General features: G+C 72.5%; 53 protein-coding genes (1 of these 53 running past the window's edge). 16 read left to right on the top strand and 37 right to left on the bottom strand.

Annotation, left to right across the window (positions count from 1 at the left end; translation table 11 throughout):
* The 15 genes from AC07AL_RS12455 to AC07AL_RS12385 form a co-directional block, all read right to left on the bottom strand.
* Positions 1–330: the 5' portion of an NADH-quinone oxidoreductase subunit M gene (locus tag AC07AL_RS12455; protein WP_363632142.1), read on the bottom strand. It extends 1,290 nt beyond the left edge of the window; only the first 330 of its 1,620 coding nucleotides appear in the window; the start codon lies at positions 328–330; the stop codon falls past the left edge of the window.
* A gap of 34 nt (positions 331–364) precedes the next feature.
* Positions 365–2,260, bottom strand: a complete 1,896-nt coding sequence (gene nuoL, locus AC07AL_RS12450) for an NADH-quinone oxidoreductase subunit L (RefSeq protein ID WP_363585060.1) — start codon at positions 2,258–2,260, stop codon at positions 365–367.
* A gap of 13 nt (positions 2,261–2,273) precedes the next feature.
* Positions 2,274–2,573 (bottom strand): NADH-quinone oxidoreductase subunit NuoK, encoded by a 300-nt coding sequence (nuoK, locus tag AC07AL_RS12445; protein ID WP_363585058.1) that lies wholly within the window; start codon positions 2,571–2,573, stop codon positions 2,274–2,276.
* Positions 2,570–3,586, bottom strand: a complete 1,017-nt coding sequence (locus tag AC07AL_RS12440) for an NADH-quinone oxidoreductase subunit J (protein WP_363632140.1) — start codon at positions 3,584–3,586, stop codon at positions 2,570–2,572. Before AC07AL_RS12440 ends, nuoK begins: the two co-directional genes overlap by 4 nt.
* Positions 3,583–4,185: an NADH-quinone oxidoreductase subunit NuoI gene (nuoI, locus tag AC07AL_RS12435; RefSeq protein ID WP_363585056.1), complete on the bottom strand. Its 603-nt coding sequence runs from the start codon at positions 4,183–4,185 to the stop codon at positions 3,583–3,585. The genes AC07AL_RS12440 and nuoI overlap by 4 nt, the downstream gene beginning before the upstream one ends.
* Positions 4,186–4,191: 6 nt before the next feature.
* Positions 4,192–5,520, bottom strand: a complete 1,329-nt coding sequence (gene nuoH / locus AC07AL_RS12430) for an NADH-quinone oxidoreductase subunit NuoH (protein WP_363632139.1) — start codon at positions 5,518–5,520, stop codon at positions 4,192–4,194.
* On the bottom strand, positions 5,517–8,060 hold the full coding sequence (locus AC07AL_RS12425; protein ID WP_363585052.1) for an NADH-quinone oxidoreductase subunit G: 2,544 nt from the start codon (positions 8,058–8,060) through the stop codon (positions 5,517–5,519). Before AC07AL_RS12425 ends, nuoH begins: the two co-directional genes overlap by 4 nt.
* A complete protein-coding gene (gene nuoF / locus AC07AL_RS12420; RefSeq protein ID WP_363585050.1) occupies positions 8,057–9,418 on the bottom strand; it encodes an NADH-quinone oxidoreductase subunit NuoF in 1,362 nt (453 codons plus the stop codon). The genes AC07AL_RS12425 and nuoF overlap by 4 nt, the downstream gene beginning before the upstream one ends.
* On the bottom strand, positions 9,418–10,173 hold the full coding sequence (gene nuoE / locus AC07AL_RS12415) for an NADH-quinone oxidoreductase subunit NuoE (RefSeq protein ID WP_363585048.1): 756 nt from the start codon (positions 10,171–10,173) through the stop codon (positions 9,418–9,420). Before nuoE ends, nuoF begins: the two co-directional genes overlap by 1 nt.
* On the bottom strand, positions 10,170–11,546 hold the full coding sequence (locus tag AC07AL_RS12410; RefSeq protein ID WP_363585047.1) for an NADH-quinone oxidoreductase subunit D: 1,377 nt from the start codon (positions 11,544–11,546) through the stop codon (positions 10,170–10,172). The genes nuoE and AC07AL_RS12410 overlap by 4 nt, the downstream gene beginning before the upstream one ends.
* A complete protein-coding gene (locus AC07AL_RS12405; protein ID WP_363585045.1) occupies positions 11,546–12,259 on the bottom strand; it encodes an NADH-quinone oxidoreductase subunit C in 714 nt (237 codons plus the stop codon). Before AC07AL_RS12405 ends, AC07AL_RS12410 begins: the two co-directional genes overlap by 1 nt.
* A complete protein-coding gene (locus tag AC07AL_RS12400; protein WP_063348147.1) occupies positions 12,256–12,810 on the bottom strand; it encodes a NuoB/complex I 20 kDa subunit family protein in 555 nt (184 codons plus the stop codon). Before AC07AL_RS12400 ends, AC07AL_RS12405 begins: the two co-directional genes overlap by 4 nt.
* 100 nt (positions 12,811–12,910) lie before the next feature.
* A complete protein-coding gene (locus AC07AL_RS12395) occupies positions 12,911–13,270 on the bottom strand; it encodes an NADH-quinone oxidoreductase subunit A (RefSeq protein ID WP_030060100.1) in 360 nt (119 codons plus the stop codon).
* A 549-nt stretch (positions 13,271–13,819) separates the two neighbouring features.
* Complete coding sequence (locus tag AC07AL_RS12390; RefSeq protein ID WP_478317392.1) at positions 13,820–14,860, bottom strand: DMT family transporter; 1,041 nt, start codon at positions 14,858–14,860, stop codon at positions 13,820–13,822.
* 230 nt (positions 14,861–15,090) lie between these two features.
* Positions 15,091–15,756: a CatB-related O-acetyltransferase gene (locus tag AC07AL_RS12385; protein WP_363585041.1), complete on the bottom strand. Its 666-nt coding sequence runs from the start codon at positions 15,754–15,756 to the stop codon at positions 15,091–15,093.
* 94 nt (positions 15,757–15,850) lie between these two features.
* Here AC07AL_RS12385 and AC07AL_RS12380 point away from each other — a divergent pair, with 94 nt between their 5' ends.
* From AC07AL_RS12380 to AC07AL_RS12370, 3 genes are all read left to right on the top strand, one after another.
* Positions 15,851–16,615 (top strand): TetR/AcrR family transcriptional regulator, encoded by a 765-nt coding sequence (locus AC07AL_RS12380; protein WP_363632135.1) that lies wholly within the window; start codon positions 15,851–15,853, stop codon positions 16,613–16,615.
* An 85-nt stretch (positions 16,616–16,700) separates the two neighbouring features.
* Positions 16,701–17,399: a peptidylprolyl isomerase gene (locus AC07AL_RS12375; protein ID WP_363619149.1), complete on the top strand. Its 699-nt coding sequence runs from the start codon at positions 16,701–16,703 to the stop codon at positions 17,397–17,399.
* Between the two features lie 97 nt (positions 17,400–17,496).
* A complete protein-coding gene (locus AC07AL_RS12370; protein WP_363585035.1) occupies positions 17,497–17,859 on the top strand; it encodes a MazG-like family protein in 363 nt (120 codons plus the stop codon).
* 62 nt (positions 17,860–17,921) lie between these two features.
* Here AC07AL_RS12370 and AC07AL_RS12365 read toward each other — a convergent pair whose 3' ends face one another.
* The 6 genes from AC07AL_RS12365 to AC07AL_RS12340 form a co-directional block, all read right to left on the bottom strand.
* Complete coding sequence (locus AC07AL_RS12365) at positions 17,922–19,211, bottom strand: geranylgeranyl reductase family protein (RefSeq protein ID WP_350877772.1); 1,290 nt, start codon at positions 19,209–19,211, stop codon at positions 17,922–17,924.
* Positions 19,212–19,345: 134 nt separating this feature from the next.
* Positions 19,346–20,041, bottom strand: a complete 696-nt coding sequence (locus AC07AL_RS12360) for a demethylmenaquinone methyltransferase (RefSeq protein WP_363585033.1) — start codon at positions 20,039–20,041, stop codon at positions 19,346–19,348.
* 138 nt (positions 20,042–20,179) lie between these two features.
* Positions 20,180–20,701: a hypothetical protein gene (locus AC07AL_RS12355; protein WP_363632133.1), complete on the bottom strand. Its 522-nt coding sequence runs from the start codon at positions 20,699–20,701 to the stop codon at positions 20,180–20,182.
* A 313-nt stretch (positions 20,702–21,014) separates the two neighbouring features.
* Complete coding sequence (locus tag AC07AL_RS12350) at positions 21,015–21,656, bottom strand: amidohydrolase family protein (RefSeq protein ID WP_363632132.1); 642 nt, start codon at positions 21,654–21,656, stop codon at positions 21,015–21,017.
* 16 nt (positions 21,657–21,672) lie between these two features.
* A complete protein-coding gene (gene mqnC, locus AC07AL_RS12345; protein WP_063348156.1) occupies positions 21,673–22,893 on the bottom strand; it encodes a cyclic dehypoxanthinyl futalosine synthase in 1,221 nt (406 codons plus the stop codon).
* Positions 22,894–23,050: 157 nt separating this feature from the next.
* Positions 23,051–23,953, bottom strand: coding sequence for a menaquinone biosynthetic enzyme MqnA/MqnD family protein (locus AC07AL_RS12340; RefSeq protein ID WP_063348157.1), 903 nt, complete (start codon positions 23,951–23,953; stop codon positions 23,051–23,053).
* 368 nt (positions 23,954–24,321) lie between these two features.
* On the opposite strand from AC07AL_RS12340, the gene AC07AL_RS12335 reads away from it, so the two are divergent.
* Positions 24,322–24,525 carry a cold-shock protein gene (locus tag AC07AL_RS12335; protein WP_052580872.1) on the top strand — a complete coding sequence of 68 codons (204 nt, stop codon included), beginning with the start codon at positions 24,322–24,324 and terminating at the stop codon, positions 24,523–24,525.
* A 283-nt stretch (positions 24,526–24,808) separates the two neighbouring features.
* Here the strand turns inward: AC07AL_RS12335 and AC07AL_RS12330 are convergent, their stop codons facing one another.
* Positions 24,809–26,155 (bottom strand): dicarboxylate/amino acid:cation symporter, encoded by a 1,347-nt coding sequence (locus tag AC07AL_RS12330; protein ID WP_363585025.1) that lies wholly within the window; start codon positions 26,153–26,155, stop codon positions 24,809–24,811.
* A gap of 424 nt (positions 26,156–26,579) precedes the next feature.
* On the opposite strand from AC07AL_RS12330, the gene AC07AL_RS12325 reads away from it, so the two are divergent.
* Positions 26,580–27,788: an MFS transporter gene (locus AC07AL_RS12325; protein ID WP_478317391.1), complete on the top strand. Its 1,209-nt coding sequence runs from the start codon at positions 26,580–26,582 to the stop codon at positions 27,786–27,788.
* Between the two features lie 73 nt (positions 27,789–27,861).
* On the opposite strand, the gene AC07AL_RS12320 is transcribed toward AC07AL_RS12325, so the two are convergent.
* From AC07AL_RS12320 to AC07AL_RS12305, 4 genes are all read right to left on the bottom strand, one after another.
* Positions 27,862–29,055, bottom strand: coding sequence for a LacI family DNA-binding transcriptional regulator (locus tag AC07AL_RS12320; RefSeq protein ID WP_478317390.1), 1,194 nt, complete (start codon positions 29,053–29,055; stop codon positions 27,862–27,864).
* A 29-nt stretch (positions 29,056–29,084) separates the two neighbouring features.
* Positions 29,085–29,429 carry a DUF4229 domain-containing protein gene (locus AC07AL_RS12315; protein WP_063348160.1) on the bottom strand — a complete coding sequence of 115 codons (345 nt, stop codon included), beginning with the start codon at positions 29,427–29,429 and terminating at the stop codon, positions 29,085–29,087.
* Positions 29,430–29,550: 121 nt separating this feature from the next.
* Positions 29,551–30,078, bottom strand: a complete 528-nt coding sequence (locus tag AC07AL_RS12310) for a GNAT family N-acetyltransferase (protein WP_400988795.1) — start codon at positions 30,076–30,078, stop codon at positions 29,551–29,553.
* Positions 30,079–30,149: 71 nt separating this feature from the next.
* Positions 30,150–31,484: an MFS transporter gene (locus AC07AL_RS12305; protein ID WP_478317389.1), complete on the bottom strand. Its 1,335-nt coding sequence runs from the start codon at positions 31,482–31,484 to the stop codon at positions 30,150–30,152.
* Positions 31,485–31,671: 187 nt separating this feature from the next.
* On the opposite strand from AC07AL_RS12305, the gene AC07AL_RS12300 reads away from it, so the two are divergent.
* Positions 31,672–32,643 (top strand): GlxA family transcriptional regulator, encoded by a 972-nt coding sequence (locus tag AC07AL_RS12300; protein WP_478317388.1) that lies wholly within the window; start codon positions 31,672–31,674, stop codon positions 32,641–32,643.
* A gap of 438 nt (positions 32,644–33,081) precedes the next feature.
* Here AC07AL_RS12300 and AC07AL_RS12295 read toward each other — a convergent pair whose 3' ends face one another.
* Entirely contained in the window at positions 33,082–33,555 is a 474-nt protein-coding gene (locus tag AC07AL_RS12295; protein WP_063348164.1) for an ATP-binding protein, read from the bottom strand.
* A gap of 618 nt (positions 33,556–34,173) precedes the next feature.
* Here AC07AL_RS12295 and AC07AL_RS12290 point away from each other — a divergent pair.
* Both AC07AL_RS12290 and AC07AL_RS12285 read left to right on the top strand, forming a co-directional pair.
* Positions 34,174–34,833: a sigma-70 family RNA polymerase sigma factor gene (locus AC07AL_RS12290; RefSeq protein ID WP_478317387.1), complete on the top strand. Its 660-nt coding sequence runs from the start codon at positions 34,174–34,176 to the stop codon at positions 34,831–34,833.
* A complete protein-coding gene (locus AC07AL_RS12285; RefSeq protein WP_478317386.1) occupies positions 34,830–36,089 on the top strand; it encodes an anti-sigma factor family protein in 1,260 nt (419 codons plus the stop codon). The genes AC07AL_RS12290 and AC07AL_RS12285 overlap by 4 nt, the downstream gene beginning before the upstream one ends.
* A gap of 58 nt (positions 36,090–36,147) precedes the next feature.
* Here the strand turns inward: AC07AL_RS12285 and purU are convergent, their stop codons facing one another.
* Positions 36,148–37,014 carry a formyltetrahydrofolate deformylase gene (gene purU / locus AC07AL_RS12280; protein ID WP_371517487.1) on the bottom strand — a complete coding sequence of 289 codons (867 nt, stop codon included), beginning with the start codon at positions 37,012–37,014 and terminating at the stop codon, positions 36,148–36,150.
* A gap of 187 nt (positions 37,015–37,201) precedes the next feature.
* Positions 37,202–37,636 carry an SCO4402 family protein gene (locus AC07AL_RS12275; RefSeq protein WP_107452888.1) on the bottom strand — a complete coding sequence of 145 codons (435 nt, stop codon included), beginning with the start codon at positions 37,634–37,636 and terminating at the stop codon, positions 37,202–37,204.
* Between the two features lie 255 nt (positions 37,637–37,891).
* Between AC07AL_RS12275 and AC07AL_RS12270 the strand changes: the two genes are divergently transcribed.
* Positions 37,892–39,190 carry an ABC transporter substrate-binding protein gene (locus AC07AL_RS12270; protein ID WP_478317385.1) on the top strand — a complete coding sequence of 433 codons (1,299 nt, stop codon included), beginning with the start codon at positions 37,892–37,894 and terminating at the stop codon, positions 39,188–39,190.
* Between the two features lie 106 nt (positions 39,191–39,296).
* Here AC07AL_RS12270 and AC07AL_RS12265 read toward each other — a convergent pair whose 3' ends face one another.
* Both AC07AL_RS12265 and AC07AL_RS12260 read right to left on the bottom strand, forming a co-directional pair.
* On the bottom strand, positions 39,297–40,490 hold the full coding sequence (locus AC07AL_RS12265; protein ID WP_478317384.1) for a hypothetical protein: 1,194 nt from the start codon (positions 40,488–40,490) through the stop codon (positions 39,297–39,299).
* Between the two features lie 209 nt (positions 40,491–40,699).
* A complete protein-coding gene (locus tag AC07AL_RS12260) occupies positions 40,700–42,076 on the bottom strand; it encodes an NsdA family TPR-like regulatory protein (protein WP_350877580.1) in 1,377 nt (458 codons plus the stop codon).
* A gap of 315 nt (positions 42,077–42,391) precedes the next feature.
* On the opposite strand from AC07AL_RS12260, the gene AC07AL_RS12255 reads away from it, so the two are divergent.
* Complete coding sequence (locus AC07AL_RS12255) at positions 42,392–43,096, top strand: bifunctional DNA primase/polymerase (RefSeq protein ID WP_371522710.1); 705 nt, start codon at positions 42,392–42,394, stop codon at positions 43,094–43,096.
* 546 nt (positions 43,097–43,642) lie between these two features.
* On the opposite strand, the gene AC07AL_RS12250 is transcribed toward AC07AL_RS12255, so the two are convergent.
* The gene (locus AC07AL_RS12250) at positions 43,643–44,335 is read right to left on the bottom strand and encodes an iron-dependent transcriptional repressor DtxR (RefSeq protein ID WP_350877579.1); all 693 of its coding nucleotides are present in this window, start codon (positions 44,333–44,335) and stop codon (positions 43,643–43,645) included.
* Between the two features lie 222 nt (positions 44,336–44,557).
* On the opposite strand from AC07AL_RS12250, the gene AC07AL_RS12245 reads away from it, so the two are divergent.
* The 3 genes from AC07AL_RS12245 (at position 44,558) to AC07AL_RS12235 (ending at position 47,329) form a co-directional block, all read left to right on the top strand.
* Positions 44,558–45,322 (top strand): sugar isomerase domain-containing protein, encoded by a 765-nt coding sequence (locus AC07AL_RS12245; RefSeq protein WP_478317383.1) that lies wholly within the window; start codon positions 44,558–44,560, stop codon positions 45,320–45,322.
* A 220-nt stretch (positions 45,323–45,542) separates the two neighbouring features.
* Positions 45,543–46,451: a DUF4231 domain-containing protein gene (locus AC07AL_RS12240; RefSeq protein ID WP_363585002.1), complete on the top strand. Its 909-nt coding sequence runs from the start codon at positions 45,543–45,545 to the stop codon at positions 46,449–46,451.
* Positions 46,452–46,474: 23 nt separating this feature from the next.
* On the top strand, positions 46,475–47,329 hold the full coding sequence (locus AC07AL_RS12235) for an alpha/beta fold hydrolase (protein WP_363585072.1): 855 nt from the start codon (positions 46,475–46,477) through the stop codon (positions 47,327–47,329).
* Positions 47,330–47,333: 4 nt separating this feature from the next.
* Here the strand turns inward: AC07AL_RS12235 and AC07AL_RS12230 are convergent, their stop codons facing one another.
* The 3 genes from AC07AL_RS12230 to AC07AL_RS12220 form a co-directional block, all read right to left on the bottom strand.
* A complete protein-coding gene (locus AC07AL_RS12230) occupies positions 47,334–48,302 on the bottom strand; it encodes a 2-hydroxyacid dehydrogenase (RefSeq protein WP_371517492.1) in 969 nt (322 codons plus the stop codon).
* 65 nt (positions 48,303–48,367) lie between these two features.
* Positions 48,368–52,288 (bottom strand): FxSxx-COOH system tetratricopeptide repeat protein, encoded by a 3,921-nt coding sequence (fxsT, locus tag AC07AL_RS12225; RefSeq protein ID WP_363585070.1) that lies wholly within the window; start codon positions 52,286–52,288, stop codon positions 48,368–48,370.
* Between the two features lie 83 nt (positions 52,289–52,371).
* Entirely contained in the window at positions 52,372–53,751 is a 1,380-nt protein-coding gene (locus AC07AL_RS12220) for a TIR-like protein FxsC (RefSeq protein ID WP_363584998.1), read from the bottom strand.
* A 194-nt stretch (positions 53,752–53,945) separates the two neighbouring features.
* On the opposite strand from AC07AL_RS12220, the gene AC07AL_RS12215 reads away from it, so the two are divergent.
* Positions 53,946–54,140 carry a DUF397 domain-containing protein gene (locus AC07AL_RS12215; RefSeq protein WP_363584996.1) on the top strand — a complete coding sequence of 65 codons (195 nt, stop codon included), beginning with the start codon at positions 53,946–53,948 and terminating at the stop codon, positions 54,138–54,140.
* A 160-nt stretch (positions 54,141–54,300) separates the two neighbouring features.
* On the opposite strand, the gene AC07AL_RS12210 is transcribed toward AC07AL_RS12215, so the two are convergent.
* Together AC07AL_RS12210 and AC07AL_RS12205 are read right to left on the bottom strand one after the other, a co-directional pair.
* Complete coding sequence (locus AC07AL_RS12210; RefSeq protein WP_363584994.1) at positions 54,301–54,552, bottom strand: hypothetical protein; 252 nt, start codon at positions 54,550–54,552, stop codon at positions 54,301–54,303.
* Complete coding sequence (locus tag AC07AL_RS12205) at positions 54,549–54,917, bottom strand: ATP-binding protein (RefSeq protein ID WP_063348181.1); 369 nt, start codon at positions 54,915–54,917, stop codon at positions 54,549–54,551. The genes AC07AL_RS12210 and AC07AL_RS12205 overlap by 4 nt, the downstream gene beginning before the upstream one ends.
* Positions 54,918–55,063: 146 nt before the next feature.
* Here AC07AL_RS12205 and AC07AL_RS12200 point away from each other — a divergent pair, with 146 nt between their 5' ends.
* Both AC07AL_RS12200 and AC07AL_RS12195 read left to right on the top strand, forming a co-directional pair.
* Complete coding sequence (locus tag AC07AL_RS12200; RefSeq protein ID WP_363584992.1) at positions 55,064–55,933, top strand: helix-turn-helix domain-containing protein; 870 nt, start codon at positions 55,064–55,066, stop codon at positions 55,931–55,933.
* 2 nt (positions 55,934–55,935) lie between these two features.
* On the top strand, positions 55,936–56,130 hold the full coding sequence (locus tag AC07AL_RS12195) for a DUF397 domain-containing protein (protein WP_363584990.1): 195 nt from the start codon (positions 55,936–55,938) through the stop codon (positions 56,128–56,130).
* Positions 56,131–56,233 lie beyond the last annotated feature (103 nt).

Here is a 56,233-nt window from a genome sequence, read left to right as displayed (position 1 = left end):
GTCGGCGTCGTGCCAGGAGGCCAGCATCACCACCGGCACCAGGACGGCGGTGAGCAGGGCGAGGACGGCGCCGATGCCGTCCACGCCGAGCGAGAAGGTGATGCCGAAGGAGCGGATCCAGCTGTACGACTCGGTCAGCTGGTAGCGATCGCCGTGCGGGTCGAAGCGGGTCGCCACCACGGCGGCCAGCACCAGGGTGACGACCGAGACGCCCAGGGCGACGGCCTTGGTGGTCGAGCGGCGGCGCTCGGTCGACCCGGCGGGCAGGGCGGCGGTCAGCACCGCGCCGGCCGCCGGGACGGCACAGGTGGCGGTCAGCAACGCGCTCATGGCCGCACCCCCCACGTGGAATCTGCGCGAGTCATCAGACGGACCTCATCAGGAGAGTCGTGGCGACCAGCACCAGCGTGCCGCCGAACATGGAGAGCGCGTACGAGCGGACGAAGCCGTTCTGGACCCGCCGCAGCCGACTGGACACGCCGCCGATGGTGGCGGCCAGGCCGTTGACGAAGCCGTCCAGACCGCGGCTGTCGAAGTAGACCAGCGTCGCGGTGAGCGCCGAGCCCGGGCGGACCAGGACGGCGTGGTTGAAGTCGTCCTGGAGCAGGTCGCGGCGGGCGGCCCGGGTGAGCGGGGAGCCGACCGGCGGCACCACGGGGACGGCGGAGCGCCCGTACATCAGGTACGAGACGAGGACGCCGGCCAGCATGCAGGCCGTGGTGAGCACGGTGACCACCAGCGGGGCGAGCGGCGAGTTGCCCTCGGAGTGTCCGGTGACCGGCTCCAGCCAGGTCAGGAACGAGTCGTTGAAGGCGAACAGCCCGCCCGCGAAGACCGAGCCGAAGGCCAGCAGGACCATCGGGATGGTCATGGTCTTCGGCGACTCGTGCGGGTGCGGGGCGTTGCCCTCCGCGTCCGGCTGCCAGCGCTTCTCGCCGAAGAAGGTCAGCAGCATCACCCGGGTCATGTAGAACGCGGTGACGGCGGCACCGGTCAGCGCGCACAGGCCGAGGATCCAGCCCTCGGTGCCGCCCTTGGCGAAGGCCGCCTCGATGATCTTGTCCTTGGAGAAGAAGCCGGACAGGCCGGGGAAGCCGATGATCGCCAGGTAACCGAGGCCGAAGGTGACGAAGGTGACCGGCATGTACTTGCGCAGGCCGCCGTAGTGACGCATGTTCACCTCGTCGTTCATGCCGTGCATGACCGACCCGGCGCCGAGGAACAGCCCGGCCTTGAAGAAGCCGTGCGTCACCAGGTGCATGATCGCGAAGGCGTAGCCGATCGGGCCGAGCCCGGCCGCCAGCACCATGTAGCCGATCTGCGACATCGTCGACCCGGCCAGCGCCTTCTTGATGTCGTCCTTCGCGCAACCGACGATCGCACCGAACAGCAGCGTGACCGCGCCGACCACCACCACGGCGGTCTGCGCGTCCGGCGCCAGGTCGAAGATCGCCGACGAGCGGGTGATCAGGTAGACGCCGGCGGTCACCATGGTGGCCGCGTGGATCAGCGCCGACACCGGGGTCGGGCCCTCCATCGCGTCGCCCAGCCAGGACTGCAGCGGCACCTGCGCCGACTTGCCGCAGGCCGCCAGCAGCAGCATCAGGCCGATCGCCGTCAGCTTGCCCTCGCTCGCCTGCGCCGCCCCTCCGAAGACCGGCTCGAAGGCGAAGGAGCCGAACTCGGTGAACATCAGCATGATCGCGATCGACAGGCCCAGGTCGCCGACCCGGTTGACGATGAACGCCTTCTTCGCCGCCGTCGCCGCGCTCGGCTTGTGCTGCCAGAAGCCGATCAGCAGGTACGAGGCGAGGCCCACGCCCTCCCAACCGAAGTACAGCAGCAGGTAGTTGTCGGCGACCACCAGCAGCAGCATGGCGGCCAGGAACAGGTTCAGGTACGCGAAGAAGCGGCGCCGGCGCTCGTCGTGCGCCATGTAGCCCACCGAGTACAGGTGGATCAGCGTGCCGACGCCGGTGATCAGCAGGACGAAGGTCATCGACAACTGGTCGAGCCGGAACGACATGTCGGCCTGGAACCCGTTCACCGGGATCCAGCTGAACAGGTGCTCGGTGACGGCCCGGTGCTCGGCCTCGCGGCCCAGCATGTCCCAGAACAGCGCCAGGCCGAAGCCGAACGAGAGCGCCGCGAGGGCGGTGGCCAGCCAGTGGCCGAAGCGGTCCAGCGCGCGGCCGCCGAGCAGGAGCAGGGCGGCGCCGGCCAGCGGGGCCGCCACCAGCAGCGGAATGAGAGAGTTCACCGAGGCCCTCCGCCTACAGCTTCATCAGATTGCTGTCGTCGACCGAAGCGGAGTGCCTGGTCCGGAAGATGGAGACGATGATGGCGAGGCCGACCACGACCTCGGCCGCCGCGACCACCATCGTGAAGAACGCGATGATCTGGCCGTCCAGGGTGCCGTGCAGCCGGGAGAAGGTCACCAGGGCGAGGTTCGAGGCGTTCAGCATCAGCTCCACGCACATGAACAGCACGATCGCGTTGCGCCGGATCAGCACTCCGGCCGCGCCGATGGTGAACAACAGGGCCGCGAGGTACAGGTAGTTGGCCGGGTTCACTCCGCTCCCTCCTCGTCGGCGCGGCCGTTCAGGCCGTCCTTGCCGTTCAAGCCGTCCTTGCCGTTCGAACCGCCGTTGCCGTTCAGGCCGCCGTTGCCGTTCAGACCGTTCGGACCGCCGTTGCCGTCCTTGCCGTTCACCGACGCCGGCACCGACGCCGGCACCGGCTCCAGGGACTTGCGCGGTCCGGCGACCGCCGGCCGCTCGGACGACGGCCGGCCCAGCCAGTCCGCCGTGGTGTTCTCCAGCTCGGCCATCCGCCGCAGCATCTCCTGGCTGACGTCCCGGACCTGGCCGCGCTCGCGCAGCGTCGCCATCACCGAGTCCTCGGCGATCGTGCCGTCCGGCAGCAGCGCCGGAACGTCCACCGCGTTGTGCCGCGCGTACACGCCCGGCGCCGGCAGCGGCGGCAGCTGGAGGTTGTCCACGACCCGCTGGGCGGCCAGCTCGCGCTGCGTCTTCGGCGCCTTCACGTGCTCGCGGTGGGTCAACACCATCGCACCGATCGCCGCGGTGATCAGCAGCGCGCCGGTGACCTCGAACGCCCACACGTACCGGGTGAAGATCAGCCGGGCCAGGCCCGGCACGTTGCCCTCGGCGTTCGCCTCGGACAGGCCGGTGAAGTGGTCCAGCCGCGCGTTGGCGATCCCGGCGATCAGCAGCACGCCGAAGCCCAGCCCGCACAGCACCGCGGCGAACCGCTGGCCCTTCAGCTGCTCCTTCAGGGAGTCCTCGCTGGTGACGCCGACCAGCATCACCACGAACAGGAACAGCATCATGATCGCGCCGGTGTAGACGACGATCTGCACCACGCCCAGGAACACCGCGCCCTGCGCCATGTAACAGACCGCCAGCGCCATCATCGTGGCCGCCAGGCACAGCGCGCTGTGCACGGCCTTGCGCATCAGCACCATGCCGAGCGCGCCGCCGACCGCGATCACCGCGAGCACCCAGAACTGGACGGCCTCCCCGACGGAGGTCGTCCCGGTCGCGGCCAGGTTGAGGGAGGTCACTGCTGGACCTCCCGCTCCCGGTCGGTGCGCTCCTGCTGAACCGTCCCGGGCGCCGCCGCGGTGATCTCGCCCCGGTAGTACGCGCCCTCGTCGGCGCCCGGGAAGATCGCGTGCGGGGCGTCCACCATGCCCTCGGACAGGCCGACCAGCAGCTGCTCCTTGGTGAAGATCAGGTCCCGGCGCGAGGAGTCGGCCAGCTCGTACTCGTTGGTCATGGTGAGCGCGCGGGTCGGGCAGGCCTCGATGCACAGCCCGCACAGGATGCAGCGGGCGTAGTTGATCTGGTAGACCGCGCCGTAGCGCTCGCCCGGCGAGTAGCGCTCCTCCTCCCGGTTGTCCGCGCCCTCCACGTAGATGGCGTCGGCCGGACAGGCCCACGCGCACAGCTCGCAGCCGACGCACTTCTCCAGGCCGTCCGGGTGCCGGTTCAGCTGGTGGCGGCCGTGGAAGCGCGGAGCGGTGGGCTTCTTCTGCTCCGGGTACTGCTCGGTGAGCCGCTTCTTGAACATGGCCTTGAAGGTCACGCCGAAGCCGGCGGCCGGGCCGAGGATCGACGGCTTGTCGGGCCGCTCGGCCCGCTCCGTCTGGTCGGACGACATCTCGGTTCAGCTCCCTTCGGTATGGTCGGCCCCGTTGAGGGCGTCCTGGAGTTGCTTCGGGGCCCGGCTGCGCCGGCGCGGCACCGGCGGGAGCTCCTGTCCGGGCAGCGGGGGCACCGGGTATCCGCCCGCCATCGGGTCGAACTCCCCCTTCGGCAGGGCGGGTTCGGGCTCGGGCTCCTTCTTCAGGAAGTCCCGCAGCAGGGCGAGCAGCAGGATCGCCCCGACCGGCGCGCCGACGTACAGCACCACCTCGCCGAAGCCGTAGCCCTCGTTGCGCAGCGCCCGCACGCTCGCGATCAGCACCAGCCACACCAGCGAGACCGGGATCAGCACCTTCCAGCCCAGCTTCATGAACTGGTCGTAGCGGAACCGGGGCAGCGTGCCGCGCAGCCAGATGAAGAAGAACAGCAGCAGCTGGATCTTCAGCGTGATCCACAGCATCGGCCACCAGCCGTGGTTGGCGCCCTCCCAGAAGGTCGACACCGGCCACGGGGCCCGCCAGCCGCCCAGGAACAGGGTGGAGGCCACCGCCGAGACGGTCACCATGTTGACGTACTCGGCCAGCATGAACATCGCGAACTTCAGCGAGGAGTACTCGGTGTTGAAACCGCCGACCAGCTCGCCCTCGGCCTCCGGGAGGTCGAACGGCGCCCGGTTGGTCTCCCCCACCATCGCGATGATGTACACGATGAACGACACCGGCAGCAGCGCCGCGAACCAGGTCGGCTGCTGGTGCGCCACGATCTCCGAGGTCGACATCGACCCCGAGTAGATGAACACCGCCGCGAAGGACAGGCCCATCGCGATCTCGTAGCTGACCATCTGCGCGGCCGAGCGCAGCCCGCCCAGCAGCGGGTACGTCGAACCGGACGACCAGCCGGCCAGCACGATGCCGTAGATGCCGATCGAGGCCGTCGCCAGGATGTACAGCAGCGCCACCGGGAAGTCGGTCAGCTGCATCGCCGTCCGGGTGCCGAAGATCGACACCTCGTTGCCGGCCGGCCCGAACGGGATCACCGCGAAGGCCATGAACGCCGGGACGGCGCAGACGATCGGGGCCAGGATGTAGACCACCTTGTCCGCGCCCTTGACCACCAGGTCTTCCTTGAGCGCGAGCTTCACGCCGTCCGCCAGGGACTGCAGCATCCCCCACGGCCCGTGCCGGTTCGGCCCGATGCGCAGCTGCATCCAGGCCACCACCTTGCGCTCCCAGACGATCGCGATCAGCACCGTCAGGACCAGGAAGCCGAAGCAGAACACCGCCTTCAGCAGCACCAGCCACCACGGGTCCTGCCCGAAGAAGTGGAGCGTCTCGTACGGCTGCGGAGTCATCGCTCCTCCCCTTCGCTGCCCGCGTCGCCCGCCGCGGCCTCGGCCCTCGCGGCCGGCTCGGGGGCGGCCACGGCGATCGTGACCAGATGGCCGACGGTGGTGCCGAGCGCGCGGTGGGCGCCGCCCGGCGTGGAGTTGAGCGGGATCCAGACCGTGCGGTCCGGGATCGAGTCGGTGACCTCCAGCGGCAGGGTCAGCGAGCCGGCCGGGCCGGTCAGCCGCAGCGCCCCGCCCGCCCCACCCGCCTCGGCGCCGGCCTCCGGCGCACCGACCTCCTTCGCGGTGGCCGGCGAGACCCGGGCCACCGCCCGGTGCCGGGTGCCCGCCAGGTGCGGATCACCCTGCTGCAACGTGCCGTTGTCCAGCAGCTGGCGCCAACCCGCCAGCACCGCCTGGCCGGTGGCCGGGCGGGGCAGCACGCCGGGATGCGCGGCCGGGTCCGCGGACCGGTCACCCGTCCACGGGGTGAAGTGGTCCAGCTCCAGCCGGGCCGCCCGGACGTCCGGCAGGCCCAGCCGGTGGCCCAGCGCCTCCGCCAGCATGGTCAGCACCCGCAGGTCCGGGTACAGGTGGCGGCCCATCTGCTGATCGGGCTTGAGCGCCGCCTCGAACATCCGCAGCCGGCCCTCCCAGTCCAGGAAGGCGCCGGCCTTCTCCGCCACCGCCGCCACCGGCAGCACCACGTCCGCGCGCGCCGTCACCGCGGAGGGCCGCAGCTCCAGCGACACCACGAACGGCACCGCCGCCAGCGCCGCGTCGGCCAGCGCCGGATCCGGCAGGTCGTCCGGGTCGACGCCGCCGACCAGCAGCGCGTCCAGCTCGCCGTGCGCCGCGGCCGTCAGGATCTGCTCGGTGTCCCGGCCCGGCCGGGACGGCAGCTCCGCCACCCCCCACACCCCGGCGGCCTCCGCCCGGGCGGCCGGAGCCGCCACCGGACGGCCGCCGGGCAGCAGCCCCGGTAGCAGGCCCGCCTCGACCGCACCGCGCTCACCCGCCCGGCGCGGCACCCACGCCAGCCGGGCGCCGGTCGCGTGCGCCAGGCGCAGCACCGCCGTCAGCGCGCCCGGGGCGGCGGCCAGCCGCTCGCCCACCAGGATCACCGCGCCCGGGCCGCGCAGCAGCTCGGCGGCCCGCCCGGCCTCGTCGTTCAGCGGCTCGTCGGCGGCCAGCGCGGCGAACCACTCCGCCTCCGTGCCCGGGGCGGCCGGCAGCAGCGCGCCGCGCAGCTTGGCCAGGCCCCGGGAGGCGAACGCCGCCACCGAGTACACCTTCAGGCCCCGGTCGCGGCTGGCCTTGCGCAGCCGCAGGAAGACGATCGGCGACTCCTCCTCCGGCTCGAAACCCGCCAGCAGCACCGCCGGCGCCTGCTCCAGCTGCTCGTAGGTCAGGCCCTCGCCGTCCACGTCCACCCCGCGCCCGGCGACGGCGGCGGCCAGGAAGTCCGCCTCCTCGCCGCTGTGCGGGCGGGCCCGGAAGTCCACGTCGTTGGTGCCGAGCACCACCCGCGCGAACTTCCCGTACGCGTAGGCGTCCTCGACGGTGACCCGGCCGCCGGTCAGCACCCCGACGCGGGCGCCGCGCAGTCCCTCGGCGGCCCGGGCCAGCGCCTCCGGCCAGGAGGCGGGCACCAGCTCGCCGTCCACCCGCACCAGCGGGGTGGCGATCCGGTCCCGCTGCTGGGCGTAGCGGAACGCGAACCGGCCCTTGTCGCAGTTCCACTCCTCGTTGACCGCCGGGTCCTCGCCCGCCAGCCGGCGCAGCACCTTGCCGCGCCGGTGGTCGGTGCGCTGGGCGCAGCCCGAGGAGCAGTGCTCGCACACGCTCGGCGAGGAGACCAGGTCGAACGGGCGGGAGCGGAAGCGGTACGCCGCCGAGGTCAGGGCGCCCACCGGGCAGATCTGGATGGTGTTCCCGGAGAAGTACGAGTCGAGCGGCTCGTCGTCCCCGGTGCCGACCTGCTGGAGCGCGCCGCGTTCCAGCAGGTCGATGAACGGGTCCCCGGCGATCTGCTGCGAGAAGCGGGTGCAGCGCGCGCACAGCACGCAGCGCTCCCGGTCCAGCAGCACCTGGGTGCTGAGCGGGATCGGCTTCTCGTAGGTGCGCTTCATCCCCTCGAAGCGGGTGTCGGCGTCACCCGTGGACATCGCCTGGTTCTGCAGCGGGCACTCGCCGCCCTTGTCGCAGACCGGGCAGTCCAGCGGGTGGTTGATCAGCAGCAGCTCCATCACGCCGCGCTGCGCCTTCTCGGCCACCGGTGAACTCACCTGGGTGCGCACCACCATGCCCTCGGCGACCGGGATGGTGCAGGAGGCGACGGGCTTGCGCTGGCCCTCGATCTCGACGATGCACTGCCGGCAGGCGCCGGCCGGGTCGAGCAGCGGGTGGTCGCAGAAGCGCGGGATCTGGGTGCCGATCCGTTCGGCGGCCCGGATCACCAACGTCCCCTTGGGGACCTGCACTTCGACGCCGTCGATGGTGAGCGTGACCAGCTCGACCGCGGCCTTGTCGCCCGTGGAGGTGGATGGCTCTGTGATCGTCACGCGTGCACCTCCCTTTCGGTGGCGGACTGGTGGCCGGGGCGGGGGCCGTCGGCCCAGACGGTGGAGGCGGCCGGGTCGAACGGGCAGCGGCGCTCGGCCAGGTGCTGCTCGTACTCGGCCCGGAAGTGCTGGAGGGAGGAGACGATCGGGCTCGCGGCGCCGTCGCCCAGTGCGCAGAAGGACTTGCCGTTGATGTTGTCGGCGATGTCGAGGAGCTTCTCCAGGTCCCCGTCGACGCCCGCGCCCGCCTCGATCCGCTTGAGCAACTGGACCAGCCAGTAGGTGCCCTCGCGGCAGGGGGTGCACTTGCCGCAGGACTCGTGGGCGTAGAACTCGGTCCAGCGGGTGACCGCACGCACCACGCAGGTGGTCTCGTCGAAGACCTGCAGCGCCTTGGTGCCGAGCATCGAACCGGCCGCGCCGACACCCTCGTAGTCCAGCGGGACGTCCAGGTGCTCGTCGGTGAACATCGGGGTGGACGAGCCGCCCGGGGTCCAGAACTTGAGCCGGTGCCCGGGGCGGACGCCGCCGCTCATGTCCAGCAGCTGGCGCAGCGTGATGCCCAGCGGCGCCTCGTACTGGCCGGGGTTGGTGACGTGGCCGGAGAGCGAGTACAGCGTGAAGCCGGGGGACTTTTCGGTGCCCAGGCCCTTGAACCACTCCTTGCCGCGGGCCAGGATCGGCGGCACCGAGGCGATCGACTCGACGTTGTTGACCACCGTCGGGCAGGCGTACAGGCCGGCGATCGCCGGGAACGGCGGCCGCAGCCGGGGCTGGCCGCGGCGGCCCTCCAGCGAGTCCAGCAGTGCCGTCTCCTCGCCGCAGATGTAGGCGCCGGCTCCGGCGTGCACGGTGATGTCGAGGTCGACGCCCGAGCCGAGGATGTCCCGGCCGAGCAGCCCGGCCTGGTACGCCTCGGCGACGGCCGCGTGCAGGCGGCGCAGCACCGGGACGACCTCGCCGCGCAGGTAGATGAACGCGTGGTCGCAGCGGATCGCGTAGGAGGCGATGATCATGCCCTCGATCAGCGCGTGCGGGTTGGCGAACAGCAGCGGGATGTCCTTGCAGGTGCCCGGCTCGGACTCGTCCGCGTTGACCACCAGGTAGTGCGGCTTGCCGTCGTTCTGCGGGATGAACTGCCACTTCATCCCGGTGGGGAAGCCGGCACCGCCGCGACCGCGCAGCCCGGAGTCCTTCACCAGGGCGATCACGTCGTCCGGCGGCATCGCCAGGGCCGCCTTGAGGCCGTCGTAGCCGTGGTGGCGACGGTAGGTGGCCAGCGTCCAGGGCCGTTCGTCGTCCCAGGAGGCGGACAGGACGGGGGTGAGCAGCTTCTCGGCCGGCTCGGCGGCGGTCATCACGCTTCCGTCCCTTCGTGGCCGGTGCCCTCGTGGCGGGGCGCGACGACCTTGGTGCCGCCGGTGCCGGGCAGCGCCTCGCCCTTGGCCAGGCGCAGGCCGGCCAGCGAGGGCGCGCCGCCCGCGCCGGACTCGTCGTTGGCACCCGGGCGCTCGTCGGGGAAGCCCGCCAGGATCCGGGCGGACTCCTTGAAGGTGCACAGCCGGGCGCCGCGGGTCGGCCGGACCTCCCGGCCCGCGCGCAGGTCGTCGACCAGCCGCTTGGCGCTCTCCGGGGTCTGGTCGTCGAAGAACTCCCAGTTGACCATCACCACGGGCGCGTAGTCGCAGGCCGCGTTGCACTCGATGTGCTCGATCGAGATCTCGCCGTCCCCGGTGGTCTCGTTGTTGCGCACGCCGAGGTGCTGCTGGAGCTCGTCGAAGATCTGGTCGCCGCCGAGCACCGCGCACAGGGTGTTGGTGCAGACCCCGACGTGGTACTTCCCGGCCGGGCGCCGCCGGTACATGGTGTAGAAGGTGGCGACGGCGGTGACCTCGGCGGTGGTGAGGTCCAGCTGCTCGGCGCAGAACCGAATGCCGGTCGGGCTGACGAAGCCCTCCTCGGCCTGCACCAGGTGCAGCAGCGGCAGCAGCGCCGACCGGGCCTGCGGGTAGCGGCCGATCAGCTCCGCGGCGTCGGCGGCAAGCCGGGCGTGCACCTCCTCGGGGTACGGTGTGGCCGGCAGCGCCGGCATCCCCAACTGGACGTCTGTCACCGGTCCACGCCTCCCATCACCGGGTCGATCCCGGCCACCGCGACGATCACGTCGGCGACCTGGCCGCCCTCGCACATCGCCGCCATCGTCTGCAGATTGGTGAACGACGGATCCCGGAAATGGACCCGGTACGGGCGCGTCCCGCCGTCGCTGACCACGTGCACGCCCAGCTCGCCCTTGGGCGACTCGACCGCCGCGTACGCCTGGCCGACCGGGACCCTGAAGCCCTCGGTGACCAGCTTGAAGTGGTGGATCAGGGCCTCCATCGAGGTGCCCATGATCTTGCGGATGTGGTCGAGCGAGTTGCCCATCCCGTCCGGGCCGACGGCGAGTTGGGCGGGCCAGGCGATCTTCTTGTCGGCCACCATCACCGGGCCCGGCCGCAGCCGGTCCAGGCACTGCTCGACGATCCCCAGCGACTGCCGCATCTCCTCCAGGCGGATCAGGAAGCGGCCGTAGGAGTCGGCGCTGTCCGCGATCGCGACCTCGAAGTCGTAGTCCTGGTAGCCGCAGTACGGGTCGGTCTTGCGCAGGTCGTGCGGCAGGCCGGTGGCGCGCAGGATCGGGCCGGTGGCGCCGAGGGCCAGGCAGCCGGGCAGGTCGAGGAAGCCGACGTCGACCAGGCGCGCCTTGAACACCGGGTTCCCGGTGGCGAGTTTGTCGTACTCGTGCATCCGGGAGCGCAGGGTCTTCACGCATTCGCGGATCTGGTCGACGGCGCCGGGCGGGAGGTCCTGGGCGAGGCCGCCGGGGCGCACGTACGCGTGGTTCATGCGCAGGCCGGTGACCAGCTCGAAGACGTCCAGGATCAGCTCGCGGTCGCGGAAGCCGTAGATCATCAGGGTGGTGGAGCCGATCTCCATGCCACCGGTGGCCAGGCAGACCAGGTGCGAGGCGATCCGGTTGAGCTCCATCATCAGCACCCGGATCACGCTGACCCGGTCCGGGATGTCGTCGGTGATGCCGAGCAGCTTCTCGACGGCCAGGCAGTACGCGGTCTCGTTGAACAGCGGGGTCAGGTAGTCCATCCGGGTCACGAAGGTGGTGCCCTGGACCCAGTTGCGGAACTCCATGTTCTTCTCGATGCCGGTGTGGAGGTAGCCGATGCCGCAGCGGGCCTCCTTCACCGTCTCGCCGTCGATCTCCAGGATCAGCCGCAGCACGCCGTGGGTGGACGGGTGCTGGGGGCCCATGTTGACGATGATGCGCTCGTCGTCGGCCCGGCCGACCGCCTCGACCACCTCGCCCCAGTCGCCTCCGGTGACCGTGAAGACCCGGCCCTCGGTGGTCTCCCGGGCCTCTGCCTGCTCGGTCTCCTCGTGGGGTCGAGTCTCTTCGTCGTGCCGAGCATCTTCGTGGTGCCGAGTACTCATCAGCTGTACGACCTCCGCTGGTCGGGAGCCGGGATCTGGGCGCCCTTGTACTCGACGGGGATGCCGCCGAGCGGGTAGTCCTTGCGCTGCGGGTGGCCCAGCCAGTCGTCCGGCATCATGATCCGGGTGAGCGCCGGGTGGCCTTCGAAGACCAGGCCGAAGAAGTCGTAGGCCTCGCGCTCGTGCCAGTCGTTGGTCGGGTAGACGCTCACCACGGAGGGGATGCGCGGGTCGGCGTCCGGCGCGGTGACCTCCACCCGGATCAGCCGTCCGTGGGTGATCGACCGCAGGTGGTAGACCGCGTGCAGCTCGCGGCCCTTGTCGTCGGGGTAGTGCACGCCGCTCACGCCCAGGCACAGTTCGAAGCGCAGCGCCGGGTCGTCGCGCAGGGTGCGGGCGGTCCGGAGCAGGTGGGCGCGGTCGATGTGGAAGGTGAGCTCGCCGCGGTCGACGACGGTCTTCTCGATCACCTCGACCGGGTCCAGGCCCTGCTCCTCCAGGGCGCCCTCCAGCTCGTCGGCGACCTCGTCGAACCAGCCGCCGTACGGCCGTTCGCTCGGGCCGGGCAGCACGATCGGCGCGGCCAGGCCGCCGAAGCCGGAGGTGTCGCCGCTGTCCTGGGCACCGAACATGCCCTGCCGGCGGCCGACCACCTCGACCGGGATCTCGCGGACCGGGTGCTCGCGACGGGTCTCGGGTAGCTGCTCGTTCATCGCAGCAGCCCCCGCATCTCGCTGACCGGGGTGGCCTTGAGGGCGAGCGCCTCGCCCAGTTCCTCGGCCCGGATCCGGTTCGCGCCCAGCGGCTCGTGCTGGATCTTGTCGTGCAGCTTCAGGATGGCGTCCATCAGCATCTCCGGGCGGGGCGGGCAACCGGGCAGGTAGATGTCCACCGGGACGATGTGGTCGACGCCCTGCACGATCGCGTAGTTGTTGAACATCCCGCCCGAGGAGGCGCAGACGCCCATCGAGATGACCCACTTCGGGTTGGCCATCTGGTCGTACACCTGGCGCAGCACCGGGGCCATCTTCTGGCTCACCCGACCCGCCACGATCATCAGATCGGCCTGCCGGGGGGAACCCCGGAACACCTCCATGCCGAACCGGGCCAGGTCGTAGCGGCCGGCGCCGGTGGTCATCATCTCGATCGCGCAGCAGGCCAGACCGAAGGTGGCCGGGAAGAGTGACGCCTTGCGCACCCAACCGGCGGCCGTCTCCACGGTCGTGAGCAGAAAGCCGCTCGGCAGCTTCTCCTCGATTCCCATCAGATCCCTCTCAATGCCCTCAAGAAGCCCTCAAGTCCTGTGGTACGTCGGCCCGTTCGGGCTTGTCCGCTCGTTCACAAAGGCGGCGGCCGCCCCGCGCTCAGTCCCACTCCAGGCCGCCGCGGCGCCACACGTAGGCGTAGGCGACGAAGACCGTGGCGATGAACAGGAGCATCTCGACCAACCCGAAGATCCCCAGGGCGTCGAAGGTCACCGCCCAGGGATAGAGAAAGACGATCTCGATGTCGAAGACGATGAAGAGCATCGCCGTCAGGTAGTACTTGATCGGGAACCGACCGCCGCCCACGGGCTGCGGGGTCGGCTCGATGCCGCACTCGTACGCCTCCAACTTGGCCCGGTTGTAGCGCTTGGGGCCGGTGAGTGAGGCCATCACGACGGAGCCGACCGCGAACGCCGCCGCGATGGCACCGAGTACGAGGATCGGCGCGTAGGCATTCATAGCCCCCGCTCCCTCCGTCCAGTCGTCCTTGACTGCAGATCGGAACCGGCAGGTCACGCTGAGGTGAACCCGCGTTCCGGTTCCCGGGATCCACCTCATGTGAGGCAGTTCACAAAGCCTGGAACGAGCGCATCCTATGCCCGTCGGCTTGTGATCTGCGACACGCAGTTCAACGTCATCTTTGTGATCTACGCCACGATGGGAATCGTGCCGAATATGAACATGCCCAGAGTTGTCAACACAAAGAAGTCAAATGGTCACAACCAGTCGCATTTACTTGTGAAGCGGCTGGTCAGAGCCGCGCTCCTATATCAACTATGCGTCGACGGGAGCAAATTTCGAGGCGTCATGTTGACGTGTTATAGCGGCTCACCCTGAGGGGTGGCGGGGGACCGAACGCTCGCTTGACCCTTCGTTCACAAGCGTGCGAAACGGTCCTCGGGGCCCTCCCCCTCCCGCCGCCCGCCGCCCGGTACGCCGAGCACCAGCCGGGCTGGGGCACGGTCTACGCCCGTCGGACGCTGAGTCGCCGGTGACCACCACAGCGGATCACACCGGGGCCGGCTCCGGGCCCCGCTCCCCGACCCCGGTCGCGGACTCGGCGACAACAGATCCAGCGGCCTCGGACTCGACGGCCTCGGACTCAACGGCTTCGGTCTCCCCGCGCCGGACGGGAGCGGGAGCGGGGACGGAGGCGGGAGCGGTGCGGCGGCCCCACTCGGTGGCGACCATGACCAGGGCTCCGCCGACCAGGGCGAGCGGACCCATCCGGTTCCCGGCGATGGTGATGCCGAAGACGGCGGCCCACAGCGGTTCGGTGCCGAGCAACAGACTCACCCGGGACGGCGAGGTGGCGCGGACAGCCCACATCTGAACGAAGAAGGCGAACAGCGTGCACAACAGGGACAGGTGCAGCAACCAGGCCCACTGGCCGGGCCCGTACGAGCGGGCGACGGCCCACGGCGACGGCCCTACGGCTGGCGCGACGGACGCGAACACGGCTGTCGCGACGGCGAGTTGGACCCAGGTCAGGGCCAGCATGTCGGTTCCGCGGACGGCGCGGGCGCGGGCCGTCGCCAGGACGAAGGCCGAGCGAACCAGGGCGGCGCCCAGCACCAGCAGGTCGCCGAGCGAAGGCGGGCGCAGCCCGCCGTCCCCGGTGAGCAGCGCGACGCCGAGCACGGCCAGCGCGGCGGCCGCGAGGAAGGCGCGCGGCGGCGCCGTCCGGCTGAGGACGCTCTCGCCGAGCGGGGTGAGCACCATCGCGAGGCTGATGATCAGCCCGGCATTGGTGGCGGAGGTGTGCACGGCACCGTACGTCTCCAGCAGGAAGATCCCGCTGAGCACCAGCCCCAGTGCGCCGCCGCCCAGCCACTCGGCGCGGCTCAGCCTCCGTAGCGCCGGCCAGGCGACCATCCCGAGCAGCGGCAGCACCAGCCCGAACCGCAGGACCAGCATCGCCACGGCCGTCCCGGGCTCCGCCACCCGCTGGACGGCGAGGAAGCTCGACCCCCACACCACCGCCACCAGGAGAACCGGCAGGTCACGAAGGGCCGATGAGGACGAAGACACGGACAGGGAGGCGCGCATGAGTCAGATCCCTCCGAGCGAACGGAACCGGCGGGGCGCGAGTACCGTACGGCGTCGGACGGACCCTGGAGCTGGGCGAAGGGCGCAGCTATCGACGGGGCGGAGCATGGAGCAGGGGGACGCCATCCTCCCGCACCGGCCCACCCGTGATCAACGCCCTGCCGCAGCTCACTGGATCTCCGGGGGGCTCCAGCGCCCCCGGGGCCGACGTCCTTCCCAGGCCCGGCAGGTCAGCGGGCGAGCAGGCCGTTCGCCGCGGCGATCTCCTCGATGTCGGCCGGGGTCCCGGACATGATGGCGCGGACGTGCTCGGTGACGAGCTCGACCGGCCAGTTCCACCAGGCCGCACGGAGCAGTCGCTCGACGTCGGCGCCCTCGAAGCGGCGCCGGATCGGGCGGGCGGGGTTGCCGCCGACGATGGTGTAGGGCTCGACGTCGGCGGTGACCATCGCACCGGCCGCGATGATCGCGCCGTCGCCGATCCGGACGCCGGGCAGGACAGTGGCGCCGAAGCCGAACCAGACGTCGTTGCCGATCACGGTGTCGCCCCGGCTGGGCAGGCCGGTGACGAGGTCGAGGGTCCGCTCGGTCCACTCGCCGCCGAACATCGTGAACGGGAAGGTGGACACGCCGATGGTCGGGTGGGCGGCGCCGGCCATCAGGAAGCGGGCCCCGGTGGCGATCGCGCAGTACTTTCCGATCACCAGCCGCTCGGGTCCGTAGGCGTAGAGGACGTTGCGCTCCTCGAAGCGGGTGGCCCCTTCGGGGTCGTCGAAGTAGGTGTACTCGCCGACCTCGATCCGCGGGTCGGTGACGAGCGGGCGCAGCAGGACGACCCGGTCGTGGCCGGCGAGCGGGTGCAGGGCAGTGGGGTCGGGAATGGCGGTGGCGGTCACACAGACTCCTCTCGTAACGCGACCAAGGTCGCATTACGATGAGCATGGCACGGCCGCCACACCACAGCAAGCCTTAACGCGACTGGAGTCGACTTTGAACGAGAACGCCCCGGAGCCGACCCACCCCGCGACGACCCACCCCGCCACCACCGCACACCCCGCGACGACCGCCCCCGCCACCACCGCACAGCCCGCGACGACTCACCTCGAAACGACCCACCCCGAGCCCCGCACCCCGACCCCGCGCCCCGGCGGTCGCAGCGCCCGGGTCCGGGAGGGGGTGGTCGCCGCCACGCTCGCCGAGGTCGCCGAGAAGGGGTACGACGGCCTCACCGTCGAGGCGGTCGCGAGCCGCTCCGGCGTCCACAAGGCGACGCTGTACCGGCGGTGGGGCGGAGTGGACGGCCTGGTCGCGGACGCCCTGACCGCCTCGGCCGACCAGTCCTGGCCGCTGCCCGACACCGGCGACCTCCGCGAGGACCTGCGGCTGATCACCCGGGAGGTGTTCACCGTCTTCACCGATCCCGACCTGGGGGCCACCCCCACCGCGCTGATCTTCGCCGCTCAGCGCTCCGACACCGGCGCGACCGCCCTGCGCGCCTTCTTCGCCTCCCGCCACCGCCAGGCCGCCGAGGTCGCCGAACGAGCCGTCGCCCGGGGCGAGTTGCCCACCGGAACGGACGGCGCCGAGGTGGTCCGGGCCGCCACCGCCCCGCTCTACTACCGGCTGTTCGTCACCGGCGAGCCGCTCGACGCCCACACCGCCGAGCGGGCCGCCGACGCCGCCGCGCTGGCCGCCCGCGCCGGGCTGTTCACCTCCGCACCCCGGGCCAACCCCGTTCCCCCGGAGCCCTCCTGACCCTCCACCCGCCCGACGGGGCCTGAAACCCAACGGCCCCTACCGACCTCTACCGGATCGCCGCCCCGGCGTGGATGATGGCGCCATGCCAACCCCGCCGTCCACCACCCTCCGGAAGGCCCGTCACGTGAAGCGCGCACCCTGGGCCCTGCTCGCCGTCGCCACCGTCCTCCCGCTCACGGCGAGCACCGGCACCGCCGTCGCGGACACCCCGCCGCCCGCGCCCGCCTGCGCCTACACGCCCGCGGTGCCGGCCGACAACTTCAAGGGCATCCCCGTCTTCGACGCCGAGAAGGCCGCCCAGCCCTACCGCGCCACCCTGCGCACCAGCCAGGGCGCGATCACCTTCCAGGCGCTGACCGACAAGGCGCCCTGCACCACCTTCTCGTTCCGCTTCCTCGCCGAGCACGACTACTTCGACCGCAGCCACTGCCACCGCCTCACCACCCAGCGGCTCTACGTCCTGCAGTGCGGCGACCCGACCGGAACGGGCAGCGGCGGGCCCGGCTACTCCTTCCCGGACGAGAACCTGACCGGCGCCACCTACCCGGCCGGCACCGTGGCGATGGCCAACGCCGGTCCGAACACCAACGGCAGCCAGTTCTTCTTCGTCTGGAAGGACACCAAGCTCTCCCCCGCCTACACCCCGTTCGGCCGGATCACGGCGGGCCTGGACGTCCTGCAGAAGATCGCCGCGGGCGGCGAGGACGACCAGAACAACCCCGGCGACGGCTTCCCCACCCTCCCCGTGAACATCCGCCACGTGAAGATCAGCACCCGCTGACCGGGAGCCCGCCCCTCACCCCCCACGCCGTTCCCGTGCGTCCGCAGTGCCTCCCGTACGGTGGCAGCACCAACGACACCGCACGGGAGCAGCGCGCATGGACAGCCGGATCTGGGAGAGCGTGGACCACCTCGTCGCGTGGCTCGACGAGCAGGGCACGCAGTCGCCCCGGGAGGAGCGCCTGCTGCGGATCCTCAAGCTCTCCGAGGAGGTCGGCGAGGTCGGCGCCGCGGTGATCGGCGCCACCGGCCAGAACCCGCGCAAGGGCGTCACCCACAGCTGGGAGGACGTCCAGCACGAGCTCTGCGACGTCGTCTTCACCGCCCTCGTCGCCCTCCGGACGCTCACCCCCGACGCGGCCCGGGTCTTCGCCGACCGCCTCGCCTACGTCGAACAGCGCTCCGCCGCCTCCCGCCGCCCGGCGGACGGGGAGCGGAAGACGGCGGAGGAGACGCCCTGAGGTCCTGGAAGGGACCGGGGGGCCGGGGGGACCGAGGGGGCCGGTAGAAGGCCCCGGGCCCGCTACGCGTTGGGCGCGACCTTCGCGAGGCCGTTGATGATGCGGTCCATCGCGTCGCCGCCCTGCGGGTCGGTGAGGTTGGCGAGCATCTTGAGGGTGAAGCGCATCAGCATCGGGTGGGTGAGGCCGCGCTGGGTGGCGAGCTGCATCACCTTGGGGTTGCCGATGAGCTTCACGAAGGCGCGGCCCATCGTGTAGTAGCCGCCGTAGACGTCCTTGAGGACGCGCGGGTAGCCCTGCAGAGCGCGCTCGCGCCCGGTCTCGGTGACCCGGGCGTGGGCCTGGACGATGACGCCGGCGGCGATCTGGCCGGATTCCATCGCGTAGGCGATGCCCTCGCCGTTGAACGGGTTGACCATGCCGCCCGCGTCGCCGACGAGCAGCAGGCCGCGGGTGTAGTGCGGCTGCCGGTTGAAGGCCATCGGCAGCGCGGCGCCGCGGATCGGGTCGGTCATGTTCTCGGGGGTGTAGCCCCACTCCTCCGGCATGCCGGCGCACCAGGCCTTGAGCACCTCGCGCCAGTCGAGTTCGCCGAACGCGGGCGAGGAGTTGAGGATGCCGAGGCCGACGTTGGAGGTGCCGTCGCCCATGCCGAAGACCCAGCCGTACCCGGGCAGCTGCTTGCGCTGGCCGCCGCGGGTGTCCCACAGCTCCAGCCAGGACTCCAGGTAGTCGTCGTCGTGGCGCGGCGAGGTGAAGTACGTCCGGTAGGCGACGCCCATCGGGCGGTCCTCGCGGCGGTGCAGGCCCATGGCGAGCGAGAGCCGGGTGGAGTTGCCGTCGGCGGCGACCACCAGCGGGGCGCGGAAGGTGACCGGCCGCTTCTCGTCGCCGAGCTTGGCGGTGACGCCGACGATCCGGCCGGTGCGCTCGTCCAGGACGGGCCCGCTGACGTTGCAGCGCTCGTAGAGCCGGGCGCCGGCCTTCTCGGCCTGACGGACCAGCAGCTCGTCGAAGTCGGCGCGCTTGCGGACCAGGCCGTAGTCGGGGAAGGCGGACAGCTCGGGCCAGTCCAGCTCCAGCCGGACGCCGCCGCCGATGATGCGCAGGCCCTTGTTGTGCAGCCAGCCGTTCTCGGTGGAGACGTCGATGCCCATGTCCACCAGCTGCTTGGTGGCGCGGGGGGTGAGGCCGTCGCCGCAGACCTTCTCGCGCGGGAACGCGGTCTTCTCCAGCAGCAGCACGTCCAGCCCGGCCTGGGCGAGGTAGTACGCGGTGGTGGACCCGGCCGGACCCGCGCCGACCACGATGACGTCGGCCGTGCTCTCGACCGGGCTGTCCGGTTTCGTCAGATCGGCTGCGGTCTCGGACACGGTGGACACTCTCCTGGAGCTGCGGCTGTGGGGACGGCGGCTTCTGTCTCCGGCAGTCTAGTTCCGTCCCCGCCGCCGGAAACGACCACGCCCCCACACCGCCGGTGCAACGGCTACCCGAGCTTGTACGCCCGGTGCAGCGCGACGATGCCGCCGGTGAGGTTGCGCCAGGCGACCTTGGACCAGCCGCTCTCCTGCAGCCGGGCCGCCAGCTCGGGCTGGTCGGGCCAGGAGCGGATGGACTCGGCGAGGTACACGTACGCGTCCGGGTTGCTGCTGACCGCGGTGGCGACCGGCGGCAGGGCGCGCATCAGGTACTCGGTGTAGACCGTCCGGAACGGCGTCCAGGTCGGGGTGGAGAACTCGCAGATCACCAGCTTGCCGCCGGGCTTGGTGACGCGCTGCATCTCGCGCAGCGCCGCGTCGGTGTCCTGGACGTTGCGCAGCGCGAAGGAGATCGTCACCGAGTCGAAGGTGCCGTCCGCGAACGGCAGCCGGGTGGCGTCGCCGGCGGTGAGCGGCAGCTCGGGGTGGCGGCGCTTGCCCTCGACGAGCATGCCGACGGAGAAGTCGCACGGGACGACCTGCGCGCCGGCCTCGGCGAAGGGCAGCGAGGAGGTGCCGGTGCCGGCTCCGAGGTCGAGCACGAGGTCCCCCGGTCCGGCGTCCACCGCCTCGGCCACCGCCCGGCGCCAGGCGCGGGCCTGGCCGAGGGACAGCACGTCGTTGGTGCGGTCGTACTTGGCCGCGACGTCGTCGAACATGGCGGCGACTTCGTGCGGCTGCTTGTCCAGAGAGGCTCGGGTCACGCCCCCATTGTTCACCCTGGCGCCGACACCCCGACCAACGGGGCACGCCGCGGGGCGTCCGCACCCGCCGCACGGGCCCCGCCGCACGCCCCCGCCGTCCAGCGCCCCCGCCCGGCCCCACCGGTGCCGCGCGCCCCGTCAGTGCTGCGCGCGCCGCCCGCTCGCGCGCCGCCGGCGCCGGGAGCGCTTGCCGTGGGTTATCGCGGGCATCCCGTCGGCCAGCGCCCCGGTCGCCAGTGCGACGGTGGTGGCCAGCCGGCCCTGCCCGGCGCGGACCGCGAGCGCCCGCCGGTGCCGCCGGATGCGCAGCACGCAGACCACGAACATCCCGACCGCGACCGGCACGCTGAACCGGGCCAGGCCGACGCCGACCGGCTGCGGGTAGGTGTCGCCGCAGATCCGCACCGCGCCCGGGTCGTCGGCGGCGTGCTCCAGGCAGATCGGGTCGCCGATCCTGGCGCCGTCGGCGAGCGGCAGCGCGGCCGCGGTGTGCGACTGGCCGGACGCCCGGTAGCTGACGGCACTGTAGGAGCCGCCGCCGGTGGGGAGCTGGGTGACGACGCCTTCGACTCTCACGGGGTGGGCGCCGATCCGGTCGGCCTGGTCGGCCTGGCGCCAGCCGAGCAGGCACATGCCGACGGCCAGCACGGCGCTGAGCACGGCGGCGAGGTACCAACCACGGCCCAACCGCGGGGATCGCGGCGGGGGGACGGTCGCGGATCGCATGGTTCCTGTCCTGGCTTGCCTTCGGGGCCTGGGACACGGCCCCGCCACCCGCGGGCACGGGCGGTAGGTGGTGAGGGTACGGAGTGAGCTGTCCGGGATCGTATCCGCTGGCGGGCCCTCAGGTCACGGCGAAGGGGGAATCACCCCACAGGGTGGACAGTGGAGTTCGGCGGCACACGAAGGAAGTGCCGTACGCCGCAAGGAAGTCCGACTACCGGCGAGTACGTCGTCCGGTTCCCGGCCCCGTTCAGCGCCGCCGGTACACCAGCCGCCCGCCCAGCACGGCGGCCAGGCAACCGCCCGGCGATGGCTGGGCGAAGCCCTCCCCAACGGCCGGGAACACCGCGAAGTCGGCCCGGCCGCCCGCCGCCACCCGGCCGTGCACGGCCGCCGCGAGCGGCAGCACCGACAGCGGGTCCAGCGGGCCGTCCGCCGGGTCCATCGCGTCCGGGGCGCCCGGCAGTGCGACCAGCCCGGAGCGCGCCACGGCCGTGCGCACCGCGGCCCGCTCGAACGGCCCGGCCACCGCCGTCACCCCGAACCCGAGCATCCGTTGCAGCCCGCGCCGGGCGCTCGCGCCGCAGCGCCCCTCGTCGACGGAGCCCGTCAGCCCGTCCGCGACCGGCTCGACGCCGATCTCCTCGCGCGGGTCCGGGTGGTAGGCGTGTTCCAGCAGCCGGTGCCCGTACGGGTTGCGCAGCCCCGGCGTGAGCACCGCGGCGCCCCAGTCCCGCAGTCGCGCCCCCGGGTGCGCGGCGGCCAGTTCCCGGTACGGTCCGACGGCCTCGACGCGGTCGCCGCGCACCAGCACCGCCCCGTCCGGGAGGGACGGGGCGGTGGGGTCGGCCGGGTCGGGCAGCACCAGGGCCGCCCGGTGCAGGGTCAGCACGGCGGTGCCCCGGGCCTCAGTTGTCCAGGATCTTCAGCTCGGGGTGCGCGGTGCCGCCCTCGATCGCCGTGGAGGCGATGTGCGAGGCGACCCGCGGGTCCACCGGGTCGTTGGCCGGGTCGTCCAGCACCCGCAGGTGCTCGTACGTGGTCGCGCGCTGCGCCGGGACGCGGTCGGCGGCCCGGATGAGGTGGATCAGCTCGGTGAGGTTGGAGCGGTGCTTGGCACCGGCCGCCGAGACGACGTTCTCCTCCAGCATGACCGAGCCGAGGTCGTCCGCACCGTAGTGCAGCGACAGCTGGCCGGCCTCCTTGCCGGTGGTGAGCCAGGAGCCCTGGATGTGGGCGATGTTGTCGAGGAACAGGCGGGCGATCGCGATCATCCGCAGGTACTCGAAGACGGTGGCCTGCGTCGAGCCCTTCAGGTGGTTGTTCTGCGGCTGGTAGGTGTAGGGGATGAAGGCCCGGAAGCCGCCGGTGCGGTCCTGCACGTCGCGGATCATCCGCAGGTGCTCGATCCGCTCGGCGTTGGTCTCGCCGGTGCCCATCAGCATGGTGGAGGTGGACTCCACGCCGAGGCCGTGCGCGGCCTCCATGATCTCCAGCCAGCGCTCGCCGGACTCCTTGAGCGGGGCGATCGCCTTGCGCGGCCGCGCGGGCAGCAGCTCGGCGCCGGCGCCGGCGAAGGAGTCCAGGCCGGCCCGGTGGATCCGGGTGATGGCCTCCTCGATCGAGACGCCCGAGATCCGGGCCATGTGGTCGACCTCGGAGGCGCCCAGGGAGTGGATCACCAGCTGCGGGAAGTCGGCCTTGATGGCCGAGAACGCGCGCTCGTAGTACTCCACGCCGTAGTCCGGGTGGTGGCCGCCCTGGAACATGATCTGGGTGCCGCCCAGTTCGACGGTCTCGGCGCAGCGGCGCAGGATCTCGTCGAGCTCGCGGGACCAGCCCTTGTCGCTCTTCGGCGGCACGTAGAACGCGCAGAACTTGCACGCCGTCACGCAGACGTTGGTGTAGTTGATGTTGCGCTCGATGATGTACGTCGCGATGTGCTCGGTACCGGCGTAGCGGCGGCGGCGCACCGCGTCGGCGGCGGAGCCGAGCGCGTGCAGCGGCGCCGAGCGGTACAGCTCCAGCGCCTCCTCCGGGGTGATCCGGCCACCGCCGGCGGCCCGGTCGAGCACGGCCTGCAAATCGGTGCTGGGCGCATCGAGGGTGGTCGCTGCGAGCTCGGTCACCTGGCCGCCTTCTCTCTCTCGGATACTGCAGTTCTCGGCGCTGCCGCCCCCCGGACGGCGGGCGTCCGGGTACGGCCGAACCAGCCTACGCCAGGCCTTTCGAGCGTCCGCGTCAGCCCGCTGCCCGTCGACCACCGTGCCCAACCGACCACCGTGCTCAGCCGACCGGCAGCGCCGCCGGCTCCAGCAGCCGCACCGCGACGTCCGACGCGAAGCCGCTGTCGTGCGCGACCCGGCGGGCGAACTCGGCGACGCCGGCCAGCTGCCGCTCGCCGAGCGAGAAGTCGAGGGCCTCGCTGAAGTACCGCTCCAGCACGTCCGCGCCGAAGGCCTCCCAGCGGGCGGCCTGTTCGGCGACCTTGGCGGCCTCGACCAGTGAGAGGTCGCGGGACTCCAGGAAGGCCCGGTGCACGGCAGCGGTCAGTTCCGGACGGCGCTCGGCGAACTCGCGGCGCACGGCCCAGACGGCGAAGACGAACGGCAGGCCGGTCCACTCCTTCCACATCTCGCCGAGGTCGTGGACGGTCAGTCCGAGGTCGGCGGCCTGGCCGAGGTAGGCGCGCAGCGCCGGGTCGCCGATCAGGACGGCGGCGTCGGCCTCGGCGAGCATCGAGCTGAGGTCGGGCGGGCAGCTGAAGTAGTCGGGGCGGACGCCCTCGCGTTCCTCCAGCAGCAGCCGGGCGAGCCGGACGGAGGTGCGGCTGGTGGAGCCGAGGGCGACGCGGCGGCCGTCCAGGTCGGCGAGCGGCACCTTGCTGACGATGAGGCAGGACATCACCGGGCCGTCGCTGCCGACCGCGATGTCGGGCAGGACCAGGAGGTCGTCGGCGTTGCGCAGGTACTCCACGCAGGTGATCGGACCGATGTCCAGCGAGCCGTCGACGAGCTGGTCGCTCAGCTTCTCCGGGGTGTCCTTGGTGAGGTCGAGGTCCAGCAGGTTGCCGGTCCTGGCGAGGCCCCAGTAGAGGGGGACGCAGTTCAGGAACTGGATGTGGCCGACGCGAGGCCTGACCGGGGTGTGTTCCTGGGGCTCCCGCGATTGTCCGTCCGGTGCTGCCACTGCGCCGCTCCCTTGTACTGTTCGTGCGCTTTCCCGCAGCGTATGCCTGCTGTTCACAGAGGCTTGCACCGGGCACCCGACACGCGCTCGCGAGGCCTGCTGGACGCCCCTGCGGGGCCCTACGACACGCGCCGTGGGGGCCGCAGTTCACCCCTGGTCGTCACAGCGACCGCATGCTAGCGTTGCCCTCAGTTGCAGTTTGATTCCCCTTGCAGTACTTGAAGCCTGCGGAGCATGTAACCGCGGGCTTTTTGTAGTTTTTCAGCAATATCGAAAAACTTCGGACTCGTCCGGAGGCAGGGCGATCAGCGCAGCGGACCGGGTGCCACACGGTGTGGCCCCGACACGTCCCTCGCAAGGAGAACGGCATGGCCACGGGAACCGTCAAGTGGTTCAACGCTGAGAAGGGCTTCGGCTTCATCGCCCAGGAGGGCGGCGGCCCCGACGTCTTCGTCCACTACTCCGCCATCAACGCGAGCGGCTTCCGCTCGCTGGAGGAGAACCAGGCGGTGAACTTTGACGTCACCCAGGGCCCGAAGGGCCCGCAGGCGGAGAACGTCACCCCCATCTGACCATCTTCTGATGTTCTGATCGCTCGGGACCCCAGCGGGTCCGTCGGCGGCTCCCGACAGCCGTCACCATGAGCACAAGAGCAACACCCAAGGGGGCCCGCCCGACCGGCGGGCCCCCTGCCTTTTCCCCCTGCCTATTCCCCTGGCCTTTCCCCGGCCTCTCCTCCCGGCCACCGCCCCGGGAAGCAGCGCACGCACCCGCGCCCCCGCGGCACGCACAAGGGCCCGCCTCCGCACCGGGGAACGGTGCACAGGCGGGCCCTTGTCGCCGAGCCGGCCGGGATCAGGCAGCCACCGGGGCCGCCTTGTCCGTCTGCGCCGGGACGACGGCCGACGGCGCGTCCTCGTACAGGTCGCCGGAGGGACGGTTGTAGGCGGCGACGTCGAGGATCTTCTCCCGCGAGGCCACCAGGACCGGCACCAGCACCTGGCCCGCGACGTTGGTCGCGGTGCGCATCATGTCGAGGATCGGGTCGATGGCGAGCAGCAGGCCGACGCCCTCCAGGGGCAGGCCCAGGGTGGAGAGGGTGAGCGTCAGCATGATGATCGCACCGGTGAGGCCCGCGGTGGCGGCCGAGCCGACGACCGAGACGAAGGCGATCAGCAGGTAGTCCCGGATGCCGAGGTCGATGTTGTAGACCTGGGCGACGAAGATCGCGGCGATCGCCGGGTAGATCGAGGCGCAGCCGTCCATCTTGGTGGTGGCGCCGAACGGCACGGAGAAGGACGCGTACTCGCTGGGGACGCCGAGGCGCTCGGTGACGCGGCGGGTGACCGGCAGGGTGCCGACCGAGGAGCGCGAGACGAAGGCCAGCTGGATGGCGGGCCAGGCGCCCTTGAAGAAGTTGACCGGGTTCAGGCCGGCGGCGAACTTCAGCAGCAGCGAGTAGACGACGAAGAGCACCAGCGCGCAGCCGACGTAGATGTCGAGGGTCAGCGTGGCGAAGGGCTTGAGCAGGTCCCAGCCGTACTTGGCGACGGACTTGCCGATCAGGCCGAGGGTGCCGAGCGGGGAGAGCCGGATGACCCACCACAGGGCGGTCTGGGTCAGCTCCAGGACGGACTCGCTGAGCTTGAGGACCGGCTCGGCCTTGCTGCCGAGCTTGATGATCGCCGCGCCGACCACGACCGCCATGAAGACGATCTGCAGCACGTTCACCTTGGCGAAGGCGTCGACGATGTTGGTCGGGAAGATCCCGGTCAGGAAGTCGATCCAGGTGCCCTTGGAGTCGAGCGCCTTGAGGCCGTCGGTCTTGAGGTTGGTGCCCTGGCCGGGGTTGGTCAGCAGGCCCAGGCCCAGGCCGACGGCCACCGCGATCAGCGAGGTGATCATGAACCAGAGCAGCGTGCGGGTGGCCAGGCGGGCCGCGTTGGTGACGTTGCGCAGGTTTGCGACGCTCACCACGATCGCGGTGAACACCAGCGGCGGGACGGCCAGCTTGAGCAGCTGGACGAAGATCTTGCCGATGGTCTCCAGGGTGGTGGCCAGCCAGGAGATGTCGGCGGCGCGGGCCAGGTAGCCCAGGCCGACGCCGAGCAGCAGGCCGCCGACGATCTGGACCCAGAACGGGGTCTTGCGGATTCTCGCGAGCACGGACGGCGACGAGGTCGCCTCGGGCGCTGTGGACATGACGGTGCGGCTCCGGGGGAGGGCGTTGCTGACGGTGGGGTGTGGCGGAGGAGGCGGCACGGCGCGCGGGCCGGGCGGGGAGGTCCCGGCCCCCGGTCAGGGGCGTGCCGCCGGGATACAGCTCATGGCGCGACAACGGCGCGGGCTGTCCACAGCACCGGTCAGAGCGCACGGGCGGGCGGCACCGGGCAGCGAGCCCCGGCCGTGCTTCCGCGATGCGTCTGAGGTGGTCATGGGCGACACATTAGCAGTAAAGGTTTGAGATGTTCAAAGTAGTTGTTTGAGGTTGGGGTGAGATCCGGACACGAACGAAGCTGACGCACCATCAGATCATCCCCACCGGCCCGATTGACCGCTGAGCGGTTATACGTATAACTTTGACGGCGTCCCCGCCCCCGCCTGCCCAGACCGGAGAAGACGCCCGATGGGCTACCTCGCCCTGCTCCGCGCCCCCCATGTCAGCCGCCTGCTCCTCGGCACCCTGCTCGGCCGCCTGCCCGCCGGCATGACCGCCCTGGTGATCGCCCTCGCCCTGCGCGAGGCCGGCGCGCCGTACGGGCGGATCGGACTGGCCACCGCCGCCTACGCGATCTCCGCCGCCGTCGGCGGGCCGGTGCTCGGGCGGATCGTGGACCGCACCGGGCAGCCCCGCGTCCTGCTCGCCTCCGCCGTGCTCGCCGGCGGCGGGTACGCGCTGCTCGCCCTCGCCCCCGGCTCCGAGATCGCCGCTCCGCTCGGCGCCGCGATCGCCGGGCTCGCCATGCCCCCGCTCGAACCCTGCCTGCGCTCGCTCTGGCCGGACGTGGTGGAGGAGGAGCAGCTCGACACCGCCTACGCCTTCGACTCCGCCTCCCAGCAGATCCTCTACGTGGCCGGCCCGCTGGCCGTCGCCGGGATCGCCGGCCTGTTCAGCCCGGTCGCCGCGCTCTGGATGGCCGCCGGACTGGGGCTGGCCGGCGCGCTGATCGTGGCCACCACCGCCCCGGCCCGGGCCTGGCGCGCCCCGGCCCGCGCGCACTCCGCCGGGCTGCTCGGCCCGCTGCGCTCCCCCGGCCTGGTGCTGCTGCTGGTCGGACTGGCCGGGGCCGGCTGGGCCGTCGGCGCGCAGAACGTGCTGTTCATCGCCTACGCCGAGCACCACGCCGACGCCCTGCCCGGCGGCGCGGGCACCCTGCTGGCGCTGGCGGCGCTCGGCGGCCTGCTCGGCGCGCTCGCCTACGGCGCGGTGAAGTGGCGCAGCAGCACGGCCACCCGCACCTGGATCATGGCGCTCGCGATGGCCGCGTCCTACCTGCCGCTGGTGCTGCTGCCCGGGCCGTACCCGATGGCCGCGCTGGCCTTCCTCTCCGGGATCGGGCTGGCGCCGCTGCTGGCGGCGGCGTTCGTGCTGGTCGCCGAGCTGGCGCCGACCGGGACGGTGACCGAGGCGTTCGCCTGGCTGGTGACGCTGTTCGCGACGGGCAACTCGCTCGGCTACGCGGTGTCCGGCAACCTGGCCGAGGACTCGCTGCGGCCGGTGGCGCTGTGCGCGGCGGGCGGGATCGCGCTCGGCGCCCTGCTGCTGTTCGGCGCCCGCCGCTGGTTCCACCCGGTGCCGTCGGCGCCGTCGGTGCGGCCGGTGCCGGTGGGCTGAGGCCCCCCACAGACGACCGCGCCCACCGGGGTCTGGCCGGCGGGCGCGGTCTTTCGTTCTCCCCTGCTCCTGCCTACGGCTTCGCGCCCCGCCCCGGCGCGCCGACCGCCGGCGCGGTGGAGGAGCGCAGCACCAGCGAGGTGGCCAGCGGCGGGACGGGCGCCGCCCGCTCGCCGCGCAGCAGGCCCGCCAGCGCCGCCGCGCCGACCCGGCCCAGCTCCTCGCCGGGCAGGTCGACGGTGGTCAGCGGCGGGGCCAGCAGCGCGGCCACCGCGACGTTGTCCATGCCGACCACCGACAGGTCGGCCGGCACCCTCAGCCCCAGCTCGGCGGCGGCCTGGTACACCCCGGAGGCGACCACGTCGTCGTCGCAGATCACCGCGCGCGGACGGTCCGGGCGCTCCAGCAGGCGGTGCGCCACGCTCCGCGCGGCCGGCTGGCCCTCGTTCAGGCTCACGCCCAACTCCACGACCTCCAGGTCGAGTTCGGCGGCGACCTGCTCGAACGCGGCCTGCCGCACCCGGAACGTGTACGCGGAGTGGGTGGAGCGCAGCCGCCCGATCCGGCGGTGGCCGAGCCCGGCCAGGTGCTCGACGGCGGCGCGCATCCCGCCCGCCACGTCGAGTTCGACGGTCGGCCGGGCCCGGTCGGTGCCCGGGTCGGCGTCGAGGAAGACGACGGGGGTGTCGGCGGGCAGCTCGCCGAGCTGGCTGTCGTCCGGGGAGCAGATCAGCAGGCCGTCGAAGCGGCTGGTGGTGGCGGCCTCCGCGAGGGTGGCGCTCCCCCAGCCGGAGCTGACCACGACCGCCAGGCCGTGCCGGCCGGCCTCCTCGTGGACGCCCTCCAGCACCCGGCCGAAGAACGGGCCGAGGATGTTCGGCACCGCCAGGAGGATCATCCCGCTACGGCCGAGCCGCAGCTGCCGGCCGGCCGCCTGCGGGCGGTAGCCGAGGCTGCGGGCGGCCTCCCTGACCCGCTCCCGGGTGGCGTCGGAGACCCGGCGGCCGGCCTCGGCACCGGAGAAGACCAGCGAGACGGTGGCCTGGGAGACCCCGGCGAGCCTGGCCACGTCCCGGCCGGTGGGCCGGCGCACCGGGGCCGGCCAGGTCCCGGCCTCCCCCTCGACGGACGGCCCGAGCGACGCGGCCGACCCGAGCGACGCGGACGGCCCGGACGGCGGGTCGGCCGGTCCGGGCTCGGAAGCCGCAGAAGCGGAAGCGGGGTCGGGGTCGGAAGCGGAGGCGTCCGAGGCGGCGGATTCGGGCACGGCGGCTGCGGCTACGGGTCCGGCCGGGGTCAGCTCTGCCGGACGGCGGCCGTCCGGGCCGCCTCGTCGACGGCGTCCTCCTCGGCGTTCTGCGCGGCGATCCGCTCGGCGGTACGGCTGCGCAGGCCGGAGACCTTGGTGGTGATCTGGGCGGACATGTCGTCGCGCTGACGGCTCAGCAGCACGTAGCTGAGCGGCGCGGACGCGATCGCGGCCAGCAGGAACAGGAAGATCACTCCGGCCTGGCCGCTGACCGGGATGATCTTGAAGTGCCCGAGCAGCAGGGCGACCAGCAGGCAGCCGAGGAAGATGCTGACCCGCAGGGAGGTGTAGCGGAGCGTGGCGTGCGACTTCTCCTGGCCGGTGCTGCTCACGGGACACATCCTTTTCACTGGTCTGGGCGGGGGCCGGTCTCCCAGTGAAGCATGCCTGACGGGCGGCGCGGGGAAGGGGGCGCCCGTCCCCCCGCCCGCCCCCTCCCGGCCGTCCTGCGGATCAGCGCAGGTCGAGCCACATGGTGATCTCGTCGCGGTCGTCCCCTAGGGCGACCCGGACCGCGGCCGGCACCCGGCCGACCTCCCGGTAGCCGCAGCGGGTGTAGAAACGCTCCAGGCCCTGGCCGCCGCGCGCGGTCAGCCGCAGGCTCTCCAGGCCCCACTCCCGGGCTATTCGCTCGGCCTCGGCGAGCAGCCGGACGCCGTAGCCGCGGCCCTGGCAGTCGGGGTGCACCATGACCCGCTTGAGCATCCGCCAGTGCTCCATCAGGCCGAACCGCATCGACTCGAAGAAGAGGACACCGACGAGCCGGCCGGTGTCACTCTCGTGGGCGACCAGCAGCCGGTCCGGGCCGTCCGGCGCGACCCCGGCGAACTGGTGGTCGGCGGTGTCCCAAACCTCGTCCTCCGTCACCGGCGCCACGAAGCCGACCGCGCCGCCGGCGTTGGTGACGTCGGCCCACAGCCGGACGACGGCGGTGCGCAGGTCCGGGTCGAGCTTCGGGTCCAGGGTGAAGATGAGCGCCATGGCTGCGGAGCCTAGCTCTCCGGTCCGACAGGCCCCCGACCCGCCTTGGGAGCCCGCCCTGGGAGCCCGCCCTACGGGAGGGCCGGGACGACGGGGCGGTCCGGCCGGCTGGTGCGCAGCGCCAGGCAGAGCCCGACGGCGACCACGCACAGGGCGCCGGCGCCGTACCAGGTGAGGTCGTAGTTCCCGAGCGCGTCGCGGGCCAGGCCCGCCAGCCCGGCGACGACGGCCGCACCGATCTGGTGGCTGGCCAGCACCCAGCCGAAGACGATCGGGGCGTCCCCGCCGAAGTGCCGGCGGCACAGCGCGACGGTCGGCGGCACGGTGGCCACCCAGTCCAGGCCGTAGAAGATGACGAAGGCCAGGATCGGCGGCTGCAGCGAGCCTGCGAGCAGCTGCGGCAGCAGGAGCAGCGAGATCCCGCGCAGCCCGTAGTAGGTGACCAGCAGGATCCGGGAGTCGACCCGGTCGGTGAGCCAGCCGCTGAAGATGGTGCCGATCACGTCGAAGACGCCGATCATGGCGAGCAGACCGGCCGCGGTGGTCACCGGCATGCCGTGGTCGTGGGCGGCCGGGATGAAGTGGGTGCCGACCAGGCCGGCGGTGGTGGCGCCGCAGATCGCGAAGGAGCCGGACAGCAGCCAGAACGCCCGGCTCCGGGCAGCGTCCCGCAGCACCCGCAGCGAGCGGGTCAGGGCACGGCCGTCGGCGGCGGGCGCCGGGGGCTCCTCGGTCGCTCCGTACGGGAGCAGGCCGAGGTCGGCGGGCCGCTCGCGCATCAGCAGCAGGACGGGGACGGCGACCGCGCTGGCCGCGAGCGAGACCACGATCACCGCCGAGCGCCAGCCGTGGTGCTCGACCAGCCAGGCGCCGACCGGCAGGAAGACCAGGTTTCCCGCTGCCCCGGCGGCCGTCAGCACGCCGGTGACCAGGCCCTGGCGCGCCTGGAACCAGCGGCCGGTGATGGTGGTGGCGAAGGCGCCGGCCATCGAGCCGCTGCCCAGGCCCACCAGCACGCCCCAGCAGAGCACCAGTTGCCAGGGCTCGCGCATCAGCATGGTGAGCCCGGAACCGACCGAGATGGTCAGCAGCGCGCAGACCACCACCAGGCGCACGCCGAAACGGTCCATCAGGGCGGCGGCGAAGGGGGCGGTGAGGCCGTAGAGGGTCAGGTTGACGGAGGTGGCGCTGGATATCGTCCCGAGCGACCAGCCGAACTCGTTGTGCAGGGCGTCCATCATCAGGCTGGGCGTGGACCGGAAGCCGGCCGAGCCGAGCAGGACCAGCAGCGAGACACCGGCCACCACCCAGGCGTAGTGCACCCGGAAGCGGGCCGGGCGGGCCGGGCGGACGGGTCCTTCGGGGGCGGGCGCGGGGGCGGGGGCGAAGGCGTTGCGTTCGGTCACGCGGACGAGTGTCCCGAAGCGGCGCGGCCGCGACGAGTGGCCTGAATGACAGCTTTCGCAAGAATCGGGCCACGGTCCCGGCGTACCCTGGCCCGAACCGGCCGGACCGACCGAACCGACCGAACCGACTCAACCCGCCGACCCGATCCGACCGGCCCGGGCGGCCGCACCACCGAAGGGGAACGGCATGGCCCACCTGGTCGCGGTACTCGCCCTCGACGGCGTGATCGCCTTCGAACTCGGCATCCCCGCCCGCATCTTCGGCGGCGCCAAGGACCCGGCCGGACGGCCGCTCTACGAGATCGCCACCTGCACGCTGGACGGCCGGCCGGTCGCCACCAGCGCGGACTTCCGGATCAGCGTCGACCACGGGCCGGAACTGCTGGAGCGGGCCGACACGGTGGTGATCCCGGCCTCCGCCGACGCGAGCGCGGCCACCGTCGACACCGCCTTCACCCCCGAACTGGCCGCCGCACTGCGCCGGATCCGGCCCGGCACCCGGCTGATGTCGATCTGCACCGGCTCCTTCCTGCTGGCCGCCGCCGGACTGCTGGACGGCCGCCCGGCCACCACCCACTGGCGCTACACCCGGCGCTTCGCCGAGCTGTACCCGAAGGTGCGGCTGGACCCGGACGTGCTCTACACGGACGACGGCGACCTCCTCACCTCCGGCGGGGTGGCCGCCGGGGTGGACCTGTGCCTGCACGTGGTCCGCCGCGACCACGGCAGCGCGGTGGCCAACGCGGTGGCCCGCAGCTGCCTGGTGCCGCCGTGGCGCGAGGGCGGCCAGAAGCAGTACGTCGAGGCCCCGAGCCCGGTGGACTCCACCGGCCACGGCACCGCCGCCGTCCGCGCGTGGGCACTGGAACACCTGGACCAGCCGCTGGCGCTGCGCCGACTCGCCGACCGGGCGGGCATGAGCGTGCGGACCTTCACCCGGCGCTTCCGCGAGGAGACCGGCGCCAGCCCCGGGAAGTGGCTCACCGTGCAGCGCACCGAGCGGGCCCGGCAGCTGCTGGAGCGCACCGACCTGACGATCGACCAAGTCGCCCGGGAGTCCGGTTTCGGCACCGCCGCCTCGCTCCGGCTGCAACTGCGCGACCGGCTGGACGTCGCCCCGAGCGCCTACCGGCGCACCTTCCGCACCGTCCCCGGGTGACCCCGGGCGGCTTCAGGTGCCCTGGGCGGCTCTCGGCCGAGTGGCCGGAAAGCGACGCCGGATGACGGCGGGTCGGATGGCGGCCGGCCGCGTGCACCCCGAGCACGGCGCGGCCGGCCGCCATCCAATCGCGACGCACGGGCCCTGAACCCGCGCCGCGCCCTCCGCACTCGCCAAGGAGCGCCCGCGACCGGCGATCCACGGCCCCCCTGCTGGCGTGGTCCCCCTGGACAACAGCACCGCGGCGGCGTTCGGGCGTCCCCTCGGCGTCCCCTCACTGACGGAGAGCCGCACCCAAGCGTGATCAGTCGGATACGTCACGTCAATGGGTAGTCCGAAATTCGGAATGGTTGCGTCAACTTTCGGCCGGTGATCTCCGCCGGCGATCACCGGCGGGATCGGCAGCGAACCGAGCGGGCCCCGGGGCTGCCGCTGCCGCTACTGCGCCAGCGCCGCCCAGTCCACGCCCGCCAGCGGGTCCGCCGGCCGGGCGTCCGCACCGATCTCGCACCACACCCGCTTGCCCGAGCCGTCCGGGAACCAGCCCCAGCGCTCGCAGAGCAGCTCGACCAGCTCCAGGCCGCGCCCGTTGGTGGCGTTCTCGTCCGCCCCGGCGTGCCGCGGGGCGGGGGCCGTCCGGCTCGCGTCGGCGACCTCCACCCGCAGCGGGCCGGCCGGCTCGCCGCCCGCCTGGTCCTCCTCCACCGGCAGACAGAGCCGCAGCACCGCCGGACACCCGGTGTGCACCACGGCGTTGGTCACCAGCTCGGAGACCACCAGCACCACCGTCTCGGCGACCGGCGCGTCCGGGTCCACCCCGTGGTTCAGCAGCCGCGAGCGCACCCACCGACGGGCCCGGCCGACCTCGGCGGGGTCCGCCTGCACCGCCAGCTGTACCTGAAGAACCTGCACCGCTCCACCACCCGCACTCGCAGTTCGGCCATCGTCCCGATCGGGCCGGATCGTCCAGCCGGCGAACCCTCGCACATCGCCCGGTGCCACCCGGGCCCTCGGCCGGGCTCCCGCCCGGCGCTCACCCGACCTGTCCCGTCCGGGCCAACTCGTCCGTCGCGCACTGGCCGCGACTCGATTACGCCTCAGGATGAGTGGGCGGACGGACCTCGGCAAGCGCTTCGGGCATATTCCAGCGATCGGGGGACAGCGCAGTGCATACTGTCCCGTTCACTCTCGCGAGCCTCGTACCGGCACTCGTCCGGCCCGGGCCGACCCGCCGGTCCCGCAGTGGCGAACCTACCTCCGGACGCCCCGCGCACCCGGCCCGCCACTCGCGAACCACCCGTGCGACATATGTCCAACGGCCTTCGAACAGTGGCCTCCAAGGACCGCCCCGCGCACGGGCCGCCGATCCGAGCGACGACCGGGCGACGACCCGGTTGGCGATCCGGCTGGCGACCCGGGCGACGATCCGCGGGCCCGGGTTCCGTTCTTCGGGGAATGCTCCCGCCGCCGACCGGCCGCAAGATACCGTTGGGTACGCCAGCGAAACCCGGGCAGGAGGGTTGGTTCCCGATGGCCACCCCCGACCGCGCGCCGCGCTGGGACGAGCAGCTCCAACGCCGCCTCGCCCGCGGCGAGGAGACCGCGCTCGGCGAGATCTACGACCAGCTCGCGCCGATGGTGCACGGACTGGCCGGGCGGATACTCGCCGACCAGGCCGCCGCCGCCCAGCTCACCCGGGAGATATTCGCCCAGGTCTGGGAGCACCCCGAGGACTTCGACCCCGCCCAGGGCTCGCTGCGCTCCTGGCTCGGCGCGCTCACCCACCGCCGCGCGGTCGACCGGCTGCGGGCGCGGCGGGCCGCCGAGCGGGTACCGGGCGGCCCGGGCAGCGGGCTTGACGGACCGGGAGGCAGCGAGCGCGCGGCCGAGGCGGAGATCCGCGCCGTGGCCACCGCCGCGCGCATGCAGTACGTGGTGGACTCCCTGCCCCAACCCCTGCGTGAGACCATCGCGGTGACGTACTACGACGGCCGCACCTACCAGGAGACGGCCCGGCTGCTCGGCATCAGCGAGCAGGCCGCCAAGCAGCGGATGCGGCTCGGCCTGGAACTGCTGGCCACCGAACTGGCCGAGGAGCGCGCCCGCCACGACGAACGGCACGGCCGCGAGGACGGCCGGGAAGACACGGACGACGCGGGCGACAGGGACGACGGGGACAGGGGCGCATGAGCGAGCGGAGCGAGCCCACCACCGAGGAGCGGCACGACGCCCTGCGCTCGCTGCTCGGCGCCTGGGCCCTCGGCGCCTGCCCGAGCCATGACGCCGCCGAGCTGGAGCGGCACCTGCGCACCTGCCCGGAGTGCGCCGAGGAGGCCGCCCGGCTGCGCGAGGCGGCGGGCTGGCTCGCCCTGGACGAGCCGCTCGACCAGCCCAACTCGCTGCGCCAGCAGGTGCTCGACTGGTGCCTGGCCCGCCGCCCGGCCGAACTGCCCGTCCCCGCCTGGGGCATGCCGTACACCGCGGAGACGGCCAAGCTCGACGCGCTGCTGCGCGACCTCGGCCCGGAGGAGTGGCAGGAGGTGGCCGACCTGCCGTGGCACGGCGGCACCGGGCGGCTGCGCCCTGCCGAGGTGCTGTGCCACCTCGCCGCCGTGGACGGCTATCTGGCGCTCGCCCTCGGCCTGCCCGACCCGGTGCCGGCCGGCCCGGGCGCCGCACCGGCCCCGGCCGCCCGGCGGGTGCCGCCGCAGGAGCCGGCCGCGCGGCCGCCGGCGCTCCGGATCCCGCCCCTGCTCCCGCCCCGGGTCCCGCCCCGGGTCCCGCCGCAGGGCGGGCCGTACGCCGGGATCGCCGAACGCACCGCCCGGCTGGTCGCCGACCAGGCCGGCCTCCCGCCGCAGTCGGTGCGGGAGCGGTGGCGGCGGCAGACCCACGACCTGGTGCGCACCGCCGCGCTCGCCCCGCAGGGCAACACCCCCGTCGACTACGGCTTCGCCGTGCTGCCGCTGCGCGACGCCTTCGTGGACCGCGCCTTCGAGTGCTACGTGCACGGCGAGGACGTGGCCCGCGCGGTCGCCTACCCGTACGACCCGCCGGCGCCCCAGCACCTGCGGCAGATGGTGGACCTGGCGGTCCGGATGGTCCCGCGGGCACTGGCCGACCTGCGTGCCGCCCGCGCCACCCGTCCCGAGCCCGCCGGGGCGCCGACCCTCCCGCCCGTGGCGGACCAGGGTCAGGGCCGGGGCCGGCGGCTGCGGCTGGTGATCGACGGCCCGGCGGCCGGCGAGTGGCTGATACCGCTGGACGGACCGGAGTCGGGGCCGTCCGGCGGCGAACCGGTGGCCTCGATGGTGCTGGACGGCCTGGAGCTCTGCCACTTGGCCGCCGCGCACCGCGATCCGGACCGGCTGCCGGTCGGCGAGCACGGCGACCGGGCCGCGATCCGCGAGGTGCTGCACGCCCTGCCGCTGCTGTCGCGGCCGTAAGCGGCCACAGCCGCCGCAACGGCGGCAACCACACCGACTGCCGACCGCCCCGGCCTCGCTACGCGAAGACCACCGTGCGGGTGCCGTTCAGCAGCACCCGGTGCTCGCTGTGCCACTTCACCGCACGGGCCAGCGCCTGGCACTCGACGTCCCGGCCGAGCGCGACCAGCTGGTCCGGGGTGACGTCGTGGGTCACCCGGGCCACCTCCTGCTCGATGATCGGGCCCTCGTCGAGGTCGGCGGTGACGTAGTGCGCGGTGGCGCCGATCAGCTTCACGCCCCGGGCGTGCGCCTGGTGGTAGGGCTTGGCGCCCTTGAAGCTCGGCAGGAAGGAGTGGTGGATGTTGATCACCCGGCCGGACAGCGCGGTGCACAGCTGGTCCGAGAGCACCTGCATGTAGCGGGCCAGCACGACCAGCTCGACGTCCTCCTTGGCGACCAGGTCCAGCAGCTGCTGCTCGGCGTCGGCCTTGGTGTCCCGGGTGACCGGGATGTGGTGGAACGGGACGCCGTAGCTCTCGGTCAGGTCGCGCAGGTCGGTGTGGTTGGACACCACCGCGGCGATCTCCACCGGCAGGGCACCGATCCGGGTGCGGTAGAGCAGGTCGTTCAGGCAGTGCCCGAACTTGCTGACCATGAGGACGATCCGCATCCGCTGCTCGGTCGGGTGGATCTGCCAGTCCATCCCGAACGAGGCCCCGATCGCCGCGAAGCTGGCCCGCAGCTTGTCGGCGGTGACCGGCTCGGCGGCGGAGAAGTGCACCCGCATGAAGAACAGCCCGCTGTCCCCGTCGCCGAACTGCTGGCTGTCGATGATGTTGCAGCCGGTCATGAAGAGGTAGCTGGAGACGGCGTGGACGATGCCCTGCTTGTCGGGGCAGGACAGCGTGAGGACGTACTGGGCGCTGGCCGGCTGCTGGTCCACTGGGGGTATCCCGTCCTGAGGTCGTGGCGTTCGTGGGTGGTCCAGCGTGTCACATCCTGGACAGCCGCCGCCCCGCTGCCCGTACTGCGGGACGGCACTGCTCAGCGGCCCGACCGGACACCCGGCCGGCGGCCCCGCCGTCGGCCCGGGCTCAGACCCGGGCTCAGACCCGGGCTCAGACCCGGGCTCAGACCCGGGTGAGGATGCGCAGCACGTCCAGCGACTTGGGCGCCGCGTCCGGGTCGTCCCCGTCGTTCACCGCCAGCGCGACGTGCGCCTCGCGCGCGGCCCGGACCGCCTCCGGCCAGCCGGGGTGGCCGAAGTAGGCGGAGGCGTGGGCGTCCGCGCCGACCTCGTGCAGCAGCTGGACCACCCGCAGCACCGCGACGTCGACCAGGGCGGCCTCGGCGGAGTCGCGGAAGATCGTGCCCACGTACTTCTCGGCCGACCAGTGGTCCAGCCAGGTGTCCTCGACCAGCCGGTAGACGGCGTCGGTCACGTCGCCGTACCCCTCCCGGCCGTTCAGCCAGGTCTCCTGCTGGAAACCGGGGTCGGACAACATGTGCAGCGCCGAGCGCAGTCGGGCTCGCCAGCGCCACCAGGGCAGGTCGTTGAGCGGCATGCCGTTCATCGTGCTGGAGCGGTGGCCCGGACGAGAAGTGTTTCGGGCAGACCGATGCGAAGAATCTGTGCTGGCGGACATGGAGAACGATCGTACGTTCCCTGTCCGTTCGTACTCCACTCCCGATCTACACGCGTACCCCGCCTGATTTCAGCTCCCGTTACCCGGCCGTTCGTACTTCGGCCCTCTCGGCGTGTGGCGCCGGGGCTTGGCTTGCTCCGGTGCGCCGGATGGCGCCCCAGAGAGGGAAGACCGATGACCAGCCGAAGGGACCCGTTCCAGCCCCGGCACCAGTTCGCGCGGCGCCGCCGCCGCCCGATCGCCGCGGCCGCCACCGCCGCGGCCCTGTTCCCCACCCTCTTCTCGGCCTCCGCGTGCGGCGGACCGGCCGATGCCTCCACCAACGGCGGCGACCTCACCGTGATGACCTGGTCCCCGTCCGGCACCGGCTCCGCCGACCGGCCCGGCATGACCGCGCTCGCCGAGGCGATCGGCCGGGACGTCAACCTCAAGGGCGGACTGAACGGCCGCCGGCTTCAGGTGCTCACCTGCAACGAGCACAACACCTCCGAAGGCGCCAAGGCCTGCGCCCAGCGGGCGGTGGACGCCAAGGCGGTCGCCGTGATCGGCTCCTACAGCCAGTACGGCTTCGACTTCATGCCCGTCCTGGAGCGCGCCGGCATCCCCCTGATCGGCGGCTACGGGCTCTCCCAGCCCGAGTTCAGCAGCCCGCTCTCGTACCCGGTGGACGGCGGCATGCCCGCACTGATCGGCGGCAGCGGCCGTCAGCTGGTCGAAGCCGGCTGCAAGGCCGTCGCACTCGTCCGCCCGGACACCCCGTCCGGCGACAACCTGCTCGGCTACCTGGCCAACGCGCTCAAGCCGGCCGGCATCAAGCTGCTCGACGTCAAGGCGCCCGAGCAGTCCACCGACTACACGGCGGTGGCCCGCAAGGCGATCGGCAGGGACGAAGCGGCGAACTGCGTCACCAGCGCCCTCGCCGCCGAGCCGACCGGCAACCTGCTGGACTCCTACCGTCGGCTGAACCCGAGGAACACCCGGTTCGCCTCGGTGATCGGCAGCGTGCAGCAGTCGGTGGTCGACTCCACCGGTGGCGACTCCGGCCCGCTGGCCGGCACCTACGTCACCAGCTGGTACCCGCCGGAGTCGGCGAAGGTCTGGGACGGGCTGCGCGCGGTGGTGCGCGCCGACACCACCGGCGGCCACACCATCGACGTCTCCGATCCCGGCGTGCAGACCACCTGGGTCGCGTACGAGGTGTTCCGGCTGGTCGCCGAGAAGGTCGCGGCGTCCGGCCGGCAGGTCACCGAGAAGACCGTCACCGGGCTGCTGGACAGCGGTGAGAGCATCGACGTCGGCCTCACCCCGCCGCTGAACTGGGGCACCCCCAACATGCTGCCCAGCACCGAATCCCCGCGGCTGGTGAACACCTGGGTCACCTACCAGGTGGTCAAGGGCGGCCGGATGACCCTCCAGCAGCCGGGCTTCGTGGACATCCGCTGGGTGCTCACCGGGGGCCGCCCGCCGGCGTGACGCCCGGGCGGCACAGGACGGCCGGTGAAGGACAGCCGACGCAGCACGGACGACAGGGGGACGGACGACGAAGGGGCGGGCCGGCGGGCCCGTTCCCCCGTCCGTCCTACAGGTCGCCGTCGCTGCGGCTGGGCAGGCCGGTCTGGGTGGCGATCGCGTTCCACAGGGTCGAGGCCTGCTTCTTCGCGGTGGTCGCCGTGCCGCTGGCCTGGACGGCGTTCTTGTAGTGCTGGTTGTCCAGCTTCTTGGGGTCACAGGCGCCGGGCGCCTGTGAGTCCCCGGCCCAGGCCGCGTACTCGTCGTCGGCCTGCGCGGAGGCGGTCCACGCCGCATTGAGCTGCTCGACCAGCTGCTGGCCGCCGGGCAGCTTGTCGGCCTTCAGCTGGCCGAGCTTGGTCTGGAGTTCGCGCCGCTTGCCGGCCGCGCCGGTGAGCGCCTGCTGCGACTCGGGCAGCTTGTCGCACTTCTGCACCGCGGCGACCGCGCCGACCACCGCCGAGCGGCTGTCGCTCGCGGTGCCGAGCAGGTCCGACAGCGGCTGCGCCTGGGCCTTGACCGCCGGGTCGACGGTGGTGCCCGAGCTGCTCGCGCTCGCCGTGCCGGGGGTGGCGCTGCCGGTGGCGGCCACCGGGAGGGTCTTCTTGGCGTCGGCGGCGGGGGTGGTGTCGTCCCCGTTCACCAGGACGGCGACCAGGATGCCGGCCACCGCGAAACCGGCCACCACCCCACCGATGATCAGCTTGTTGGACGGGCGGCCGCCCCGGGCGGCCGGAGCCTGCGCGCCCGCCTGGGTAGTGTCGAAGCCCTGCCCGTGCCCGTGGTCCTGCCCGTAGCCCTGGCCGTAGTTCTGCCCGGGGTAGGCCGGCGCCGGCGGCGGCTGCCCGGCCTGCGAGTAGCCCTGGTAGCCGCCCGGGCCGGGCTGCTGCGGGTAGCCGGCCTGGGACTGGCCCGTGGGGTACCCGCCCGCGTACGGGTCCGCGCCCGGGTACGGCGGGAGGTGCTGCGTCTCCGGCGCCGGCTCGTGCTGCGGGACGCCGTAACCGGGCTGCGGAGCGCCGGCCCACGGGGCGGGCTGGGCCGGCATGGCCTGGGTCGGCCGCGCGTGCCCGCCCTCGCCGAGGTACTCCGGCTGCCCGGACGGCTGCCCCACCGGCGGCACGCCCGTCTGCCCCTGCGGGTGGCCCTGGGGGTGACCCTGCGGCTGGCCCGGCGCGCCGCCCTGGGTCTGGCCGGGCTCGGGGCGGAACAGGTCGTCCAGGTTGAAGTCACCCGAGTTGGGGTACGAGCGGCGCTGGCTCAACGCGATTCCTCACCTGTGCACGACCGCGCGCTGACGGCGGACCACATCTCGTCGGTTCTTGGGGGCATCACAGTTCCTTGGACGTCACGCCCACGCTACCGGTTCGCCGAACCGGGTGACCACGCGGGCGGGACATCCCTCACGCTCCCCTCACCCCGCCCCGCCGGGGCCCGGGGCCTTGGACCCGCCCTGGCGCCCCGGGCGCGACACTAGGCGGCCTCCGCATCCGCCCGGGCGTGGAACTCGCGGACCACCCGCTGCTCCCGGTAGGGCTCCAGCCTGCGCCGGAACTCGTCCAGGTACTCCACGCCCCGGTTGGACCGCAGCCCGCTCAGCAACCGGACCGCCTGCGCGCCCGTCTCACAGGCGCGTTCGAGGTCCCGCTGCTGCAACTGGGCGGTGGCGAGCAGGACGAGGTCCACCGCGCGGCGGCGGACCCGGGTCGGCGGGTGCAGGTCGAGCGCCCGGCGGGCGTAGTGCTCGGCCTGGCCGGCCTGCTCCAAGTCCCGGTGGCAGTGGGCCAGTTCGTCCGACAGGTAGGCGTCGTCGAAGTGGACGATCCAGTCCGGGTCGTCCTCCGGGCGGCGCTTCTCCATCATCTCCAGCGCCTTGGCCGACACCGCCTCGCAGGAGCGGGCGTCCCCCAGCAGGGCGTGGCCGCGGGCCTCGGCGGCGTAGAACATCGCCATCGCCGTCGGGGTGGCGACCGTCCGGGCGCCCTCCTGCGCGGCGCGGGCGAGCTGGGCGATCTCCCGCGGGTTGCCGAGCGTCGCCGCCAGGTGGCTCATCGACGCCGCCAGCACGTAGCCGCCGTAGCCGCGGTCGTCGGCCGCCTGGGCGAGCCGGAGCGCCTGGATGTAGTAGCGCTGGGCCAGGCCGGGCTGGCCGGTGTCCACCGCCATGTATCCGGCCAGTTCGGTCAACCGGGCCACCGCGGCGAAGAGTTGGCGCCCGGTCTCGTCCCGGTACGCCCCGCCGAGCAGGCTGGAGACCACCGAGTTGAGGTAGTGCACGACCACCGGGCGCACGTGACCGCTGCCGAAGCGGTGGTCCAGGTCGACCAGCATCGTGGTGGTGGCCTTGATCGCGGCCACGTCGGTCGGGCCGACCCGGGGGCCGCCGGTGCGGGCCACCACCGGGTCGGGCGGGGTGATCAGCCAGTCCCGGCTGGGCTCCACCAGCGCGGAGGCCGCGACCGTGGCCCCGGTCAGGAAGTCCCGCCGTCCGACGTCGCTGCGCCAGAGCTCGCAGACCTGCTCCAGGGCGGCGTTCAGGGTCGGCGCGAACTGGAGCCCGATACCGGAGCTGAGGTTCTTGCCGTCGGCCATGCCGATCTCCTCGACCGACACGCTGCGGCCGAGCTTGCGGCCGAGGGCCTCGGCGATCACCGCCGGCGCCTGCCCGCGCGGCTGCTGCCCGCGCAGCCAGCGGGCGACGGAGGTCTTGTCGTACCGCAGGTCCAGACCGTGCTCGGCGCCGCAGAGGTTGACCCTCCGGGCCAGGCCGGCGTTGGAGCAGCTGGCCTCCTGGATCAGTTGCTGCAGACGCTCGTTGGGCTGTCGTGCGACGAGTGGTCTTGCGGCCATTGGGTTTCGCCTCCCCACACCCTCCGGTCCCGGCCGGCGGGCGACGATTCTGCTGATCTGTTGCCGACTGTCCGACCGTCCAAGGAATCTGACACCAGGTTAGCGATCAGCAACGCCAGCGGGATACCCACGGTGACGATCCGCACCCCCCACGCGCCCTGGGAAATGCTCCTGTGCGCCCCCACTGCGCCTGCCTCCGCCCGCCTCAACTCGGTCGAGTAACCGGTTCGGGTGACATTGCCGGTATACGCCCAACCGGCTTGCGCCGGGCCGTAACCAGCCTCACACACGGTAGTTGAGCAGCGTGTGGAAGACATCCCCGACTCCCCCGACCAGGGCAAGACCGCCGCACTGCCCCCGCTGCTCATCGAAGCCGTCGGCTACGCCGAGAACCGCCACTGGGAGGTCGCTCCCGGCGCCTGGCTGATCGACGGCGACGGGCCCGCCCGCTGCTCCTGCGGCGACCGGCGCTGCCTGCTGCCGGGGGCCCACCCGCTCGACGCGGACTGGGCCCGCAAGGCGAGCGCCGGGCCGGGGGCGGTGCGGCGCTGGTGGACCGAGCGGCCGCAGGCCTCGATCCTGCTGCCCACCGGCCGGTCCTTCGACGTCCTGGACGTCCCGGAGACGGCCGGCTGCCTGGCGCTGGCGCGGATGGAGCGGATGGACCTCCAGCTGGGCCCGGTCGCGGTGCTGCCCGCCTCGCCCGGCCGGATCGGCCGGCGGCTGCACTTCCTGGTGCTGCCCGGGGTCGCGGCCAAGCTGCCGGAGATGCTCCGCAAGCTCGGCTGGCCGCCCGGTCGGCTGGACCTGGTGGCCCGCGGCGAAGGGGACTGGACGGTCGCCCCGCCCTCCCGGATCGGCGGCACCGGCTACGCCCAGTGGGCCCGCTCCCCCTCGGCGCTCAACCGCTGGCTGCCCGACGCCGCCGAGCTGATCAGCCCGCTCGCGTACGCCTGCGGACGCGAGGCGCCCGCGGCCGCCCACCCCCAGCCCGCCCAGCCGGCGGCAGCGGTGCGCTGAACGGGCGCGGCAACGGTTCACCGCCGCGGTTCACCGCCGCGGTTCACCATCCTGGTTCACCGTCTCGTGAACGGCCTCGTGAACCGCCCCGATTCACTGCCCCGATTCACCACCCCGTGAACGGCCGCCCTCCGCCTATCGGGTGAGGGCGCGCAGCGCGCGACACCCCGCGCCCGGCTGACGGGCCTTGTCTCCCACCGGAGGCGAGGCCCGTCACACGCATGTGCGGATAAGGCCTCCGTGTACCCGCTGACCATGGGCGAAAGCCCCCCGGACGAGTGACAACGCTCAAGGATTGCCATGATCGGCCGAGGGGAGGAATTGCGGTGCGAGGGGACGCCGGAGGGAGCGCTCGGACGGGGAAGCCGGGCGAGGCGGTGGAGGGGCCGGGAGGGAACGGAGGGGATGGGAGGGACGGAGGGGACAGGGAGGGAACGGGGAGGCGAAAGGGCCCGCTGCACGGGGAGCAGCGGGCCCTTCGCGTCGTTCCGGGAAGCACGTTCCCCGGGCCCGGAAGCGTTCCTCCGGGCCCGGGGGGCGCGTTCCTCAGGCCTGGGCGACGAAGACGTGCTGGGCGATGTCCTTGCCCAGCTCCGCCGCGTTCTCCCCGGTGCCGACCAGCACGCCGCCGACGCCGGCGCTGACCCGCACGGTGGAGCCCGGCCGGATCCCGGCCCGGCGCAGCGTGCGCATCAGTTCGCCGTCGGTCTGGATCGGCTCGCCGATCCGGCGGACCACCACGCTGGCGCCGCCGTCACCCGGCTTGACGGTGTCCAGCGGGACGAGCGCGGCGTCGAAGCCCTCGCCCTCGGCCTTGGCGTCGCCCAGCTCGTCCAGGCCCGGGATCGGGTTGCCGTACGGGGACTGGGTCGGGTGGCCGAGCATGGCGAGCACCTTGCGCTCGACCGTCTCGCTCATCACGTGCTCCCAGCGGCAGGCCTCCTCGTGGACCTGCTCCCACTCCAGTCCGATCACGTCGACGAGCAGGCACTCGGCGATGCGGTGCTTGCGCATGACGCGCACGGCGAGCCGGCGCCCGTCGTCGGTCAGTTCGAGGTGGCGGTCCCCCGCCACCTGCAACAACCCGTCGCGCTCCATCCGGCCGACCGTCTGGCTGACCGTCGGGCCGCTCTGCTCCAGTCGCTCGGCGATCCGGGCGCGCATCGGGACGATGCCTTCCTCCTCCAGCTCCAGGATGGTGCGAAGGTACATCTCAGTGGTGTCGATCAGCCCAGACATCGCCGCTGGCTCCGTTCTTCGGTGTCCTCACCGCCAATTCTGACGTACTGCACCGACAACCGGGCCCGCGCAAGGGCCCCGGGTCCCGGTTTTCGTTCCTGTTGACAGCGGTGCCGCCTGGGCGCCACGGTGCTCGCCGTAGCTTTCTCCACTGGCGGCCCGGACCCGACCGGCCCGCCCCACCCGGCCGGCTCCCCCACCGGCAGAGAGCGAAGGCAACAGATGAACGACCTGGTCGGCCGGTACTTCGACGCCGCGATCGCCCATCTCCAGCGGGTCCGGGAGGAGGAGGCCGACGCCATCGAGGCCGCTGCGGCGCTGCTCGCCGAGGCGATCACCGAGGGCCGCCGGGTGTTCACCTTCGGCGCCGGGCACTCCGCGCTGCCGGCCCAGGACGTGGTCTACCGGGCCGGCGGGCTGGTCCCGATGAACCTGTTGAACGTCCCCGGGATGGCGGGGGTGACGGTGATGCCCGCGCCGCTGGCCAGCGCGCTGGAGCGGGTGTCCGGCCTGGCCACCACCACCCTGGACCTGACCCCGGCCGCCTCCGGCGACCTGCTGTTCGTGATCTCGCTGTCCGGCCGCCAGGTGATGCCGGTCGAGCTGGCCCGGTACGCCCGGGACCGCGGCCTGAAGGTGATCGGCGTGACCTCGCTGGCGTACCCGGGCGAGGTGCCCCCGGCGCACCCGTCCGGCACGTACCTGAAGGACAACTGCGACGTGGTGCTGGACAGCAAGATCGCGGTCGGGGACGGCGAGCTGACCCACCCGGCCGCCGAGACCACCTTCGGCCCGGTCTCCACCATCGTGACCAGCGCGCTCATGCAGGCCGTGGTCGCCTCGGCGGTCGGCCGGCTGGCCGACGCGGCGGCCGGGGGCACCGCCGCGGCCCCGCCGCTGTTCCGCTCCGGCAACGTCCCCGGCGGCACCGAGTGGAACGCCAAGCAGATGGCCGACAACGCCGACCGGATCCTCTACACCTACTGACGCCCACCGGTCGCGCCCACGGGCACGCCGGGCCACGCAGGGTGTCCGCCCGCCCACCGAACGTACCCGGGCCGGACAATCCACCGGGGCATCCCGGCCATTGCGGGCGGCCCGGGGGCGGGCCAGGCGTACCGGGAAGCCGCCCGGGGCAGGAGGGCGGTGCGACCGGAGCGACGGGTGGGGGCCGGACATGGCGTCTGGGGCGGGACGGACGGGGTGGGTGCGCGAGCGGGAACTGCTGCCCGGGTTCTTCTGGGCCGCCGACGCGGCCTCGCTGCGCGGCCAGCGGCGTTCGGTGCTGCTCTCCGCCTGGGAGCTGCTCCTGCTGGTGGCCGCCGCCGCGACCGGCTCGGCCGACGGCGAGCCGTGGGCCTGGCCGGCGGCCGCCGCCTACCTCGGCGCGATCGTCCTCGCGGTGGTGATCAGCCGGCAGAACCCGCAGGGGCTCTGGTACGAGGGCCGGGCCGCCGCCGAGTCGGTCAAGACGCTGGCCTGGAAGTTCGCCGTCCGGGCGGACGCCTACCAGCCGCCGCCGCACACCCTGCCGGACGCGGAGGGCCTGTACCGCGTCCAGCTCGGCGGGGTGCTGGGCGCCTTCCGGGACAGCCGGGTGGTCACGCCGGGCGCCGGGGCGGAGCTCGCCGGGATCACGGCGGCGATGCGCGACCTGCGCGAGCAGCCGCTCGCGGTGCGGCGCGAGGTGTACCTGCGGGAGCGGATCCAGGTGCAGCACGACTGGTACCGCGCCAAGTCCCGGTACTGCGCCCGGGCCGGAGCCCTGGCGGGGGTGCTGGGCGTGGTGCTCCCGGCGCTCGGGCTGGTGCTCGCGGTGCTGCGGGCGCTCGGCGCGTTCACCTACGACGCGTTGGGCACCGTCTCGGCGGTGGCCGCCTCGATCACCGCGTGGGCGCAGCTGCGCCAGTACCGCCCGCTGGCCGCCGCGTACGGGCTGGCCGCCGACGAGCTGGAGCTCATCCGGCGCCAACTGGCCCGGCTGGACGTGGAGTCGGCGGACGCCGAGGAGCTCTGGGCCCGGCTGGCCCGGGACGCCGAGGACGCGGTCTCCCGCGAGCACACCACCTGGCAGGCCCGCCGGGAGATCCGCACCACCACCGACCGGGACCACTGAGGAGGCCGCAGGTGTCGTTACGGATGGTCAAGGCCCCGGACGGTCGCGCCCTCGCCGTCGAATCCCTGGGCGACCCGCGCGGCCGCCCGGTGTTCCTGCTTCACGGCATGCCCGGCAGCCGGGTGGGCCCGCACCCGCGCAGCACCGTGCTGTACCGGCTGGGGGTGCGGCTGATCTCCTACGACCGGCCCGGCTACGGCGACTCGACCCGCCAGTTCGGCCGCCGGGTGAGCGCGGCGGCCGCCGACGTGCGGGCCATCGCGGACGACCTCAAGCTGGACGGCTTCGCGGTGCTCGGCCGCTCCGGCGGCGGCCCGCACGCGCTGGCCTGCGCGGCGCTGCTGCCGGAGCGGGTCAGCCGGGTGGCGGTGCTGGTCGGCCTGGCGCCGCGCAACGCGGCCGGCCTGGACTGGTACGCCGGGATGACCCCGTCGAACGTGCACGCCTACCAGGAGGCGGAGCGCGGGCACGGCCGGATCGCCGACGCGATGGAGTTCCGCTCCCGGCAGATCAAGGACGACCCGGTCCGGCTGCTGAACGGGCTGCGGCCCGAACTGTCGCCCGCCGACCGGGAGGTGGTGGCCGACAGCGGGCTGCGGCGGATGCTGCAGAGCAACTACCGGGAGGCGTTCCGGCACGGCGCGGACGGCTGGATCGACGACGTGCTGGCGTTCACCGCCGACTGGGGGTTCAAGGTCGAGGACATCGCGGTGCCGAGCTGGCTGTGGCACGGCACCGACGACCAGTTCTCCCCGGTCGAGCACTCCCGCTGGCTGGGCGACCACATCCCCGGCGCCGAGCTCTTCCTGGAGCCCGGCGCCGCGCACTTCGGCGCTTTCCGGGTGCTGACCACCGCCCTGGCCTGGGCGGCGGGCTAAGGCCTCAGGCCGTCACCGGGGTGACCGGCGCTCCCCCGCCCAGCACGGCCAGGACGTTGTCCACGGCCAGGCCGCCCATCGCCTGCCGGGTGGCGACGGTGGCACTGCCCAGGTGCGGGGCCAGGACGGCGCGTTCCTGGGCGAGCAGCGCGGACGGGACGGCCGGCTCGTGCTCGAAGTTGTCCACGGCGGCGGCGAACAGCGCGCCGGACTCCAGCGCGCCGGCCAGCGCCTCCTCGTCCACCACTCCGGCGGTCATGCTGACCACCACCGCCCCGCGCGGCAGCAGGGCGAGGCGGCGGGCGTCCAGCAGGTGCCGGGTGGCGGCGCTGAGCGGGGCGGTGACGACCAGCACCGTGGAGTGGGCGAGCAGGTCCTCCAGCGGCCGCCAGGTGGCGCCGTCGGCCTGCTCGGGCGGCAGCTCGCGGCGGTTGTGGTAGCTGACCGGCATGTCGAAGGCGCGGGCCCGGCGGGCCACCGCCTGCCCGATCCGGCCCATGCCGAGCACGCCCAGCGGGGTGCCGGCCAGCTCCATGCCGAGCAGGAAGTTCGGCGCCCAGGTCCAGGGGCTGCCGGAGCGCAGCAGGCGCTCGCCCTCGCCGAGGCGGCGGGTGGCGGCCAGCAGCAGCGCCCAGGCCATGTCGGCGGTGGCGGTGGTGAGCACGCCGGGGGTGTTGGAGACCAGCACGCCGCGTTCGGCGCAGGCGGCCAGGTCGATGTTGTGGTGCCCCACGGCGTGGTTGGCGACGATCTCCAGGGACGGCCCGGCCGCGTCCAGGAACTCGCCGTCGACCCGGTCGTCCAGGGTGGTGAGCACTGCACGGCGGTCGCGGACGGCGGCCAGCAGGTCGGCCCGGGCCATCGCCTGGTCGGAGTCGTGGCAGGTGACGGTGTGGCGCGCGGTGAGCCGTTCGATCACCCCGGGCGCGAGGCGCCGGGTGACCAGGACCGGGGGCGGCGTCTGCTTGCTCATGGTCCCGCAGCGTACCCGCCGCCCCCGGCCGGAGGCCGTGCTCTCACCGGCGCCTGCACCGCCGCTTACACCGGTTGCGGCTCCAGGTCCCGGTTGATCCGCTTCCAGCCGCGCGCCGCGACCGTGTTGGGGTGCTCCTCGCCGAACTGCCGGATCAGCTCGCCGATCGCGCGGGCCCGCAGTTCGGCGGCCTGGGTGTGCCGACCGGCCGAGCGCAGGGTGATCGACAGGTTGGCCTCGCAGGCGACGGCGTCCGGGTGCCGGGGCGTGTAGCGCTCGCACAGGCCCTGGTAGGCGGCCCGGCCGAGTTCCTCGGCGAGGCCGATCTGGCCGTCGTCGCCGTAGGCGTTGGCCAGGTTGATCACCGCGTTGAGGGTGTACGGGTGGTCCGCTCCGACGGAGTCGGTCAGCCCCTCGACGGTGAGCCGGCCGCGTTCGATGGCGCCCTGGACGTCACCGCTGCCGCGCAGGTAGATGCCGAGGTTGTTGGCGCAGGCCAGGGTGAAGGGGTGTTCGTCGCCGAACAGGCGGCGGTGGCCTTCGAAGACGGTGGAGCAGAGGTCGCGGGCGGCCTCCTTGTCGCCGGAGGCGCTGTGGTCGGCGGCCAGGTTGAGCGCGCAGGCGAGCGCGTCGGGGGCGTCGGCGCCGTAGCGCTCCAGGTAGCGCTCGTAGGTCTCCTTGGTGATCCGGCGGGCTTCGGCGAGCGCGCCGATGCGGCGCAGTGAGACGGCCAGGGACTTGGCGTTGCGCAGGTTCTCCGGCAGGTCGGGGTCGAGGACGTCGCCGAGGTCGGAGGTGACTTCCTGGAGCAGGTCCACCGAGCCGCGGTAGTCGCCGAGTTCGCGCAGGTCGCGGGCGAGGTTGGACTTGGTGGAGAGGGTGTAGGGGTGCCGGGGGCCGAGGACGGCCGTGCGCCGGTCGAGGGTCTCCTGGTCGAGTTCGCGGGCGGCCTCGCTGTTGCCGACGAGCCGGTAGTCGATGGCCAGGTTGTTGGCCATCGAGAGCGTGCGCGGGTTGTCGTCGCCGAACAACTCGCGGAACTGGTCGAGGATTTCGCGGTCGAGGTCGAGTGCGGCCTGGAACCGGCCGAGTGCCCGGCGGTCGGCGCCGAGGGAGCCGGCCGTCATCAGGGTGTACGGGTGGTGCTCGCCGAGCAGGGCCCGCTGGCGTTCCAGGGTGTCCTCGTCCAGGGCCAGGGCTTCCGCGTAGTTGCCCTGGGAGCGCAGCACGTTGGCGAGTTGGAAGCGCAGCAGCAGGGTCTGCCGGTCGTTCTCGCCGAGCTTGTTGGTCCACTCGGTGTCCAGGGCGTGGCCGAGGTCGCGGGCGCGGTCGAGTTCGCCGCGCTTCCAGAGGTAGCGGACGCGGTCGATGAGCAGCTGGCGGGTGTCCGCCTCGTCGCAGTTGTGCGCCTTGGAGGGCGACAGGTGCGGCCAGATCTCGTCGAAGGCGGGCCAGTTGGCGGGGTCGTCGGTGTCGCCGAGGACCGGCCGGGCGCCGGTCAGGATGCGATGCACCTCGTGGACGGCGATCTCCTGTTCGTCGTCGGTCATCTCGGCCCGGATCACCGCCTGGACGAGCCGGTGCACCTGGAAGCTGTTGCTGCCGGCGTCGACCTTGGCCAGCGCGTACCGGCCGATCGCCTGGATCACCTTGCCCAGCATGAACTTGTCGCTGAGGTCGGCGTCGTACTTCACCAGCGCCCGGATCATCTGGTCGCTGTAGAAGAGGTTCATCGAGATCGGCTCGGGCGCGAAGAACGCGCAGAGCTGGAGGAGCCGGACGGCGGCCGGGGACTGCTGGCGCAGCCGGCCGATGGAGACGTTCCAGGTCGCGCCGACCGGGGTCGGGTAGTCGGCGGGGCGGGCGACGGCCAGCGCGCGGGCCGCCTCGGCGTGCAGTTGGGCGACGTAGGTCTCCACCGGGGTGCCGGTGGTGTCCAGCCAGGCGGCCGCGACCTCGACGGCGAGCGGCAGGTCGCCGACCGCCTCGGCGACCCGGTCGGCGTCCGGGCGGGACAGGCCGCGGGCTCGCCGGCACAGGTGCTCGACGCTCTCGCCGCGGGTGAAGACGTCCACCTCCAGCGCCTCGGCGTGCCCGGTCCAGGCCTGGTTCCGGGAGGTGACCAGGATGTGGCCGGAGCCTCCGGGGAAGAAGCGGCGGATCTCGGCCGGTTCGTCGGCGTTGTCGAAGATCAGCAGCCAGCGCGAGGTGGGCACGCCGCGGCGCAGCGCCTCCCGGGCGGCCTCGGCGGCTTCGGTGACGGAGTCGCCGACGCGCAGGCCGAGCCGGCGGGCGAGGTCGGCGAGGGCGGGGGCGACGAGTTCGGTCTGTTCGGCGTCGATCCACCAGACCAGGTCGTAGTCGGACATGAACCGGTGCGCGTACTCCAGCGCGACCTGGGTCTTGCCGACGCCGCCGAGCCCGTACAGCGTCTGGGGGGTGGGCAGGACGGCCGCCATGCCGCCGCGCAGCTGGTTGCGCAGCTGCTCCAGGACGGCGGCGCGGCCGGTGAAGGAGGGGTTGCGCGGCGGGACGTCCCACACGGTCGGCTTGCTGCCGGGGAAGCGCGGCCCGCCGCCGTTGGGCTCGGTCAGGACGACGTCGCCGCGGCCGAGGGCACGCAGCAGGGTCTGGACGGACTGCGTCTCGTCGCGGCCGACGAGGTCGACGGGGTTGCGGTTGCTGAAGGGTGCGGTGAGCCTGACGTCGCCGACGCGGACGGGGACGAGCTGGCGCCGGGTGCCGGCGGGGTCGGAGTTGACCACGGACTCCCACAGCGCCCGGGCCTGCGGGGAGCGCTGGTAGGCGGGCGAGAGCACGGCGACGGTCCGGTAGGCGGCGTCGATGCCGCGTTCGGTCTCCTCGCGCGTGTCGGTGCCGGCGCTGAGGTCGCGGGGCAGCACCCGGAAGCCGGCCCGGGTGAGCACGGACTCGATCCAGTCCGCCCACATCCGGTCCTCGGGGACGTAGGAGAGGTAGAGGTCGGCGGGGACGGACGGGCGGCGGCGGGTGAACGCGTCCACGTAGCGCAGCCGTAGTTCCTCGTCCATGACCGGCAGGGAGGTGACCTTGCGCCGGGTGATCATCGCGGTGAGCCGCTCGCAGGCGGCGAGCATCGAGGTGGGGGTGCCGGTCTGGTCGCCGAAGGTGGCGAGGATCTCCTCGTAGGCGTAGAACGGCCGGTACGGGATCTCCACCGAGCCCCAGTAGGAGGCGAGTTCCTCGCCGTTGAGGCCGGCCGGCAGCCCGTCGAAGCGGACCCGGGCGAGGGAGCGGCCGGCGTCGGCCTTCTCCTTCTCGCCCTCGTCGATGCGCATCGGGACGGGCAGGATGCGGATGCCGCGCTCGCGGTAGCGGTCGTGGATGTGCTGGGCGATCCGGGAGGCACCGTCGATGGACTGGTCGCTCAGGGTGAAGCAGACCACCAGGTCGTCGGGCATCTGGACGGTGCAGATCTCGGCGATGTCGGACAGTCCGGTGCGCGAGTCGATGAGCACGTAGTCGTACCGCTTGCTCATGTCGGCCTTGAGGGCGTCGAAGAACTGCCCGCCGTCGAAGCGGTCGTAGAAGATGTCCCAGTCCAGATGGGTGACGGCCTCGGAGTAGTCCCGGTTGAACTGGCCGGCGGACAGGAAGTCCAGGCTGCCCCCGGTCGGGAACAGCGGCCAGGACAGCGACAGCGCGTGCGGGTGCACCCTGGCGAAGTCCAGGTGCCAGCCCTCGGCGTGCTCGACCGGGCGCAGGGCCTCCTCGCGGTACTCGGCGATCAGGTCCATCATCCCGGTCGTGCCGGCCAGCGAGGCCGGGTCGAGGAAGGGGTGGAAGAACTTGGCCAGGCCCGGCGCCTCCAGGTCCCAGTCCACGGTGAGCACCCGGTAGCCGTTGGCGGCCAGGATCCAGGCCGTGTTGGCGAGCGCCATGGTGCGCCCGGTGCCGCCCTTGTAGGAGTAGAAGGTGATGATCCGGCCGTTGCGGTCCTGCTCCACGGACCGTCGCTCGGCCTCCCGCTGGGCGGCCAGTTCGGCCACGGTGAGGCCCCCGACGCGGAAGTTCCTGGTGGGGTTCTCGCTCATCTGGGTCGTCCTCCCAAGGGCGCCATCCCGTCATCGGGGTCATCGCCGTCGTCACGGTCTGGGTGGTCGTCGGGTCCGGAGCCGTCCTGCCCGAAGGGGGCGTCGCGGCCGAACGGGGCCGCGCCCGGGCCGCGCCGGAACGCGTCCCGCAGGTTCGGGCGGGGCGGCGGCGGATCCTCCGGCTCGGCCCTGGTGCGGCCCTCGAAGGCGTACTTGGCCTTCATGGCGGCCCGGGGCAGCGCGTCGTCGAAGTCCTCCAGGGTGTTCAGCCCGGTCGGGCCGGTCACGCCGAGGAAGCTGGGGCGGCTCGCCCGCCGGGTGATGCGCAGCGCCTGGTCGCTCAACTCTCCGAGGTCGCCGCCGCGTTCCTCGCACTCGGGGTCCTCGGTGTTCCACGGCTCCAGGACGCTCACCCAGGTGGCGTCCGAGCGGTCGAAGCGGCGGACGAGCTCCCGGCGGTCCGGGTCGCGCAGCGCCCACCGGTCGAGCAGGAGCAGGCCGGGGGCTGCCGCCTCCCCCTCGATGATGGACTCGACCTCGTCGTCGAACTCGTGCACGGTCGGCTGGAACCCCAACTGCCGGGCCAGCCGCACCGCGTGCTGGGCGATCGGCGAGCCGGCCGGGCGATAGGGGTGCCAGTCGGTGCGCCGGGTGCCGTAGAAGTCGGGATTGCGGTCGGGCGGCAACTCGCCCTGATGGTAGGAGAGTACGGAGATCCGCAGCTGCTTGGTCGGCGCGCTCACGTCGAAGGCACTGGGCAGGCCGTTGAAGTCCAGCCGCCGCCCGACCGGGATCACCGTCTCCTCCGCCACCTGCACGATCCGCGCCGCCAGCCGGTGCACGGCCAGCTCGTAGGCGGAGCGGAAGTAGGTGAGCTTCATCAGCGCGTACAGGCCCTCGGTGGCGTAGTCCGGCCCGAAACTGGCGTGGTTGAACTGGAGTTCACTGGCCACCTTGGGCAGCCGGTAGCGACTCATCGGCGCCCACAGCACCGGCACGATGCCACTGGTGCGCTCCGCGTCGATCGTCGCCGGGTACACCGGGCGGCGGGTGAAGGCGTGCCACTCCTGCCCGCACGGGACGCTGTTGAAGTACCGGGGCGAGTACAGCGGTACGAACACCCGGCAGGTCGCCAGCTCCTCCGACAGCCGCTCCGCCCACAACTCCCCCTGGTGCATGGACTCGTCCATGAAGCCGACCGGCACCCCGGCCGGGACCGTGGTCAGTTGCAGCACCGCCTCGCACAGGTCCCGGTACAGCTGGCGCACCCAGTGGTTCGGATCACCGGCGCCGCGCGTGCCGGCCTTCGGGGTGTGCGCGTAGGAGAGGAAGAAGTACGGCCGGGCATCGTCCTCGTCCCAGCCACGGTCGTTCACACGCGCCTCCCCCGGGCCCGTCGGCAACCTGGTTCCCGCAGCCCCCGTGCGGCGGGGTCTCAGTGTAGGAACGACTGAGGACCCAAGGGAATAGCACAACGAGTCGTACGAATTGACATGACCGAAACGACGCGGCTGTGCGCCCGCTTATCGTGGCTCCAGCACGTCCGCCACGGAGTACAAGGAAGGTAGCCATGGAGCACCTCAACTGGCAGCAGCCGAGCTTCAGCAGCGATCAGGCGAACTGCCTCGAAATCGCGTCCGACGGCGACCTCGTCTACCTCCGCGAGTCCGACAACCCCACCCACATCGTCACCACCACCCGCACCAAGCTCAACGCCTGGCTCCTCGGCGCCAAGGCCGGCGAGTTCGACCACTTCATCGCCTGACCTCCACGGCCGGGCATGGCGCGGGCCCGCCTGGAGAAGGCGGGCCCGCGTGCCATGCATGGCACCTACGTCCGATCCCGTCGATCCCGAAGCCGCTCGGACCGGGCCTGGCACACACCGCCGACGGCGGCGGCCAGCAGGATCAGGACCAGCATGCCCGTCACGCCCGGCCCCGCCGGCGCTTGAACTCGCGCAGCAGAGCCAGCAGGTTGATCAAGGTGCTGGCCGGGATGTTGCCGATGGAGACCAGGGCGCGGCCGTTCAGATCGGTCTCGCCGGACTGGGCGGACGGCCAGAGGAGGCCGAACTCCCGCCCCTCTGTACGGAGATCGATGATCAGTTCGGTGATCTGCCGCCCGGTAAGCTGCCGCAGGGCCGGGTCGGCGGGGTGGATCGGGTGGTGGGCGATCACGCGGCGCCGTCCAGCTCGAACCAAACGCGCTTGCCGAGCTTCTGCGGCTCCGCACCCCAGCGGTGCATGAGCCCCTCCACCAGCATCAACCCCCGCCCGGACTGGGCGAACGGGTCGGGCTTCCGCTGCTCGGGCAGCACGGGACTGCGGTCCGCGACGGTGACGCGGAGCGTCCCGTGGACGACGGCGACCAGGACGACGGGCGCGGCGGTCAACCCGTGCCGCCAGGCGTTCACCACCAGCTCCACGAGAGCGAGTTCGGCATCCCCGATGGAGGAATTGGGGTACCCGGCGCGCGCCATGGTGTCGCGCAACGCCTCGCGAGAGACGGTGAGGGAGGGGGAGTTGAGGTTGGGGTCACACATGGGGAATCTCCCAGCGGTGCAAAGTGATTGGTGAGTGGACTGTAGGGCCAATCACCACAATCCTGCAACACTCTCCGCATCTAGATCTACACTTTCAGTAGGCGGCCTACTCGTTGGCCGAACTACTGCACGAGAAGGGCACGTGCATGGGATTCAGGACCGCAATCAGCGAACGACAGCGTCGACTTGGCGATGAGCTGCGGCGTCTCCGCACCAGCGCAGGCATGTCCCTTCCAGAACTCGGCGAGCTGGTCGGCATGAAGGGACCAGCCGTCAGCCACACCGAGTCGGGCAGGCTTGGTATCAATCCTGAGCGATTGGCCCTCTGGCTCGACGCCTGCCATGCCAACGATCCCGAGTATCGAGCAGGCCTTCTCGCCATGGGCCAGAGCAACGGCAAGGGCTGGTGGACCGACTACCGGCCCTACGTTCCAACGTCAGCCCTCGATCTCGCCGAGTTCGAACACGGCGCTACCCGCCTGGACACATACGAGACGCTACTGATCCCTGGCCTGCTCCAGACCAAGGGCTACAGCGAGGTCATCCTCGAATACGCGCAGAAGACGGTCGAGTTCCGACAGTCGCGGCAACGCATCCTGAGCGTCGAGAACGGGACGCCATTTCATGCCGTGATCCACGAGGCTGCGCTACGAACGATGTACGGCGGACCTACCGTCATGCGTGACCAGCTGAACCACCTGGCCGAGGTCGGCAAGCTGCCTCACGTCACCATCCAGATCCTGCCGTTCGACTGCACCGTGTTCGCCTCGGCCGACACCCCGTTCATGCTGCTTCACGGCCGACACTCCAAGCTCGACACCGTCTTGATGGAACAGCCCCAGGGCTCACCATTCCTTGGCGAGCCCGAAGCAGTAGCCTCGTTCCGGCGACAGTTCGAACGACTCAAAGGCCTGGCACTCCCGCCTCTGACGGCCAGCGCATCCGAGCTATCGCCCTCATATCGCGACTCATGGGGCTTGCTCCAGCACATTCGGTACGCAGTACAGGGAAGGTAAGCATGGAACAGCTCAACTGGCAGAAGTCGAGCTTCAGTGGGGAGCAGACCAACTGCATCGAGGTCGCTTCCGAGGGTGAGCTGGTCTACATCCGCGAGTCCGACGACCCCGCCCACATCGTCACCACCACCCGCACCAAGCTCAACGCCTGGCTCCTCGGCGCCAAGGCCGGCGAGTTCGACCACTTCACCGCCTGACCCACACAGCGCAGAAGGGGGGGGGGGGGGGGGGGGGGGGGGGGGGGGGCTCCCCCGGCGGTAGCGTTGCTCTTCCGTGGGGGGCGGGGGGAGGCAAAGACCT

The sequence above is a fragment of the Kitasatospora sp. NPDC043949 genome (assembly GCF_056435365.1).
This window is presented reverse-complemented; position numbering and strand designations above follow the sequence as displayed.

What these genes read in the sequence shown, in the direction of transcription:
- AC07AL_RS12290 (WP_478317387.1), top strand. Translation starts at nt 34,174, where the DNA reads ATGGCCACCCCCGACCGCGCGCCGCGCTGGGACGAGCAGCTCCAACGC.
- AC07AL_RS12285 (WP_478317386.1), top strand. Translation starts at nt 34,830, where the DNA reads ATGAGCGAGCGGAGCGAGCCCACCACCGAGGAGCGGCACGACGCCCTG.
- AC07AL_RS12405 (WP_363585045.1), bottom strand. Translation starts at nt 12,259, where the DNA reads ATGAACGAGCAGCTACCCGAGACCCGTCGCGAGCACCCGGTCCGCGAG.
- AC07AL_RS12215 (WP_363584996.1), top strand. Translation starts at nt 53,946, where the DNA reads ATGGAGCACCTCAACTGGCAGCAGCCGAGCTTCAGCAGCGATCAGGCG.
- AC07AL_RS12235 (WP_363585072.1), top strand. Translation starts at nt 46,475, where the DNA reads ATGGTCAAGGCCCCGGACGGTCGCGCCCTCGCCGTCGAATCCCTGGGC.
- AC07AL_RS12400 (WP_063348147.1), bottom strand. Translation starts at nt 12,810, where the DNA reads ATGGGAATCGAGGAGAAGCTGCCGAGCGGCTTTCTGCTCACGACCGTG.
- nuoI (WP_363585056.1), bottom strand. Translation starts at nt 4,185, where the DNA reads ATGTCGTCCGACCAGACGGAGCGGGCCGAGCGGCCCGACAAGCCGTCG.
- nuoH (WP_363632139.1), bottom strand. Translation starts at nt 5,520, where the DNA reads ATGACTCCGCAGCCGTACGAGACGCTCCACTTCTTCGGGCAGGACCCG.
- AC07AL_RS12335 (WP_052580872.1), top strand. Translation starts at nt 24,322, where the DNA reads ATGGCCACGGGAACCGTCAAGTGGTTCAACGCTGAGAAGGGCTTCGGC.
- AC07AL_RS12325 (WP_478317391.1), top strand. Translation starts at nt 26,580, where the DNA reads ATGGGCTACCTCGCCCTGCTCCGCGCCCCCCATGTCAGCCGCCTGCTC.
- AC07AL_RS12375 (WP_363619149.1), top strand. Translation starts at nt 16,701, where the DNA reads ATGCCAACCCCGCCGTCCACCACCCTCCGGAAGGCCCGTCACGTGAAG.
- AC07AL_RS12230 (WP_371517492.1), bottom strand. Translation starts at nt 48,302, where the DNA reads ATGAGCAAGCAGACGCCGCCCCCGGTCCTGGTCACCCGGCGCCTCGCG.
- AC07AL_RS12250 (WP_350877579.1), bottom strand. Translation starts at nt 44,335, where the DNA reads ATGTCTGGGCTGATCGACACCACTGAGATGTACCTTCGCACCATCCTG.
- nuoF (WP_363585050.1), bottom strand. Translation starts at nt 9,418, where the DNA reads ATGACCGCCGCCGAGCCGGCCGAGAAGCTGCTCACCCCCGTCCTGTCC.
- AC07AL_RS12200 (WP_363584992.1), top strand. Translation starts at nt 55,064, where the DNA reads ATGGGATTCAGGACCGCAATCAGCGAACGACAGCGTCGACTTGGCGAT.
- AC07AL_RS12195 (WP_363584990.1), top strand. Translation starts at nt 55,936, where the DNA reads ATGGAACAGCTCAACTGGCAGAAGTCGAGCTTCAGTGGGGAGCAGACC.
- AC07AL_RS12275 (WP_107452888.1), bottom strand. Translation starts at nt 37,636, where the DNA reads ATGCCGCTCAACGACCTGCCCTGGTGGCGCTGGCGAGCCCGACTGCGC.
- AC07AL_RS12245 (WP_478317383.1), top strand. Translation starts at nt 44,558, where the DNA reads ATGAACGACCTGGTCGGCCGGTACTTCGACGCCGCGATCGCCCATCTC.
- AC07AL_RS12300 (WP_478317388.1), top strand. Translation starts at nt 31,672, where the DNA reads ATGGCCCACCTGGTCGCGGTACTCGCCCTCGACGGCGTGATCGCCTTC.
- AC07AL_RS12330 (WP_363585025.1), bottom strand. Translation starts at nt 26,155, where the DNA reads ATGTCCACAGCGCCCGAGGCGACCTCGTCGCCGTCCGTGCTCGCGAGA.
- AC07AL_RS12205 (WP_063348181.1), bottom strand. Translation starts at nt 54,917, where the DNA reads ATGTGTGACCCCAACCTCAACTCCCCCTCCCTCACCGTCTCTCGCGAG.
- AC07AL_RS12395 (WP_030060100.1), bottom strand. Translation starts at nt 13,270, where the DNA reads ATGAATGCCTACGCGCCGATCCTCGTACTCGGTGCCATCGCGGCGGCG.
- AC07AL_RS12270 (WP_478317385.1), top strand. Translation starts at nt 37,892, where the DNA reads ATGACCAGCCGAAGGGACCCGTTCCAGCCCCGGCACCAGTTCGCGCGG.
- AC07AL_RS12260 (WP_350877580.1), bottom strand. Translation starts at nt 42,076, where the DNA reads ATGGCCGCAAGACCACTCGTCGCACGACAGCCCAACGAGCGTCTGCAG.
- AC07AL_RS12310 (WP_400988795.1), bottom strand. Translation starts at nt 30,078, where the DNA reads ATGGCGCTCATCTTCACCCTGGACCCGAAGCTCGACCCGGACCTGCGC.
- AC07AL_RS12390 (WP_478317392.1), bottom strand. Translation starts at nt 14,860, where the DNA reads ATGCGCGCCTCCCTGTCCGTGTCTTCGTCCTCATCGGCCCTTCGTGAC.
- AC07AL_RS12370 (WP_363585035.1), top strand. Translation starts at nt 17,497, where the DNA reads ATGGACAGCCGGATCTGGGAGAGCGTGGACCACCTCGTCGCGTGGCTC.
- AC07AL_RS12410 (WP_363585047.1), bottom strand. Translation starts at nt 11,546, where the DNA reads ATGAGTACTCGGCACCACGAAGATGCTCGGCACGACGAAGAGACTCGA.